Genomic DNA, 49,093 nt, shown 5'->3' with positions numbered 1-49,093 from the left:
GACAGAACCCCTCGACAAGGTTCATCGTCCCAGCTCAGAAGGCACTTTCGCGTTGCCGCACAGAAATCGGCCCCGCACCAAGTGAAACGGCGAGGTAAGGGTTCGCCCGGGAGGGGTTCGCCCGTAGGGATGCCGTCAGGGGTCGTACGGATGGCGTCAACAGGCCGGGAAGCGGCGGATCCGCCGACCTAGCATCCAGCTCTCTTGAGAAAAGGATGCCCCTGACATGAAACCCCTGTCCCGCCTCAAACGTGCTCTGGCCTGCGGGATCGCGGCCGTAGCCGTGGTCGGCGGTCTGGCCGCGCCCGCCCAGGCCGCACCGGCGCCCGGATTCCCCGTGGACAAGACCTGCGGCACCCCGGCCGTGCCCGGCGGCGGCAACTGCATGACCTCGTTGATCACCTCCGCCTTCGACGTCATCAAGCTCATGCGCGGCGCCGCCAACAACAACAAGCTGGACAACGCCGAGTTCACCCAGAACACGGCGGCGAAGCTCAGCGAGAAGTTCCCCGGGTTCAACGTCCTGGTGTTCAAGACCGTCGGTACCGACCTGTACGAGACCGAGTGGTTCAGGAACGAGCACAAGGCCGACATGAAGGGGGTGCTGCTCGACACCACGTACAAGCTCAACCACTTCATGGACAAGGACAAGAAGGAGCCCTCCGGCTACGACACCTTCCGGATCTGGGTCTTCCAGGGCGACTCGACGTTCCGCAACCGGGGCGACGGCGGGTACATGAACTGGGCGTTCGTCGGCCACGACAGCGACACCGTCAAGAAGGAGCCGTGGACCTGCCGGTCGGGCACCGCCCGGCCCTACAAGTGCGACGGCGACGTCCGCACCCTGCACTTCCCCGCGCGGTCCGGCTACGCGGGCAGGACCGGCAGCCTGACCCCCGACTCCAGCAGGCCCGGCTACCACGCCTGTCTGGACGTCAGCGGCAACGGCACCGCGAACGGCACCCCCGTACAGATGTGGGAGTGCAACGGCGGCGACGCGCAGAAGTGGACCTACAACGGCTACAAGCTCCGCGCGGCCAACGGCAAGTGCCTCGACCTGGCGGGCAACAAGACCGCCAACGGGACCAAGCTCCAGGTCTGGGACTGTCTGGAGATCCCCGGCCAGCGCTGGCACATGTCGCCCAGCGGCGGCTTCCGGCACTTCACCGAGCTCGACGACCGCTCCAAGGACGTCTGCGTCGACAACGTGAACGCCCAGACCGGCAACGGCGGCACGGTCGCCGGCTGGTCCTGCGGCTCCGAGACCACCCGGGACGCCCCCAACCAGAACTGGGCCTGGGGCGGCACCCCGCCGACCACGGACCCGACCACACCCGGCAACGGTGACGGCACCTGGGCGTTCCTGAAGCTGTCCAACGGACTGGGCGCCCTCCCGGTCAACGGCTCCGCCGGAGCGTCGGTCGTCCCCGGCATCCGGGGCGGCAACGAGTCCAAGTGGAAGATCGCCTCCGTGGGCGGTGGCCGCTACCGCATCACCAGCTCCTACGGCCTCGACCTCACCGAGAACACCAGCAGCTACATGGCCGAGCTCCAGCCGTGGAGCGGCTCCTCCAAGCAGAAGTGGGAGCTCTACCCGGTCGGCGGCGGCAAGTACCAGATCCGGATCTCCGCCGACGACTGCCTCGCCCACAGCTCCGACTTCAAGCAGCTCGGCGTGTGGACCTGCGAGCGCGGCTGGAAGCAGGAGTGGGAGCTGGAGTCCTCCTCCGGCGGCGTGATCACGCCGACCGACCCGACGACCCCGACGAACCCGGGCGGCGGCGGCTCCGGCCCCTCCGTCCCGACCGACCGGCCGCTGTTCCTGAAGCTCGCCAACGGTCTGGGCGCGACCTCGCCCAACGAGACCGCGAGCTGGGGCGCGCCGATCCTGGGCGGCATCCTCGGGTACAAGGGGTCCACCTGGACGATCAAGTCCCTGGGCGGAGGCCGCCACCGGATCGTCAACGACCTCGGCTACAACCTCACCATGAACCCCGACACCTACGTCGCCGAGCAGCAGGCGTGGGGTGACACCTCCAACCAGAAGTGGCAGTTCGTCAGCCTCGGCGGCGGCAAGTACCAGATCCGGATCTCCGCCGACGACTGCCTCACCCACGACTCCGACCACAAGCAGCTCGGCGTGTGGACCTGCGAGGGCGGCTGGAAGCAGGAGTGGTCCTTCCAGCAGCGCTGACGACCGGCCTCGGACGGACCGCGCCCACGACGGAGCGGGGGGACGCCTGTCCCTCCGGCCCCCGGGTCGTACGGGTTCCCCGGGGGCGGCCCCGGGGAACCCGTACGGTCGCCCCCGTAAGGTCGCCCCCGTACGGTCCGGGGCCTCGCCTGGTCGGGGGAGCACCGGCCCGGGGGCGTACGCCCCCGGTCTCCCTCGTACGCGTCCGGCGGCGCCGTGCCCCTGTCGTACCCCCGTGCCATCCTGGGGGCGTGACGCTGGAGGATCTCGTACGGCTGCGGCGGGCCCGGGACACGATGGACCGGGACTACGCGCTGCCGCTCGACGTGCCCGCGCTCGCCGCCGTCGCCCTGATGTCGACCGGGCACTTCGCCCGCAGCTTCCGCGCCGCCTACGGCGAGACGCCGTACGCCTATCTGATGACCCGGCGGGTCGAGCGGGCGAAGGCGCTGCTCCGGCGGGGCGATCTGAGCGTCACGGAGGTCTGTTTCGCCGTCGGGTGCACCTCGCTCGGCTCGTTCAGCTCCCGTTTCACCGAGCTGGTGGGCGAATCGCCGTCCGCCTACCGGGCGCGCCCGCACGACGACGGGGCGACCGTTCCCGCGTGCGTCGCCAAGGTCCACACCCGGCCCGTACGGAACCGGTGACGGGCCCCGCGCATCCGGTCAGGATCGGAGAAGCGAAATCCTCCGGCCCCCCGTAGCTTCGAAGGCATGGACATCAAGCTCTCGCAGTGTTTCATCGCCGTCGACGACCACGACAAGGCCCTCGCCTTCTACCGCGACGCCCTCGGTCTGGAGGTGCGCAACGACGTCGGTTTCGAGGGGATGCGCTGGGTGACCGTCGGATCGCCCGAGCAGCCGGACGTGGAGATCGTTCTCGAACCGCCGCTCGCCGACCCCAACGCCGCTCCCGCCGACCGGCAGGCCATGGCCGAGCTGCTCGCCAAGGGGATGCTGCGGGGCGTGATCTTCTCCACCGAGGACGTCGACGCCACCTTCGAACGGGTCCGCGCGGCAGGCGGCGAAGTCCTCCAGGAACCGGTCGACCAGCCGTACGGCGTCCGCGACTGCGCGTTCCGCGACCCGGCGGGCAACATGCTCCGCTTCACCCAGCCCAGCAGCTCCTGACGGACCCCGCCCGGCGGCCCGGCCAGTCCGCGAGCGCCGCGAAGTCCGCGCGGGTGAGCCCCTGTCCGGGGTCCACCCGGCGGAGCAGGGCGGGCCCCGGGTGGTGGCCGTCGACCCACGCCCGGTCCGCCGGGCCGATCTCGTCGTCGACCCAGGCGAACGGCCGCCCCGCCGCCCACGCGACCAGCACCGGCGTCTTCCAGTGCACACCCCCGCCGGGACCGGGGCCGTCGTCCGGCCATCGGACGACGGGCAGCGGGGGCAGTCCGAGCCGGGGCGCCACCCAGGCGTTCGCGTCGTCCTCCCAGGTCGTCGCCCACACCAGCTCGTACGGGAGCGCCGCCAGCCTCGGCCCCCGCGCGGGATCGAGCCGGGCGAGGAGGGGGCTCACCGAGGCGGGCGGTGCGGGCGGATACGTCGGATGAGGCGTACCGCCCCTCTCTCCGAAGGGGATCAGCGGTCCGTCCACGTCCAGGAAGAGCAGGGGCGTCGGGGGCATCCCCCCATCCTGACCCAGCGGTCCCCGGCTCCGCCCCGTGAGGGAGGCTCCTGTCCCGTGAGGGCGGCGACCGCCCGTAGGGGGTGGCCCTGCCCGTAAGGGAGGCGACCGTCCCGTAGGAGTGCCCCTTGCCCGTAGGGGAAGCGACCGTCCCGTAAGGGTGCCCCCTGCCCGTAGGGGAAGCGACCGTCCCGTAAGGGTGCCCCTGCCCGTACGGGACGCCCCGCCCCGTGGAGAGACCTCCTCCCGCGGGACCCGCCCCGCGAGGGATCCGCCCGGCCCCCGCGGGCAGGGCGCGCCCCTCCGCTTTCCGATGATCCGTGACGGATCGATCGGGGCCGGTGCTGTCAGACTGGAACGCATGACTGCCATGGCGCCCGCACGCACCGAGCCCGATCTTTCGTATCTTCTCGACCACACCAGTCATGTCCTGCGGACGCGGATGGCGGCGGCGCTCGGGACGATCGGGCTGACCGCGCGGATGCACTGCGTCCTCGTGCACGCCCTGGCGGAGGAGCGGACGCAGGCGCAGCTCGCGGAGCTCGGGGACATGGACAAGACCACCATGGTCGTCACCGTGGACGCCCTGGAGAAGGCCGGGCTGGCCGAGCGGCGGCCGTCGAGCACGGACCGGCGGGCCCGGATCATCGCCGTGACGGAGGCGGGCGCGAAGGTCGCCCACAAGAGCCAGAAGATCGTCGACGGCGTCCACGAGGAGGCCCTCGGCGCCCTCCCGGACGAGGAGCGCGCGGTTCTGCTGCGGGCCATGAACCGGCTGGTCACCGGGCATCTGGCGAGTCCCGTCGAGAGCCCGACCCCGGCCCGCCGGGCGCGTCAGCGCGGCTAGACGGCCGCCCTTCCGGGCCTTCGCCGACAGCCCGCAGGGCCCGGAAGGGCCCGCCCGGCACCCCGAATCAGCCCGTGCGGCACCCCGAATCCCCACCCGTACGACCCCGCCTCCCCCTCACCTCCGAACACCTCGAGATTGATCCCGTAAAAAATAGTCTGCAACAAAACCTTCTGCTAGCGTCACTCCTGTTGGCTCCCCCGAACAGGAGTGACCCCCATGCCCACGCCCGCCCCCGCGCCCTCCCCCTCCCACAGGACCGCCCTCGGCGTCCTCGCCACCGGGATGCTCATGACCGTCCTGGACGGCAGCATCGTCACCGTGGCCATGCCCGCCATCCAGAGCGACCTCGGCTTCACCCCCACCGGCCTCAGCTGGATCGTCAACGCCTACCTCATCGCCTTCGGCTCGCTCCTCCTCCTCTCCGGCCGCCTCGGCGATCTCGTCGGGCGCAAGCGCCTGTTCCTCATCGGCACCGCGCTCTTCACCGGCGCCTCCCTCCTCGCCGGGGCCGCCACCTCCCCCGGCGTGCTCGTCGCCGCCCGCTTCCTCCAGGGCGTCGGCAGCGCGCTGTCCTCCGCCGTCGGCCTCGGCATCCTCGTCACGCTCTTCACCGCGCCCCGCGAACGCGCCCGCGCCATCGCCGTGTTCAGCTTCACCGGCGCCGCGGGCGCCTCCCTCGGCCAGGTCCTCGGCGGGGTCCTCACCGACGCCCTCACCTGGAACTGGATCTTCCTGATCAACCTGCCCATCGGCGTCGCCACCCTCCTCGTCGCCCTGCGCGCCCTCCCCGCCGACCGGGGTCTCGGACTCCGCGCCGGAGCCGACGTCCTCGGCGCGCTGCTCGTCACCGCCGGGCTCGTGACCGGGATCTACGCGGTCGTCACGATCGAGGAGTACGGGGCTGGTTCGGCGCACACCCTCGGCCTCGGCGCCCTCGCGCTCGCCCTCCTCGCCGGTTTCCTGGTCCGTCAGGCACGGACCCCGCACCCGCTCATGCCGCTGCGCGTCCTGCGCTCCCGCAGTGTCGCCGGGGCCAACGCCGTCCAGATGCTGATGGTCGCCGCACTCTTCTCCTTCCAGGTCCTCGTCGCCCTCTACCTGCAGAAGGTCCTCGGTTACGGAGCCACCGGCACCGGTCTGGCGATGCTGCCGGCCGCCGTCGTCATCGGCGCCGTCTCGCTCGGCGTCTCCGCCCGGCTCATCACCCGCTTCGGCGAACGGAACGTCCTGCTCACCGGCCTCCTGATGCTCGTCGGGGTCCTCGGTCTGCTGGTCCGCGTCCCCGTCCACGCCTCGTACGTGACGGATCTCCTGCCCGTGATGCTGCTCGCCGCCGGGTTCGGTCTCGCGCTCCCCGCCCTCACCGGGCTCGCCATGTCCGGCACCGAGGACGCCGACGCGGGCCTGGCCTCCGGGCTCTTCAACACCACCCAGCAGATCGGCATGGCCCTCGGTGTCGCCGTCCTCTCCACCCTGGCCGCGGGCCGCACCGCGTCCCTCACCGAGGCGGGCCGCTCCCCCGCCGAGGCCCTGACCGGCGGCTACCACCTCGCCTTCGGCACCGGCGCCGTACTCCTCCTCCTCGCCCTCCTCCTCGCCCTCACCGTCCTTCGCCGCCCGACCACCGCGCGGGGGGACGACCGGGGGGACAGCCGGGAGGACGGGCGGGAGGGAACCCATCGGGAGGCCCTCGCGGCAAAGGCCCCGTGAGGGCGGGCCGAGGCGGCTGCGGCGGGGGATACAGATAGCGCTGGTACCTACGCCTCCCGGATCAGATAGTGCCGGTACCTACGACCTCTCGCTCAGATATCGCCAGTACCCATCCCCCACCCCATCAGACAGATACCGCCCCTACCCATCCCACCCACCCACCCACCGATCAGATCCCGCCGCTATCTACCCCAGCCACCCCGGCAGTTCCTCCTGGTGCACCAGCGTCAGACGGGACACCGCGCGGGTGAGGACCACGTAGAGTCGGTTGGCGCCCCGGGGTTCGGCGGCGAGGATCGCGGCCGGTTCGACCACGACGACGTGGTCGAACTCCAGCCCCTTGGCGTCCCGGGCGGCCAGTACGGTCACACGGCCGGACCGCCCGGGGCCGCCCGACGGCACCGCCTCCCCCACCGGGCCGAGGAGCGCGTCGGAGGTGATCACTCCCACCGAGCCCTCCGCCGCGAGCGCCTCGCGCACGGCCTGTCGGGCCGCGGTCGGCAGATCCGTCGCCCGGCGGACCGTCACCTCGCCGTCCCGGCGGACGGACCGGCCCGCCGGGACGTCCGCGCCCAGGTGCGGCAGGAGCCGGTTGGCGAGGTCCACGATCACCGAGGGCACCCGGTGGCCGAGGGTCAGCGGCACCACGGGCGCCCCGGCCTTGCCCAGGTGGGCGAGCTGTTCGTGCCAGTCGCGGGCGGCCCACGGGGTGGTGCCCTGGGCCAGGTCCCCGAGGACGGTGAGCGAACCGAACGCGGTGCGGCGGGCGACGGCCCGGCACTCCATGGGCGAGAGGTCCTGTGCCTCGTCGACGACGACGTGGCCGTAGCTCTCGGGCCGCTCGATCAGCCCCGCGAGTTCGTCGAGGAGAACCAGGTCGGCGGCGGTCCACCGCGCCGAACGGTACGAGCGGGGCGGCCGTTCCCAGCGGAGCGCGGCCCGCTCGGTCTCCGTCAGGTCCGGGTCGCGGGGGTCCGCGAGGAAGCCCGCGAGGACCTCTTCCGGGACCGCCTTCGGCCAGCACGCGTCGAGGAGGGCGGTGACCGCGCGGGCCCGTTCGATCCGGCGGGCCCAGGCCGCGCCCATGGGGCCGGAGCGGCGCTCGGCGCGCAGTTGGAGGGCCCGTACGACCCGGGCGCGGACCCGTTCGCGGCCCGTCGCGTAGGGCGGGGCCTCCGCCCGCACCCCGCTGACGATCCCGGCGAGCAGTTCGGCGGGCAGCCGCCAGCGGTACGAGCCGTCCGGCACGGCGAGGTCCTCCGCGGGGGCCGGATCGACCCTGCCGTACAGCGCGCGGCGCAGCACCCCCGCCATCCGGACGTCGTGCTTGGTCCGGGCGGCGGCCTCGCCGTCCTCGGCGCGGACCGGGTGGCGGGCGATCTCGTCGGCGAGGGTGGCCTGCCGGACCCCGGTCTCGCCGAGCGCGGGCAGCACCTCGGAGATGTACGCGAGGAACGCGCGGTGCGGCCCGAGGACGAGGAGCCCGGAGCGGCGGACGCGCTGCGGATGCGTGTAGAGCAGGTACGCGGCCCGGTGCAGGCCCACGGCGGTCTTGCCGGTGCCGGGCGCGCCCTGCACGCACAGGGAGGCGGCCGGGTCGGAGCGCACGAGGTCGTCCTGCTCGGGCTGGATGGTGGCGGCGATGTCCCGCATGGGCCCCACCCGGGGCCGTTCGATCTCCCCGGCGAGCAGGGCGCTGACGGTGACCGCCCCGCCCGCCGCGAGCTGTTCGTCCTCCAGCGCGGTGAGGTCCTCGGAGGCGCCCGCGCTGTACGGGGCCCAGCCGAAGCGGCGGCGGCGCAGGACGCCCTGCGGGTCGTGGGCGCCCGCCTGGTAGTAGGCGCGGGAGACGGGGGCGCGCCAGTCGACGACGAGCGGCGGGGCGGCGGGGTCCTCCGCGATCCGGCGGCGGCCGATGTGGTGGACCTGGCCGTCCTCGCGGTCGAGACGGCCGAAGAACAGCGGGCCGGGCGGCTGCTCGCGCATCTCCTCGGCACGGCTCCGCAGATGCCGGCCGAGGGCTTCGGCGTCGGCCCCGGAGGCGGCGGTGTCCTCACCCGTGACGACCTGTTCCGCCACGTCCTCGGTCATACGGGCCAGGGCGGCACGGCAGGCGTCGTGGTGGGCGCGTTCACGGGCGAGATCGAGGTCGAGTGACGTCATTCCACCCAGCCTAACGGAAAGCGTTACTGGGTTACGTTTTTTACTTGTTCACGGAATCGGGCGCCGCTCTGCGTACGACAGCCCCTCCCGCGACCTCAGTACGGCAGTCCCTCCCGCAGCGCGCGGAAGGCTCGACCGGCGGCGGCGACCGCGTCCGCCTCGATCGCGTCGGCGGTCTCCCCGGCCGCGATCCGGGCGGTGTTCTCCTCGGCGAGGAGCTGGAGCACGGCCACGATCTGCCCGGCTGCGAGCCGCGCGCCGAGCCGGTCGGCACGGGCGGGACCCTCCGGCCGCCCGGCGTCCACCGCCACCGCAGCCGCAGCCGCCGCCGAAGGCGCGCCACTGAGGAGCGCCTCCGCGAGGGCCGTCTCCCACCCCGTCCGGTACGCGTGGAGGCGGGCGACCAGGGCGGGGGTGCCGTACAGCAGCCGGAGGTACGCCAGGACCGCCGGGTGGTCGCAGAGTCCGGTGACGGGGTCGCGCCGGGCCAGCCCGTCGAGCAGGTGCGCGTACAGCGCGTCGAGCGGCGCCGTACCGGACCGGAGCCCGGCGGCCACCACCCGGGCCGACTCGCCCTCGTGGTCGGCGAACCGGTGGAGGACCAGGTCCTCCTTGGCGGGGAAGTACCGGAAGAGGGTCGGCTTCGAGACCTCGGCGGCGGCGGCCACCTCGGCGACCGACACGGCGTCGAAGCCCCGCTCCAGGAAGAGCGCGACGGCCGCCTCCGACAGGGCCCGCCGGGTGCGCTCCTTCTTCCGCTCGCGCAGCCCGGGGGGCGCGGGGGCCTCAGGACCGGACGGGGGCGACGAAGACGGCGAGGGCGGCAGGACCTCGGGGGCCTTTCCTCCGGAAGGCGGCGGTGACACCTCGGGGTTCTTTCCTCCGGAAGGTCGCGGTGACACCTCGGGGGACCTCCTTCCGGACGGCGACGGCGACGGCGGGCCCCCGGCGCGCTTCCCTCCGGACGGCGACGGCGTCCGCGAGGGCGTCACGAGGCCCCGCCCTCGACCAGCACCGCGACCCCGTCGAGGATCCGGGCGAGACCGAAGCGGAAATCGAACTCCGGCTCGTCGGAGTCGTCCATCACCCCCGAGTCCAGCATCCGGGCCACCTGCGGGTACCGCTCGGGGTCGGTGAGCCGCCGCAGGGTGCGGCTGTACCGGGTGAGGACGTCCTCGGGGTCCCCCGCGCTCGCGGCGACCGCGTCAGCGAGGTCGGCCATGACCACGGCGTCGTTCCGGACGAAGCCGCCGACCAGCAGGGTCACCGAGATCTTGGCGCCCTCGTCGAGGCCGGTGCTCTCCAGGGCGGCGAGCGCCGCCTCCCACCAGGCGACCACGTTCGGGGTCGCGGGCGGCCCCGAGACGGGGAGCCGCAGCATCCAGAGGTTCCGGTGGTAGACCTCGCGCATCGCCCAGGCCCAGGCCTCGACGCCCGCGCGCCAGTCCGCGCCGGGCACGCCGAGGTCGGGCGGGGCGCCGGTGGCCGCCTCCTGCATGAGCACGTACAGCTCGTTCTTGGCGGAGACGTACCGGTAGAGCGACATCGTCGAGACGCCGAGCTCCTTGGCGATCCGGCCCATGGAGACGGCGCCGATGCCCTCCGTCGAGGCGAGGGAGACGGCCGCGCCGACGATCCGGTCCAGGGTCAGACCGGGCTTGGGGCCTTTGGAGGGACGCTCCCGGAGCCCCCAGGCCGCCTCGACGGCCGGCGGCAGGAAGGTCCCACCACCACTGCCCCCACCAGCACCGGCACCGGCACCAGCACCAGCACCAGCACCAAGACGGCCACCTCCGCCCCCAGCCCTACCACCGGCACCACCGGCACCACCGGCACCAAGGCGGCCGACGCCCCCGCCCTCACCGCCGCCACCGCTCGTCCCTCGCTCGCCGTCCTTCACAACCCGCCGCCTCCCGGCCACCTCGCTCGCTTGACGTCCATCCTAGTAATGCGTAACCCTTACACAGTAACGCGTACGACATACGCAGTACGCCGTTCCGTCCTGCCCACGAGCCCAAGGAACAGCCATGCCTCCGGCCGTAGAAGCCACCGGACTCACCAAGAACTACGGGGCCGTCCGCGTCCTCGACGCCCTCGACCTGCGGGTCGAGCACGGCACCGTCTTCGCCCTCCTCGGCCCCAACGGCGCCGGGAAGACCACCACCGTCCGCATCCTCTCCACGCTCACCGCGCCCGACGCCGGGCACGCCCGCGTGGCCGGGCACGACGTCGTCACCGAGCGCCCCCTGGTCCGCCGGGCGATCAGCCTCACCGGGCAGTACGCCGCCGTCGACGAGACCCAGACCGGCGCCGAGAACCTGCGGACCGTGGCCCGGCTCTCCGGACTCTCCCGCCGCGCCGCCGCGCGCCGCACCACCGAACTCCTCGAACGGTTCCGGCTCACGGACGCGGCCGACCGGCTCGCGAAGACCTACTCGGGCGGGATGCGCCGCCGCCTCGACCTGGCCGCCGGACTCGTCCGCGACCCCGGTACGACCCGGGTGATGTTCCTCGACGAGCCGACCACCGGGCTCGACCCGCGCAGCCGCCAGGAGCTCTGGGAGGCGGTCCGCGAACTGTCCGGCACCGGCACGACGGTCTTCCTCACCACCCAGTACCTGGAGGAGGCCGACCGGCTCGCCGACCGCGTCGCGGTCCTCGGCGGGGGCCGCACCCTCGCCGAGGGCACCCCGACGGAACTGAAGGACCGTTACGCCGCCCATCGCCTCGACCTCGTGGCACATGGAGAAGAGAGCTATCTACGGCTCACCGCCCACCAGCACCCGGCGCCCGTCCTGCGCGACCCCGCGAACCGGACCCTCGGCATCCGCACCGACGGCAGCGCCGCCCACGTCCGGGCACTGCTCGACGCGTACGACCCCGGGCGGCGGGACATCACCCGCTTCGCCCTGCACACGGCGACGCTCGACGACGTCTTCCTGAACCTGACGGCGGAGACGCCGGGGTCGGGCCCCACCGGAAACACCACCCGGACCACCGCCACCACCACCGCCACCACTGGCGACAAGGAGCACACCCGTGTCTGACAGCCTCTCGGGCTCCCTCTCCGGCGGGTTCACCGCCGCGCACACCCTCGCCGGGCGCGGCATCCGGCTCAGCCGCCGCAATCTGGACGCGGTCATCACCTCGTTGATGATGCCGATCATGCTGATGCTGGTCTTCGTCTACTTCTTCGGCGGAGCCATCGACACCGGCACCCGGTACGTCACCTACGTGGTCCCCGGCGTCCTCGTCCTCTGTGCCGGATTCGGCTCGGCGGGCACCGCCGTCTCCGTCAGCGAGGACATGCGGCGCGGGGTCGTGGACCGCTTCCGCACCCTCGACGTCGGCGGGACGCCGTTCCTCGCCGGGCACGTCGCCGCCGCCGTCACCCGGAACGCGCTGTCCACCGCGCTCGTCCTCGGCGTCGCCTTCCTCATCGGCTTCCGCCCCGCCGCCACGCCCGGCGGCTGGCTCGCCGCGATCGGTCTGCTGCTCGCCTACATCACGGCCGTCTCCTGGCTGTCGGCGGCCGTGGGCCTGGTGACGAGGACGGCGGAGGCCGCCGGGGCGGTCACCTTCTTCATGATGTTCCTGCCCTACCCGAGCAGCGCGTTCGTCCCCATCGAGACGATGCCCGGCTGGCTGCGCGGCTTCGCCGAACACCAGCCGGTCACCCCGCTGGTCGAGTCCATGCGGGGACTGCTGCTCGACCAGCCGGTGGGCGACTCCCCCTGGATCGCGCTGGCGTGGTGCGGCGGACTGCTCGGCCTGGCGGTCGCCGCGTCGGGGCTCCTCTTCCGCCGCAGGACCCGCTGAATCCGGCCCAGAGCACCCGCCGGACCCCCTACGGGACCGGGCCGCTCAGAAGATGTCGGGCGAGAAGGCCCGCAGCGGGGTGTGGAACAGCAGATCGGCGCGGGCCGCCGCGCCGGGCGTCAGCTCGTCGACGAGCCCCAGGCGGGCGAGGCGTACGGCGGACTCGTCGCCGAACGCGAGGGCACCCAGGTGCGCCACGTCGAAGGCGAGATCGGCGGACCGGGTCGTCCGGACGCAGGAGGCCCCGCCGGGGGAGGCGTCCAGCAGGTACCGCCCGCCGGTGAAGCCGCCCGCCTCCCCGGTCGCGTACCCGTCCCGCACATCGAGCACCAGACCGTCCGTGACGGGGTACGTACGGCCCTCCAGGACCCGTACGGCGTCCAGGACACGGACCCAGAGCATGTCCGCGTGCGTCAGGACGCGGGCGGCGCGCCGGTCCGGCAGCAGCGAGGGCAGCGGGTCGTCGGGCGCCCGGTAGCCGGAGCGGACCGTGGAGATCCAGTCGACGGAGCAGACGTACTGCCACAGGGCCCGCTCGGCGGCGGGGGTGGCGGCGATCAGGTCCCGCACCTTCGCGGTGTTCACGGGCTGCTTGGCGTCGTCCCACCGCTCGTCGACGGTGTAGGCGACATACCCCTCGACCGCCCCGGACTCCGTCCGGTACACCGCGTAGTACGGCTCCTGCCAGGGCTCGCTCTGCACGGCGGCACCGGTGCCGTTGTCCCAGTCGCGCGGGGTGCGCGCGGTGACGCCCGCCCGGACGCCCATGAACGCGCGGTGCACGTCGGGGCCGATCCCGCGGATCTCGTCGGCGTCGGTCAGATCGATCCTGCCGCCGTCCTCCGGGCGGCCCGAGCGGCGCGGGTCGAGCCCGGCTACGCGCAGGTCCACGCTCCACTCGGCGATCGAGCTCGCCACGCCGAACCCGAAACGGCCGTAGATCGGGTACTCGGCGGCTATCAGGGTCGCCAGGGCGTCGCCCCGCTCCTTCGCGGCGATCAGATCGGTGGACATCATCCGGCTGAGCAGTCCGCGCCTGCGGTGCGTCGGGGAGACCGTGACCTGGGTGATCGCGTCGGCGGTGAGGGTCCCGCCGCCGACCGTGCTGACCTCCTGCCGGAACGAGCGGAAGGTGGCGACGGTCCGCCCCCGGTCGTAGGCGCCGAGGGTCCGGGTGAGGTCGACGTGCGGGAGCCGGTCGGCGACCTCCTCGTCGGAGACGACCGGCGGGCGGAGGAAACCGACCCGCAGGGCCCGCTGCCAGTCGGAGAACTCGGATTCCGCCACCGTGCGCACATCGACAGTCATGGCGCGACCCTACGCACGGCCCCCGTCCGGACGCACCCGGGTTTTCCCGCCGGGCCCGCCCCGTACGGGAAGACACGTACGGGAAGACACGTACGGGACAGCCGCTACGGGGCAACCCGTACGGGAAAGCGCCTGGGGGAAGGCACCCGCGGGCCGTACGGGAACTCCCGTCACGCCAGCAGGTCGTCGACCTGCGCCTCGCCCTCGCGGTAGCGGCGGGCGATCTCCGCGCTGCAGTCGTCGGCGGTCCGCTGGAGGCGCTGGCGGCACCGCGAGATCTGCTGCTCGTACCCGGCCAACCGGCCCATCCCCGCGTGCAGTTCGTCGTCCGTGCGGGCCGTCAGGTCCGACAGCTCGACCTCCGAGAGCATGTCGGCAGCGAGCCGCCGGTACTCCTCGTTGCGGGGCGTCGACATGGTCACGTGCCGGGCCGAGGTGCGGTGCCGCGAGGGCACGTCGGCGAGGATCTCGGACAGCCGGTCGAGGACCGGCGTCTCCGGGTCGGTCCGCCGCGCCAGTTCGGCCCGCAGGATGTCGATCCGGCCCTGGAGCATCCGGCGGACATAGCTCAGGTCCGCCTCGTCGCTCTGCGCGTCCCGGCGCAGCGCCCGCAGTTCGGGCAGCCGCAGCGCGCCGAGCTCCGGCTCGGGCCGCTCGGGCGGGGCGGGCTCGGTGCTCCGCTGGGCGGGCGGGCGGGCGGCCTGTCCCGGTCCACCGCCCCGGGTTCCGGCGCGGAACAGCGGTACGGGGCCGGACGGCGTCGGCCCGGTGCCAGGTGCACTCATGAGATTCGTTCCCCTCGACCGGTGCGGAGCGCACCGCCTGACACGCATGGTGCCACTCCTCCTCGTGCGCGTGCAGTCGCTCTGCACCCGTTCGGCCCCTCCTCCGCCGGACTCGGGACCGCTGGGTAGGTTGGGGCGTATGCGTGCAGTGGTGCAGAGGGTGGACGGCGCGAGCGTCGTCGTCGCAGGGGAGACCGTCGGTGGGATCACCGGCGAGGGCTTGTGCGTGCTCGTCGGGGTGACCCATGACGACACCCCGGAGAAGGCCGCCCAATTGGCCAGAAAGCTCTGGTCCGTCCGGGTACTGGCCGACGAGAAGTCATGCTCCGACGTGAACGCGCCGCTGCTCGTGATCTCCCAGTTCACCCTCTACGGAGACGCCCGCAAGGGCCGCCGCCCCACCTGGAACGCGGCTGCCCCCGGTCCCGTCGCCGAACCCCTCGTGGACGAGGTCGTGGCCCGGCTGCGGGAACTGGGGGCGCACGTGGAGACGGGCCGCTTCGGAGCGGACATGCGCGTCTCGCTCACGAACGACGGCCCGTTCACGGTCCTGATCGAGGTCTGACGCCCCGGGTCCGGGCGCCCCACGAAGGCGAGGCGCCCGGCCCGTACGACCGACCGGCCCGAACCGCACGACCGACCGGCCCGTCCCGACCGTACGGCCGCCCGGGACGCCCACGGCCCACGGCCTACGGCTCGACGACCGTCTCCTGCGCGGCGGCGGTCGTGCCCACGATCAGCGGGGCGTCGACCGGCACGTTCCGCTTGACCAGGGCCAGGGCGATCGGGCCCAGCTCGTGGTGGCGGACGGCGGTCGTCACGAAGCCGAGCTGACGCCCCTCCTCGCCGTCGGCGGCCAGCCGCACCGGGGCACCGTGCCCCGGCAGCAGCACCTCGCTGCCGTCCAGGTGCAGGAAGACGAGACGGCGCGGCGGCTTCCCCAGGTTCTGCACCCGGGCGACGGTCTCCTGCCCCCGGTAGCAGCCCTTCTGGAGGTGGACGGCGCTGCCGATGAGGCCGATCTCGTGCGGGATGGTCCGGTGGTCCGTCTCGAAACCGAGCCGGGGCCGGTGCGCCTCGACCCGCAGCGCCTCGTACGCGAGGATCCCGGCGGCCGGACCGTGCGCGGCGGCGAAGGACTCCAGCCCGGCGCGGGGCAGGAACAGATCACGGCCGTACGGGGTCTCCCGTACGGCGACGCCCTCGGGGGTCGCGGCGACGGAACCGGCCGGGAGGTGGACGACCGCGATGTCGTCCGTGCGGTCGGCGATCTCCACCCGGTAGAAGAACTTCATCGACTCCAGGTACCGGACGAGTTCGTCCCGGGTCCCCGGCTCCACGTGCGCCCACAGCGTCTCGCCGTCGTCGACGAGGTACAGGGCGTGCTCGATGTGTCCGTTGGCGGAGAGGATCAGCGCCTCGGTGGCCCGGCCGGGCACCAGGTCCGTCATGTACTGGGTGACGAGCAGGTGCAGCCAGCTCAGCCGGTCGTCACCGGTGACGGCGACGACGCCCCGGTGCGAGAGGTCGACGAACCCGCGCCCGTCGGCGAGGGCGCGCTGCTCACGGAACAGGTCGCCGTAGTGCGCGGCGACCCCTGCGTCATGGCCCTCGGCCGCTACGGCGCCGGGCAGGGACAGCAGAGGACTGATCGGGGAATGTCGCTCCATGGGAAGAGCCTACGACCCGGCGGCGGAGTCCTTCGCGGCGCAGTCCCCGCACCGCCCGAAGATCGCGAAGTGCTTCATGTCGGTCTCGAACCCGAAGGTCTCCCGGAGCTTCCCGGTGAACTCGGCGGCCACCTCGACGTCCGCCTCGATCACCCCGGAGCAGTCCCGGCACACCAGGTGCAGATGGTGGTGCCGGTCGGCGAGGTGGTAGGTGGGAGCCCCGTGCCCCAGATGGGCGTGGCTCACCAGGCCCAGCTCCTCCAGGAGCTCCAGGGTCCGGTACACGGTGGAGATGTTCACCCCGGAGGCGGTCCTGCGGACCTCGACCAGGATCTCGTCGGGCGTCGCGTGCTCCAGCGCGTCGACCGCCTCCAGGACAAGCTGACGCTGCGGCGTCAGCCGATAACCGCGCTGCCGCAGGTCGCTCTTCCAGTCGGTGCTCACCACGCCCCCAGTGTAGGAGGGCGCGGGGCCCGAGCCCAGGGCTCGGGCCCCGGGCCCGGCGTGCGTCCGGTTCTAGCGGAAGAACGCGATGCCGTCGTCCGGCAGGTCGCCGAGGTTGCGGGCCATCTCCGCGACCTCTTCCGGCGTGACGACCTTCTTCAGGTGCGCCGACATGTACGGGCGGAGCGGGACCTCGGGGGTCGCCTTCTCGCCGACCCACATGAGGTCGCTCTTGACGTAGCCGTAGAGGCGCTTCCCACCGGCGTACGGGCCCGAGGCCGCCGTCCGGGCGACGGCGTCCGTCGCCAGGTCGATCTGCGGCTTCTGGTCGGCGAGCTCGCCGTACCAGATCTCGACGATGCCCTGGTCACGGACCATGACGATCTCGACCTTGCGGTCCTTGTCGATCCGCCAGTAGCCGCTCTCGCTCTCCAGCGGGCTGACCTTGTTGCCCTCGTTGTCCAGCACCCAGGAGTGGGAGTGGTATTCGAGGAAGTCCCGGCCGTCGTGGCTGAACGTCACGGACTGGCCGAAGTTGCACTTCTCGGCGCCGGGGAAGTCCGCGACGCCCGCGCCCTCCCACGTACCGAGCAGGAACGCGAGGGGGACGAGGCCCGGGTTGAGGTCGGACGGGATCTCGATCATGAGCAGCTCTGGCGTTCTCTCGGAGGGGTTAGCGCTGGCCCTGGTACAGCTTCTTCACGGCCAGACCGGTGAAGGCGAGGACGCCGACACAGACCAGGACCAGCAGAGCTTCGAAGAAAATGATCACGGGGTGCTCCTCGGACGAGCGGTGAAGGCTGAACGGGCCGGACCCCAGCTTAGTGGGCGGGGGCCCGGCCCACTCGGTGAGGTGGGTCTCGCGGGCCCCGGCTAGCCGAGCAGCTGGTTCTGCAGGGTGGCGGTCTGCTGGAACGGCACCGCGAGCGACTCGCCCTTCCGGGTCTGGGTGATCAGCGCGAGGGTGTCCCCGGCCTGCACGTACGCCCAGCGGGTCTGCTCGGCGCCGTAGGGCTTCTTCTCGCGGTAGACGTACGCCCGCGTCTCGGGCACCTCCACGTCGTCCGCGAGCGTCTCGGGGACGGGGGTCTCCACCCCGAGGGGCAGCGCCTTCGGGCCGCTCGTGCCGTCCACCTCCAGAGCCGTGTCCCCGTACGACTCGGCGTACGCGACGGAGCTGAACCGGAGCAGGTGGATGCTGGTGCGGGTGCCGTCCGGCATGGTCCACCCCCGGGCGACGACGTGCCGCAGGGTGGAGTCCGACAGGCTCTTGCGGAGATCGCCCCGGAACTCCTCGCCGTAGAGGGAGAGGTACGCCTCCGTGGACACGAACCCGCCGTCCAGCTTCGGATCGGGCGTCGCACCGGCGGGCGCGGGCAGCAGCAGGGCGCGCGGGTCCGCGTGGTGGATCTCGCCGTCGTTGGCCGCGGTGAAGGGGCGGGGCTTGTCCGCGGGCAGCGCCGGGAGGACGAGCCGGGGGTACTCCCAGCGCCCGTCGCTCTCGGTCGCGAGTCCGGGGACCTCGTCCCGGTCGAGACCGGTGATCCCCAGGGCGGTCCCGGTGCCGACGCCGCCGCACACGACGACGGCGGCCGTCCAGCGGGCCACGGCCCACAGCACCCGCCGGGTCCGCCGGGGAGCCACGGGCCCGGCCGGCGTCTCGGCCGACCGCTCGGCCGACTGCTCGGTCGGCGTCTCGGTCGGCGTCTCGGCCGCAGGCCCGGCGTTCGCCTCGGCCACAGGCCCGGCCGGACGTTCAGGCGTGGGCTCGGGCGTGGGCATGAGCGTGGGCTCGGGCTCGGGCACGGGCGTGGGCGTCGGCTCCCCGGCCGGTCGCTCCGGTGCCCGCTCGGTCGTCTGCTCGGTCGTCTGCTCGGTCATACGTACTCCCCCGGGGACTCGATGTGGCGGATCTGCTTCCCGAGGAGGCCCGCCACGGCCTTGGTGTCGAGGGGCGGGATGCCGTACGCCGTGACGGTGACCATGACCTCGCCCTCGTACGCCACGCAGAGCACCTTCCGGAGCTCGGGGGTCCGGAACTCGTCGTCCGGCCCCTTCTCGGGCTTGGTGGGCTCGGGGCCCAGATGGCAGACGGCGTTCTTCGTGTGGCCCTCGATCTTCGGGCCCTTGTCCAGATCCAGGAGCTCGCCGAGGTCCTTCCGGATCTCGTAGAACTTCCGGACGGCCTTCCTGTCCTTCATCCGCAGGACGAGCACCTCCGCCTGGAGGCTGTTGTCCACCCGCGCGTACGAGCGCACGGCCATGCCCTGGACGCCGAGGGCGTCGACCGCCTTCTCGTAGGCGCGGCGCTCCTTGCCGTAGACGGTCCTGCTCGTCCGCTTGAAGAGGGCGGCCGCCGCCTTCCCGTCGAGCTCGCCGTCGTTGCCGTACTCGTCGATGTCGGAGCCGAGCACATAGCCGTCCGGCACCGGCAGCAGGAGCTTGCTCATCGGAGTGGAGGCACGGCCCCTGCCGATGTCCGCGGCGGGGTCCCCGGGGGTGGCGGTCGCGGTCGGGCGCTCCCATGCCACGGTGGGCGCCGTGCGGTCGGCCGCGTCGACGGTGACGGCGGTGTAGGCGACTCCGCCGCCCACGGCGCCGAGCACGAGGACGGCGATCAGGGTGTTCTTCAGGAGGCGGCGTGCGCGGCCCCCGGTCTTCTCGGTCACAGACGCCCCAGCTGCCGCTCGGCCAGCGAGCGGATCTCGTTCTTGGTGATCTTCCGTGTGTCGAACACGAGGATGGTGATGGCGATGTCACCGTGCTGGATGAAGGCACGGGCCTGGTGGAAGTCGAGGTATCCGGCCTTCCGCTCCACCGGGTAGACGAAGTAGCGCCCGTTCTCCGAGCCCTTCACGGGCTCCCCGAGCGAACCGGACCTCGCCTCGTCGATGGCGATGGCCTGCTGCCCCCGCACGTGCTCGTACGCGCCCATCCCGGACGAAGGGCGGTACTGGGCGAGCTCGATCTTGACCCGTCGGTTCTCGCCCGCGGACCACGTGCGCACGGCGATCCGCCGGATCTTCTGTTCGAGGTCGGACTCCAGTGCCCCGTCGGGCTGCGTGAAGCTGTCGGCGTAGTCGGCGAGCGACATCCAGCCGCCCTCGCCGCCGCGCGCCCCCTCGGGCTTCGGGAGCAGCAGTTTCCGCAGGTCGCCCTCGGCCTTCAGCTGGAGGTCCTCCTTCGCCGACAGCGGCTCCGGCTCCTGGCCCTTCGGCAGCGGCTTCGCCGGGTACGCGAGGCCCGGCTGGTTGAGGGCGGGCAGCGGGACCGGCGGACGCTCCGCCTGGACCCCGTATCCGACGGCCGTGCCGCCGACCACGCCGAGGACCGCCGCGACGGCGATCAGTCCGAGCGTCCGGAGCGGGCGGCGGCGTGGCCGCGCGGGCCGCTCCGGCGGTGTCGGCGCGTCCGCGTGCGGTGCCGGGGCGTCCGTACCCGGTGTCGGCGCGTCCGCGCGCGCTGTCGGCACATCCCCGTCCGGGATGTTCTCTTCGGTGTTCAAAAGTCCCCCCACGAGACCTGAAGCACGGATTCCGTTATCCGCGCACAGAGCAGACACACCAGGGGCGCGAGAGGTTGTGGCGGCTCGCATTACAGTTCGGTACATGGCGAAGAAGCTCGTGATCAAGGTGACCGCCGGGGCCGACGCCCCCGAACGCTGCTCGCAGGCCTTCACGGTCGCCGCCGTCGCGGTGGCCAGCGGCGTCGAGGTGTCGCTCTGGCTGACCGGCGAGTCCTCGTGGTTCGCCCTGCCGGGCCGGGCCGCCGAGTTCGAGCTGCCGCACGCCGCACCGCTGCCGGACCTGATCGACTCGGTCCTCGCGGCCGGGCGGGTCACGCTCTGCACCCAGTGCGCGACCCGGCGCGAGATCACCGAGGAGGACGTCCTGGACGGCGTCCGCATCGCCGGGGCGCAGGTCTTCGTGCAGGAGGCCATGGCCGACGGGACGCAGGCGCTCGTCTACTGACGCGGCGGGGCGAGGCCGCAGGGCCGTGGTGACGAAGCCAGGGGGCCCGTGGTGAGGAAGCGGCCCCGGGGAGGGCCGGGCGGCTCCCGGGAGGGACGAAGCGGCTCCGGCAGCCGGGCCGGGTCCGGCCCCCGCTACTCCTTCGGCCGTTTCTTCCCGTCGTTCCCGCCCCGGCCCTTCCCGTCGAGTTCGTCCCACCACTCGTCCGACTTCGGGTCCCCCGAGGGGTCGTCCCACCAGCGGTCCTCGGGACCCCTGCGGTTCGCCACGATCGCGGCGACCGGCGGGATGACCATGGCGACCACGCACATGCCGACGGCGGCGGGCACCGAGAAGAGGCGCACGACGGCCCAGGCGCCCACGAACAGGGCCAGACAGGCGCCCATCATCCAGAAGTAGACGTGCCGACGGCGTGCGTACACCTCTCCAGGGTACGACCGAAGGGCCGTGCCTCAAGTCCTGGAAATGGCGTCCAACCCCCCAGGAGGCACGGCCCTTCGGCCGGTTCGGTGTCGCGGGTCAGACCGCGATGGCGACCTCCGCGAGGCCACCCTTCTGCGCCACGACCTGACGGTCGGCGGTGCCGCCGGGAACCAGGGCGCGGACGGTCCACGTGCCCTCGGCCGCGTAGAAACGGAACTGGCCGGTGGCGGAGGTCGGGACCTCGGCCGTGAACTCACCGGTCGAGTCGAGGAGGCGGACGTAACCGGTGACGGGCTCGCCGTCCTTGGTCACGAAGCCCTGGATGGTGGTCTCACCGGGCTTGATCGTCGAGGCGTCGGGGCCGCCGGGCTGCGCTCCACACATGTCGTTCTGTCCTTACGGTCGAGGGGTCCGGGGTTACTTGCTGGCGCCGAGCTCGATCGGCACGCCGACGAGCGAGCCGTACTCGGTCCAGGAACCGTCGTAGTTCTTGACGTTCGTGACCTCGAGCAGCTCGTGCAGGACGAACCAGGTCAGCGCCGAGCGCTCACCGATGCGGCAGTAGGCGATGGTGTCCTTCGCCAGATCGACCTGCTCGTCCTCGTAGAGGGCCTTGAGCTCGTCGTCCGACTTGAAGGTGCCGTCGTCGTTGGCGTTCTTCGACCACGGGATGCTGCGGGCGCTCGGCACGTGGCCGGGGCGCTGCGACTGCTCCTGCGGGAGGTGCGCCGGGGCGAGCAGCTTGCCGGAGAACTCGTCGGGCGAGCGGACGTCGACCAGGTTCTGGACGCCGATCGCGGCCACGACGTCGTCGCGGAAGGCGCGGATCGAGGCGTCCTGGGGCTTGGCCTTGTACTCGGTGGCCGGGCGGGACGGGACGACGGAGCCGTCGACCAGGTCGCGGGAGTCGAGCTCCCACTTCTTGCGGCCGCCGTCGAGGAGCTTGACGTCCTGGTGGCCGTAGAGCTTGAAGTACCAGTAGGCGTAGGAGGCGAACCAGTTGTTGTTGCCGCCGTAGAGGACGACCGTCGTGTCGTTGCCGATGCCCTTGGCCGAGAGGAGCTTCTCGAAGCCCTCCTGGTCGATGAAGTCACGGCGGACCGGGTCCTGGAGGTCCTTGGTCCAGTCGATCCGGACGGCGTTGCGGATGTGGTTCTTCTCGTAGGCCGAGGTGTCCTCGTCGACCTCGACGAGGGCGACCTGCGGGTTGTCGAGGTTGGCCTCGACCCAGTCCGCGTCGACCAGGACGTCGCTGCGAGCCATGTTCGTTCTCCTCCGGGGCAGTGTGCGGCGGTGTGGTGCGGGTGTGACGGCGGTACGCGTCGTCGCGTCGGGACGTGCGTTACGGGCTGCGTACGGCTGCACGGGCGGCCCCGACCTCGGTCGGAGGGCCTGAGGAATACGGGAGTGGTGGGTCCCGCTCAGAAGGAGCGACAGAGCATGGCGGCGACGCGGCACAGATCGACTGCCCGCCGCTTCGTGAGATCCGCCTGTCGCTTCATGCCCTCGATCGTAGGGACGGACAGGCGGCCGTGTCACCGCCGTGTCGTATTTTGAGACGCGATCGTCCGAAGAGTGAGATGTGATCGCCACGAAAGTCGACTCCGGGCGCCTCCGCACCCAGGGTTCCGGTGGCGTTTCTACGGATCGGACAGCATCGTCTCAGCATGTGACCAATCGGTAGGTGCAGGGGGCAGCCGACCGCCCCGGGCCCGGTCGGACCCGGGGCGGTCGCGTCCCGGCACCCGCGCGGATCAGCCCGCCAGGACGACGTTCCGGCCGGTCACCGTGACCGCCAGGCCCTCCGGGCGCGGCTCGACCTTCGTCACCTTCATCCCGGCTATCGCGCCGATCGGGCGCTCGAAGTCGGTGCGCTGACGGACCAGGTCCTCGACGCCGGGGATGCCCTCGCCGGGCACCTCGTCGGCCCGGACCCTGATCGTGTCCCCGTTCACCACGCTCACCGTGGACACCACGGTGCGGGTCAGGGTGCGGCCCATCACCTCCACACCTCCGGTGACCTTCACCTTGCCGACGCCGCCGTAGCCCACGGTGGCCTGGCGTTCGGAGGCGGCCGTGAGGTCCGCGTACGAGATCAGGGCCGTCCCGCTCGCGGAGCCCGCCTTCGCGCCGGACCAGTCGCCGGTCACGGTCACGTCCCGCAGGGACACGGTCAGCTCGCCGATCCGGAGGTGCCGGTCGCCCGCCGTCGTCCGCACTCCGGACACCTTGACGTCGATCGCGTCGAACCGCTTGTCCGCGACCTGGGTGAGGAAGGGGAAGCCCTTGATGTCGACGTCCAGGGACTCGCTGGTCACGGCGGCGAGCTTCACCCGGCCCGCCGCCTCCGACTCCGCGTACGCCACGGCCAGCCGGTCGATCCCCACCAGGACCCCGCCCAGCACGACGGCCACGATCAACAGAATCCGCAGTGCTCGCATGGGTAGTGCGTCCCCCCGCATGGAAGTGGAAAACGGATGAAGTCCGGCCCCCCGACACGAAGACCGACGTGCCGGGGGGCCGGTTGGTTCCCGCCGGGGGCCCGGTTCAGGGCCTGGTCAGGGTTGCCTCGGGGCCGTCTCGGGGCCGTCTCAGGGGCGCCCGGGGCCTGTCCGGGGGCCCGCCCGGGGAGCGCCCGGGAATCGCCCCCCGGCGCCTTCTCCGCGATCAGGCCAGGACCCGGCCGAGCAGGTAGACGGCGGGTGCGGCGGCGGTCAGCGGCAGCGCGACCCCGGCCGTCATGTGCACGAAGCGGGACGGGTAGTCGTAGCTGGCCACCCGCAGGCCGATCAGGGCGCACACCCCGGCGCCGAGGCCGAGCAGCGCGCCGGAGCCGCCCAGGCCGGTGAGCCCGCCGGCCGCGATCCCGGCGCCCGCGGAGGCGAGCAGCGCGCAGACCGCGGAGACCGCGCCGGGCAGCGGGAGCGCCCGTGCGAGGACGGCGGCGGCCACCGAGGTCCCGCCGACGACCACGGCGTCGGGGTCGGCCCCGAGGTGTCCGGTGGCGACGACGGCGAGCGCCGCCGAGACCACGGTCGCCATCAGGCCGTACATCCGCTCGTCGGGGTCGGCGTGGCTGCGCAGCTGGAGGACCAGGCAGAGCAGCACCCAGGCGCCGAGGGTGCCGAGGATCGCGGCGGCGGCGTGCTCCCGGCCGGTGGCGAGCAGGGCCGCGTCGGCGGCGAGGCCACCGGCGAAGGCGAGCGCGATGCCCTGCCGGGCGGGCCACATCCCGTTGAGCCGGAACCAGCCCGCGGCGGTGAGTCCCTGGAGCAGGACGAGCGGGACGAGCAGCCCGTACGTGCCGAGGGCGGCGCCGCCCGCGAGGAGCAGTCCGAGGACGGCGGTCAGCGCGGCGGGCCGCATCCCGGGCTCGATGATCGGGGACCGGCCCTCGGCACGCGCGCGCTGGGCGTCGGTGATCCGGGTGTTCCCCGAGGTGGTGGGCGAGGACCAGGAGGCCCCGCCGTCGGTCCCGGGCGCCGGATCGGCCTCCCGTACGGGTTCGGGCGAGGGAACCCCGACGGCCTGCGGCGGGTACGCGTCGACCGGAGCCGGGGCCGGGGCCCCGTACGGCTGCGGCGTCCCGTACGACTGCTGGGCCCCGTACGACTGCTGCGGGGCCCCGTAGGGCTCCTGGGCCCCGTACGGCTGCGGGGCCCCGTACGGCGCCTGCTGGGCCCCGTGCGGAGGCTGCGTCCCGTAGGGGCCCTGGCCGCCGCCGTACGACGGCGGGGCGGTGTACGGGTCCTGCCCGGCGTACGGGTCCTGCCCCGCGTAGGGGTTCTGCCCGGTGTACGGCTGCTGCCCCCCGTACGGCGGCACCTGGGCCCCGTACCCCTGCGGCGCGGGGGCCTCCTGCGGGGCCTGGGCACGGGCCGCCCGGACCTGCTCGGGCGAGAGGGAGGGCTGGTACGTGGTGTCCCAGGTCTGGCCCTCCCACGTCTGCGCGGCGTCGTCACCCTGCGGCGCCTGGGCCGGGAACCCGCCGTGCCCCTGGACCTGCCCGTTCGCGTACGGGTCGTACGGCTGACCGCCGTGGTACTGGTCGTTGCTCATGCTGTGGGGTTCACCCTCCTGCGAACGGGGGGAGCACCTCGACCGTGCCGCCCTCCGCAAGCCGTACCGTCTCATGGCTCCGGGTCCCGACGGGGTCGCCGTCGACCAGGAACGAGCACCGCAGGAGGACCCGGGCCAGCTCGCCCCGATGCTTCGCGCGGACCGCGTCGAGGGCCTCCGCCAGATGTTCGGCGGCGTACGGCTCCTCCGCGACGCCCGCGGCTGCCTTGGCCGCGGCCCAGTAGCGGATGGTTCCCGCTGCCATAGCGGCGCTCCCTTCGTTCGTGTGCGCGCCGCCCCCCATGATGGGCTATGCGCGCGTGAGCCAGTCCCCGAGCCGGGCGAGCAGCCCCGCGTCGGCCGCGTTCTCCGCGTGCCCCATGCCGTGTTCCAGCCACAGCTCCGCGTCACCCGCCCCGGCGAGCGCCCTCGGATGGTCGAGCGGGAAGTACGGGTCCCGGTCGCCGTGCACGACGAGCAGCGGCATCGGCGCGATCAGCGGCACCGCCGCCACCGGGGAGAGCGGCTCGGGGTCCCAGGGGCGGCTGTCGATCCGGGTGCGCAGCCCGTACCGTCCGACGACCCGGCCCGCCGGGCGGGTCACCACCCAGTGGAGGCGGCGCATCGGGGCCGTTCCCCGGTAGTACCAGCGGGCGGGCGCGGAGACGGCGGCCACCCGGTCGGCGCGGCCCTCCGGCGTCCGGTCCAGGGCCGCGTGGCGCAGCACCACGGAGCCCCCCATGGAGAACCCGACCGTCGCCACGCGCGCGTGGCCGAGCCCACGGGCCCAGCCGACGACGGCGGACAGGTCGAGGACCTCCCGGTCGCCGACGGTGGAGCGGCCCCCCGAGCCTCCGTGACCCCGGAAGGAGAAGGTCACGACGGCGGCGGCGCCGCGCTCCGCGAAGGCGCGGGCGGCGCGCCGGACGGCGGGCCGGTGGGCCGAGCCGGTGAACCCGTGCGCGACGACCACCGCCGTATCGGTGACACTGGCCGGGAAGGGTTCACAGAACGCCTCGATCCGGACATCGTCCTTCGTACGCAACATGGCCCGCCGGGAGCCGGAAGTGATCAGGGAGACATCAGCCCCATGAAATCCGCCCTCTCCCTCTGAACTCATGTGGGCTATTCTGCTGGGCAGAGGATCCGGGCGACGCAGCCCCCGGGTCCTTTTGCGTTTTCCGACCGTTGTTACGGACGGATGAACAAAAGCTCTCAGGGCGCGGGAGCAGGCAGTGACGTGTACGGAACGACGTACGAAGCAGTGCCACGTCCTCGCAGGCAGGGACCGAGGAGGAACCGAGTGATGCGCGAGCGAACGAAGCACGACCGACCGGTGCCGGGAGGAGTCCGATGAGCTCTCTGCTCCTCCTGACCAACGCCCTCCAGCCGTCCACCGAGGTGCTCCCCGCCCTCGGCCTGCTGCTGCACAGCGTCCGGGTGGCCCCGGCGGAGGGCCCCGCCCTCGTGGACACCCCCGGCGCGGACGTGATCCTCGTCGACGGGCGGCGCGATCTGCCGCAGGTCCGTTCCCTGTGCCAGCTGCTGCGCTCCACCGGGCTCGGCTGTCCGCTGATCCTGGTCGTCACCGAGGGCGGCCTCGCGGCCGTCACCGCCGACTGGGGCATCGACGACGTCCTCCTCGACACGGCGGGTCCCGCCGAGGTCGAGGCGCGGCTGCGGCTGGCGACGGGCCGTCGGCAGATCGTCGCGGACGACTGCCCGATGGAGATCCGCAACGGCGACCTGTCGGTCGACGAGGCGACGTACAGCGCGAAGCTCAAGGGCCGGGTCCTGGACCTGACGTTCAAGGAGTTCGAGCTGCTGAAGTACCTGGCGCAGCACCCCGGCCGGGTGTTCACGCGCGCGCAGCTCCTCCAGGAGGTCTGGGGGTACGACTACTTCGGCGGCACCCGGACGGTCGACGTCCACGTACGGCGGCTGCGGGCCAAGCTGGGGCCGGAGCACGAGTCGCTCATCGGCACGGTCCGCAACGTCGGCTACCGCTTCGTCACCCCGGAGAAGGTCGAGCGGGCCGCCGAGGAGGCGCGCGCCCAGGAGAGCGCCCGGGTGAAGGAAGCGGCCCGTGCGGGCATCGGCGTCAAGGGCGCCACGGAGGACCTCACCCGGGCGGAGGACAGGAACGTGTCGGACGCCACAGTGCGACCTGCCGGTAGGTAGGTCCCCCCGCGTAGACTGCCGCGCGTGGCCAAGGTGACGCGGGATGACGTAGCTCGACTGGCGGGTACTTCGACCGCGGTCGTGAGCTACGTGATCAACAACGGACCCCGGCCGGTCGCCCCGGCCACGCGCGAGCGTGTCCTCGCCGCGATCAAGGAGTTGGGCTACCGGCCCGACCGGGTCGCGCAGGCGATGGCGTCCCGGCGCACCGACCTCATAGGCATGATCGTCCCGGACGCGCGGCAGCCGTTCTTCGCGGAGATGGCGCACGCGGTCGAACAGGCCGCGGCCGAGCGCGGGAAGATGGTCCTGGTCGGGAACTCCGACTACCGGACCGAGCGCGAGGTCCACTATCTGCGGGCCTTCCTCGGGATGCGGGTCTCCGGCCTGATCCTGGTCAGCCAGGGCATGAGCGAGCAGGCGGCGAGCGAGATCGAGGCCTGGGACGCGCGCGTGGTGCTGCTCCACGAGCGGCCCGAGGCGATCGACGACGTGGCCGTGGTGACCGACGACATCGGCGGCGCGCAGCTCGCCACCCGGCACCTCCTGGAGCACGGCCACCCGTACGTGGCGTGCCTCGGCGGCGTGCCGAACACCCCGGCCGTCGGCGACCCGGTCGCCGACCACGTCGAGGGCTGGCGGCGCGCGATGGTGGAGGCGGGCCGTCCGGTCGAGGGGCGCCTCTTCGAAGCCCCGTACAACCGTTACGACGCCTACCAGGTGGCGCTGAAGCTGCTCGCCGGTCCCGACAGGCCGCCGGCCATCTTCTGCTCCACCGACGACCAGGCCTTCGGTGTGCTGCGGGCCGCCCGCGAACTGCGGATCGAGGTGCCGACGGAGCTGGCGGTCGCGGGCTTCGACGACGTGAAGGAGGCGGCGCTCACCGACCCGCCGCTGACCACCGTGCACTCGGACCGGCCCGCGATGGCACGGGCCGCCGTGGACCTGGTCCTGGACGACTCGATCCGGGTGTCGGGCTCGCGCCGCGAGCGCGTGAAGCTGTTCCCCTCGGCCCTGATCGTCCGCCGCTCCTGCGGCTGCGACGGCGGCTGACCCTTCCGGACGGCCGGTACGGGGTCCCCTTCCCGGACGGCCCTCACAGGGGTCGTCCGGCCGACCCCCACGACTTCCGGGCCGACCCGTAGGGGAAGGCCGCCGCCCCTTCCGGACCGGGACCCCCACGGGCCCCGGAGAGGGCCCTTTATATCGGGCATACAGGCTTCTGTCGGGCTTCTCAGTCGCTCCTCAGACACCTCTCATGTACGCCTCCGAGAGTCGTAGCCATGACGGACTTCCCGGAACAGCAGCCGCAGCAACCCGCCTACCCGCCGCGCCCGCCGTACGGCCCGGCGGGGCCGCTCACTCCCGAGCCCGGCACCACGGTCTGGCCGTCCGGCGGGCACGTGCCGCCACCGGCACCGCCCGCCCCGGGGACCGCCGCCGCGTCCGTGCCGCGCCACCGGGCCAGGCGCGGGGTCGGCCTGATGGCCGCCGTGGCCATCGCCGCCGCCGCGATCGGCGGCGGCACCGCGACCCTCGTGGAGCGGCTCACCGACGACGGCGCCGTCGCCTCCGCCCCCGCCGCCGTGAACGGCACCACCGTCTCCTCCGGCACCACGGGCACGGTCACCGGCGTCGCCCAGGCGGTCTCCCCCTCGATCGTCGAGATCTCCGCCTCCTCCGGCTCCGGGCAGTCCACCGGCTCCGGCGTGATCATCACCTCCGACGGCGAGATCGTCACCAACAACCACGTGATCTCCGGCGCCTCCCAGATCACCGTGCGGCTCAGCGACGGCAAGACCTACCGGGCGTCCGTCGTCGGCACCGACCCCGCCAAGGACCTGGCGCTGATCAAGCTCCAGGGCGCCTCCGGCCTCAAGGCCGCCACGCTCGGCGACTCCGACGGCCTCCGGGTCGGCGACCAGGTCGTCGCCATCGGCTCCCCCGAGGGCCTCACCGGGACCGTCACCAGCGGCATCGTCTCCGCCCTCGACCGGGACGTGACCGTCGCCAAGGACGACGGCGGACAGCAGCGACAGCAGCAGTCCGACCCGCGCCAGGGCTGGCCGTTCGAGTTCGGCGGACAGCAGTTCAACGGCGACACCGGCTCGTCGAAGACCACGTACAAGGCGATCCAGACCGACGCCTCGCTCAATCCGGGGAATTCCGGCGGCGCCCTGATCAATATGAAGGGCCAGATCATCGGAATCAATTCGGCCATGTATTCGCCCAGTTCTTCGGGCGGCTCCACCGCCGGAAGCGTCGGCCTCGGATTCGCGATCCCGGTGAACACCCTGAAGGCCGACCTGGACACCCTGCGCGCGGGCGGCGGAAGCTGACCGGCGAAGGGGCCGCGTGCGACGCTGAGTCCATGACTGGCCAACGACACGAAGCCGAACGCATCCTCGTCGTCGACGACGAACCCGCCGTCCGGGAGGCCCTGCGCCGCAGCCTCGCCTTCGAGGGGTACGGGACGCGGGACGCCGTCGACGGACTGGACGCGCTCGCCCAGATGGAGTCGTACGCCCCCGACCTCGTCGTCCTCGACGTGCAGATGCCCCGGATGGACGGGCTGACCGCCGCCCGCCGCATCCGGGCCTCCGGCTCCACCGTGCCCATCCTGATGCTCACCGCCCGCGACACCGTCGGCGACCGGGTCACCGGGCTCGACGCGGGCGCGGACGACTACCTCGTGAAGCCCTTCGAACTGGACGAGCTGTTCGCCCGGATCAGGGCGCTGCTGCGGCGCAGCTCGTACGCCGCCTCCGCGGGCGAACCCGCCGACGCCGACGTGCTGTCCTTCGAGGACCTGCGGATGGACCTGGCCACCCGCGAGGTGACCCGGGGCGGCCGGACCGTGGAACTGACCAGGACCGAGTTCACGCTCCTGGAGATGTTCCTGGCCCATCCCCGGCAGGTCCTCACCCGCGAGCAGATCCTCAAGTCCGTGTGGGGCTTCGACTTCGAACCCAGCTCGAACTCGCTGGACGTGTACGTGATGTACCTGCGGCGCAAGACGGAGGCGGGCGGCGAGCCGCGCCTCGTGCACACGGTGCGGGGCGTCGGGTACGCGCTGCGCGGAGGGGGCGGGGAGTGAACGGACCGGGAGACGCGGAGCCGGGACCGGCCGGACCCGTGGCGGCGGACCGGGCCGCCCCGGCGGGCCCGGGGCGCAAGGGCCCGCTGGGCTGGTTCCGCTCGCGGCCGCTGCGCTCCCGGCTCGCCCTGCTCACCGCCGTCGCCGTCGCCGTCGCCGTCGCCGCGGTCTCCCTCGCCTGCTGGTTCGTGACCCGCGAGCAGCTGGAGAACGAGATGGACGCCTCGCTGCGCGGCACCCGGCTGGACGCCAGCGGGGTGGAGAGCCTCCTCGCGCTGTGCCACCGGGGCACCACACCACCGCCGCTGGCGGGCTCGTACACCGTGCAGGTGATCCTCGCCGGCGGGGGTGTCTGCACCTCGGGGAAAGCCCCGATCCCCGCCGGTCCCGGCGACCTCGCCGTGGCGCGCGGACAGCTCCGGGACGTCCTGCACACCGTGAAGGACGACGCCGGACGCGAGATGCGCGTCTACACCTACCCGCAGGAGGGCCCGCCCGGGATCGCGGTCTCCCTCGCCCGCCCGCTCTCCGAGATCGACAACTCGATGTCCACCCTGCGCTGGGTGCTGCTCCTGGTCTCCGGCATCGGTGTCGTCGGCGCGGGCGCCGCCGGGCTCTGGGTCGCCCGCACCGGTCTGGAGCCGGTGAACCGGCTGACCGGCGCGGTCGAGCACGTCGCCGCCACCGAGGACCTGACCGTCCGCATCCCGGTGGAGGGCGAGGACGAGATCGCCCGCCTCTCGCGCTCCTTCAACGCGATGACGGCGGCCCTGGCGACCTCCCAGGACCGGCAGGCCCAGCTCATCGCGGACGCCGGACACGAACTGCGCACCCCGCTGACCTCGCTGCGCACCAACGTCGAACTGCTCGTCCGCAGCGAGGAGACCGGCCGGGCGATCCCGCCGGAGGACCGGCGCGCCCTGCTCGCCTCGGTGAAGGCGCAGATGACGGAGCTGGCCTCGCTGATCGGCGACCTCCAGGAGCTGGCCCGCCCGGACACCGAGCGGCCGGGCCCGCTCGCGGTGGTGCCGTTCCACACGGTCCTGCGGACGGCCCTGGACCGGGCGCGGCTGCGCGGTCCGGAACTGACCTTCGTCACGGACCTGGCGCCGTGGTACGTACGGGCGGACGCGGCGGCCCTGGAGCGGGCCCTGGTGAACGTCCTGGACAACGCGGTGAAGTTCTCGCCGCCCCGGGGCACGGTCGAGGTGCGGCTGATGCGCGGCGAGCTGACGGTCCGCGACGAGGGCCCCGGCATCCCGGCGGAGGAACTGCCGCACGTCTTCGACCGGTTCTGGCGCTCCCCTTCGGCCCGCAGCCTGCCGGGTTCGGGCCTCGGCCTGTCGATCGTGGCCCGTACGGTGGAACACGCGGGCGGCACGGTCGCCGTCGCCCCGGCACAGGGCGGCGGGACGGTGGCCACCGTACGGCTGCCGGGGGCGCCGACGCCCCCGCCGGACACGCTCTAGTTGTGCCGGAGGAGGGCCTCGACCAGGCCCGGCCGGGTGTTCGGGAAGTCCAGCGGGACGACGCCGAGGCCCTTGGTGCCGGAGGCGGCGGCGCTGTCGAGCCAGCCGTGGACGCGCGGGTTGAGGCGGTCGGAGTTCCAGCGGGGCGGCAGGTACGCGGAGGTGCTGACGAAGTTCACGTAGAGCGGGCCCGGCCGTTCCACGGCGGCGCGGAAGTGGGCCTCGATCTTCGCGTACTTGGGGTCGGGCAGCGCGTTCCAGTCGTCCTGGAGGGCGATGGCCGAGCGGTCGCCCCACTTCAGGCCCGGCAGTCCGCCGTTGTCGGCGATCAGGACGATCCGGCCGCGCGCCTCGCCGAGCAGCGGCACGGTGTCCCCGACGCGGAAGAGGGAGCGCCAGCCGCGTACGTCGAGGTAGTCGTCGAAGACGGCGCGGAAGGTCGCGTCGGACTCCTCGGAGTACTCCTGCTTGACCCGCATCAGGACGGTCTCGGAGGGGTGGGCGGCGAGGAAGTCGCGGCAGGCGACGAGGACGTCCCCGAACATCGTGTTCTGGTAGGCCGAGCCGTGGTGGATGGCGAAGGAACCGCCGGTCACCCGGCACCGGACGTCGAGGAACCGCACGCCGCTGTCGAGCTGCTGGGCGATCGTGGTGTTCTGGCACTCCGACCAGGCACCGCCGAAGCGCGCGCCCGAGTCGTGCGTCCCGGGGATGGTGAGCCCTCGCAGCGGGGTCCCGTCCCCGTGCGCCGCCATCCACGCGCGGACGTCCACGGCCGCGGTGGCGCCGGAAGCGCTGGTGAGGGCGGAGGCGCTGGGGGCGCCGAGCAGCACCGCGGCACCGGCCCCCAGGGACCCCGTGAGAAACCGTCGTCGCTCCATGCGCGCACTATGGCAGGCCCGCGACAGCGCCCGCCAGAGGACTTACCGGCCGGTATCGGGGGCGTACTCCGGCCAGCGGCGGGGGCGGCGCTCCGGCCGGTCGGGAGCGGGAAAAAGGGGCGGCGGGCCGTCGAAACGGTCCGCCGCCCCCTTCTGTTCAGGTGTTCCGGAGGCCCCTACGGGCTACTTCACGACCGTGATCCGGTCCGCCGCCGGGACCGGCAGCGGGTTGGCCGCGGAGGACTTCGTCGCCAGGTAGGCGTTGAAGACGTCCAGGTCGGAGGCGCCGACCAGCTTGTCGGTGCCGGTGGCCAGGGCCGCGAAGCCGTCGCCGCCGCCCGCGAGGAACTCGTTCATCGCGACGCGGTAGGTCTTCGACGGGTCGATCGCCTCGCCGTTCAGCCTGACCGTGCCGTCGACGACGCGGTCCGCGCCCGTCTTGGTCATGTCGAGCGTGTAGGTGAGGCCCTTCGAGACCTGAAGGATCTTGACCGAGTTCAGGTTCGAGCCGCTGACCTGCTGCTTCAGCGCGGTGAGCAGGTTCGCGCCGGTCAGGTTCACCACGTTCATCATGTTGGTGAAGGGCTGCACGGTGAAGGACTCGCCGTAGGTCACGACGCCGTCGCCCTCGGCGCCGGACGCCTTGTGGACCAGGTCCGCGCGGATGCCGCCCGGGTTCATCAGGGCTATCTGCGCCCCGCCCTTGTCCGCCGGGGCCAGGCCCTCCAGCTGCGCGTCGGCGATCAGGTCGCCGAGCGGCTTCTCGTACGCCGTGGAGCCGCGGCCGTTGATGTCGGCGGCGATGTAGCCCTGCGGGCGGTTGGCGACCGGGGCGGCCAGCGCCTGCCAGTCGGTGATCAGCTTGGTCAGGTCCGTGGCCTTCGGCACGTCGCGCGAGACGACGTGGTTGGCCGAGGCGACGGCCGTGCGCACGATGTCCTTGGTGGCGCGGTCGTACGTCAGCGTGGTGTCGGTGTAGAGCTTGCCGAACGAGGAAGCCGAGGTGACCAGACGCGGCTTGCCCGCCGGGTCGGGGACGGTGCACACGTACGCCTGGTGCGTGTGGCCCGTGACGAGCGCGTCGACCTGCGGCGAGACGTTCTTGGCGATCTCGGTGATCGGGCCGGAGATGCCGTCGCCCGGACCGGGGCTGTCGCAGTTGTAGTTGTACGAGGCGGAGGCCGGGGCCCCGCCCTCGTGGACCAGGGCGACGATGGACTTGACGCCCTTGCGCTCCAGGATCTTGGTGTACTTGTTGATCGTCTCGACCTCGTCACCGAACTTGAGGCCCTTGACGCCCTCGGCGGTGACGATGTTCGGGGTGCCCTCCAGGGTCACGCCGATGAAGCCGATCCGGACGCCGTTCTTCTCCCAGATGAAGTACGGGTCGAGCAGCGGCTTGCCCGTCTTCTCCTTCGTCACGTTCGCGGCGAGGTAGGGGAAGTCGGCGCCCTTGAACTTCTTGCCCTTGACGAAACAGCCGGCGGTCGGGTGACAGCCGCCGTTCTGCATCCGGGCCAGCTCGACCGCGCCCTCGTCGAACTCGTGGTTGCCGACCGAGGTGACGTCCAGGTCCAGCTTGTTCAGGGCCCCGATGGTCGGCTCGTCGTGGAAGAGACCGGAGAGCAGGGGCGAACCGCCGATGAGGTCACCGGCCGCCGCCGTCACGGAGTAACGATTCCCCTGGCGCGCCTCGCGCAGGTGCGTGGCCAGGTACTCGACGCCGCCCGCGTCGATCTTCTCGGTGGTCCCGTCCTCCTTGGTCCGGGTGACCTGGCCGGACGAACCGGCCGGCGGCTCCAGGTTGCCGTGGAGGTCGTTGAAGGAGAGCAGCTGGACATCGACCATCCGGCCCCAGCCCTGGCCGCCGCCGTGCTTCGCGGCGTACGGGTCGGAGCCCGCCCCGGCGGACGGCATCGCGGCGACGAGCGCGCCGACCGTCACGAGTCCCGCCCCGGCGGCGAGAACCCGCCGTCCGGTCTTCTTCTTCCGCTGGTCCCTCGATGTTCCTGCCATCGCTCCCACTCGTCCCCTTGGCCCTTTTTCGCGGTATTGACGTATCCCCCCGTCTGCGGCTGAAGCCTAGGGTCAACGCGCGTAGCGCAACAGGGGGTGGCGGGTTACAAGACAGTTGCCGTCGGCTTTCCCCGGGGCGGCGGCGCGTCGCCGTAGGCTCGGGCCCATGACCTCCGACGCGGCGCCGGCCCTCGAACCGGGACGACAGATCCAGACGTACGACAAGCTCACGCCCGAGCAGATCCATGACGTGCGGGGCCTGCTGGAGGCAGCCGACGCCGCCGACGGCGTGCACGCCGTCTCCGAACAGGGGCGGCTCTACCTCCGGGGCGGCCACCGCGAGGGCGTCCGCCACTTCCTCCTCACCGTCGGCGGGAAGCTCTACGGCTACGCCCAGCTGGAGGAGACCGACCCGATCGAGGCGCCCGCCGCCGAACTGGTCGTCCACCCGGAGCGCCGGGGCCGGGGCCACGGCCGGGCTCTCGGCTCCGCCCTCCTGGACGCCTCCGGCAAGCGGCTGCGGGTGTGGGCGCACGGCGGCAAGCCGGCCGCCCGGCACCTCGCGCAGGTCCTCGGCCTCACGCTCTTCCGCGAACTGCGCCAGCTCCGGCGTCCCCTGGTCCCGCTGGACGTCCCCGAGCCGAAGCTGCCCGAGGGCGTCACCGTCCGCACCTTCGTACCGGGACGGGACGACACCGCCTGGCTGGCCGTCAACGCCGTCGCCTTCGCCCATCACCCGGAGCAGGGCTCGCTCACCCAGCGGGACCTGGACGACCGGATCGCCGAGCCGTGGTTCGACCCGGAGGGCTTCTTCCTCGCCGAGAAGGACGGCCGCCTCGTCGGCTTCCACTGGACGAAGACGCACGCCGAGGAGCAGCTCGGCGAGGTGTACGTGGTCGGTGTGCTGCCCGAGGCGCAGGGCGGCGGCCTCGGCAAGGCGCTCACCGCGACGGGCCTGCGGCACCTGGCGGCCCGGGGCCTGCCGACGGCGATGCTGTACGTGGACGCCGACAACACGGCGGCGGTGACGGTGTACGAGCGGCTCGGCTTCACCACCCATGAGGTGGACCTGATGTACCGCACGGAGTCGTAGGAGCCAAGTCCCTTCCGGAAGGGGGCGGTTGACACCGCCCCCTTCTTCGGATCATGCTTTCACTACTTGACTAGTGAAAGGGTGGTGAAAGGGCATGGTCGAGTACCGCATCGACCGGCGCAGCGGCGTCGCCACCTACCTCCAGATCGTCCAGCAGACGAAACAGGCCCTCCGGATGGGCCTCCTGGAACCCGGCGACCGGCTGCCCACCGCACGCGAGGTCGTCGAAGCGACGGCCATCAACCCCAACACGGTCCTCAAGGCCTACCGCGAACTCGAACGCGAAGGCCTCGTCGAGGCCCGCCGGGGCCTCGGCACCTTCGTCCGCCGGGGCCTCGGCACCGGCCCCGCCGACTCGCCCCTCCGCGGCGAACTCACCACCTGGGCCCTCCGCGCCAGGGAAGCGGGCCTGGACCGCGAGGACGTGGCGGCGCTCTTCACATCCGTACTGAGGGAACACTTCGAGGGGGACACATGACCGACCCGGTCATCACGGCGGAAGGCCTCGGCCTGCGCTACCGGCGGTCCGGCAGGAGCTGGGCGCTGAAAGACTGCACCTTCACGCTGTCCGCAGGGACGGTCGTCGGGATCGTCGGCCCCAACGGGGCCGGGAAGTCGACCCTGCTGGCCCTGGCCGCCCGCCTGCTGCGCCCCACCGAGGGCCGGATCGAGACACCCGCAGGAGACCGCGTCGGCTACGTGGCCCAGGACAAGCCCCTGTACGAAGCGCTCACCGTCGCAGAGACCCTGCGCCTGGGCCGCGAACTCAACCCGGACCGCTGGGACCCGGCCGTAGCCGGGAAGATCGTCGCGGGCGGACCGCTGGACCCGAAGGCCCGGGTCCGCTCCCTCTCCGGAGGCCAGCGCAGTCGCCTCGCCCTCGCGCTCGCCCTCGGCAAACGGCCCGAACTGCTGCTCCTGGACGAGCCGATGGCCGATCTCGACCCGCTCGCCCGGCACGAGCTCATGGGCGCGCTCATGGCCGACGCAGCCGAACACGGCACGACCGTCGTCGTCTCCTCCCACGTCCTCACCGAACTGGAAGGCACCTGCGACCACCTGCTGCTCGTACAGCACGGCCGCATCCGCCTCCACGGCCCCATAGACGAACTGATCGCCGGACACGCCCTGCTCACCGGACCGGTCGGCGACCTCTCCCCGCACACCGTCGTCGACTCCCGCACAACGGGCCGTCAGTTCACCGCCCTGATCCGCCGCGAAGGCCCCGTCGAAGGCCCCTGGCGGGCATCGGAACCCTCCCTCGAAGAACTCCTCCTGGCCCACCTGCGCGCCGGACGCCTTCCCGAGGAAGCCGCCGCATGAGCGCGCTCGCCCTGAGGGGGCCCTACTGGGTGACGGTCCGCCAGCACCGGTGGTCGCTGTGGTCCGCCCTGGCACTCACCGTCGCGGGAGTGGCCCTGCTGGTCACCTCGCGGCTGTGGTCCGACGCCGCCGTGGACGCGCTCCGCGCGGCGGGCTGCACCGTCGACAGCCTGGACCGCTCCTGCTTCCAGCACGCCCGCGACTACACCGACGACCAGTGGTTCGCCCGGAAGATGGTCGAACGGGCCGGTCTGGGCATGCTCCTCCTCCCGGTGCTCGTCGGCGCCTTCCTCGCGGGCCCGATGATCGCCCGCGAGCTGGAGTCGGGGACGTACAAGCTGGCGTGGACCCAGTCCGTCAGCCCCACCCGCTGGCTCGTCTCCAAACTGGCCGTGCCCCTCGCCCTCGTCGTCACCTGCGTCCCGCTGCTCGGCCTGGTGTTCCACTGGTCGTGGTCGACGGGCCCCAGCAACGACTTCCCGACGTACTGGTACGACCCGACCGTCTACCCCTCCTTCGGTGCCGTCCCGGTGGCGAACACCCTGATGGGCGTCGCCCTGGGCACCCTCGTCGGCCTCCTGGTGCGGCGCACCGTGGCGGCGATGGGGCTCGCCGTCGTGGCCATCGCCACGGTCCTCGGGACCCTGTATTTGCTGCGCCCCGGACTGTGGCCCCACCAGACCCTCACCGGCCGTGAGCTGTCGCCACGGGTATCCGACTCCTGGGTGCTGGCCGACGGCATGATCACCGAGTCCGGGGAGCGGGTCGGCTGGGAGTACTGCAACACCGGGCCGGTAAGCGCCCGGGACTGCATGATCGGGCGGGGCGGCGTCACCGATTTCGTCGACCACCACCCGGCCTCCCACTTCTGGCCCCTCCAGCTCATCGAGACCGGCATCCTCCTGGCCCTCGCCGCGCTCGCCCTCCTCGCCGCCTTCCGGGTCCTGCGCGCCCGGCACCCGTAGGGGACCCGGACCCCGTAAGGGAGGCCCGGACCCTGTAAGGGACCCGGAACCCGTAGGGGGCACGCCCACCCGTAAGGGACCCGGAACCCCCTCACGGCGCCATGGAAAGCACGGGGGCGGGACCCGCGCACGGTCCCGCCCCCGATTCCCGTACGACATGTCGTCGTTACCGGCCATTCAGACGCGCTTGCGACGCTCACGCAATGAAGCGTTCCGTGTCCCCGCCCGGCAGGGCGGCCCTCCCCAAGGGGCGGCTCCCCGCCCCCACGGCCCGCTCCGACGCGCCCGACCACCCCTTCGCGCGGAAGAATGGGGCCATGAGCCAGCAGCCCGCCGAGGTCCCGGCCCCCTCCTCCGCCACGTCGTCCGCCCCCTCGCCCGCCGCGCCGTCCCCGGGGTCCGCCACCGCGCACCGCCCCCGGGCGGTGAACGGCTCCGCCGTCACCGGAACCGACCCCGACCTGGACGCCGACCCCGACACGTACGAGGACGACGGCGCACTCGGCGACGAACTGCCGCAGGGACGCTTCCTCGACCGGGAACGCAGTTGGCTCGCATTCAACGAACGCGTCCTCGAACTCGCCGAGGACCCCACGACCCCCCTCCTCGAACGGGCGAACTTCCTCGCGATCTTCGCGTCGAACCTCGACGAGTTCTTCATGGTCCGCGTCGCCGGGCTCAAGCGCCGCATCGCCACCGGCGTCGCCACCCGCTCCGCCTCCGGGCTCCAGCCCCGCGAGGTCCTCGACCAGATCTGGACCCGCTCGCGCGAGCTCATGGCCCGGCACGCCGCCTGCTTCCAGCAGGACATCGCCCCCGCCCTGGCCGACGAGGGCATCCACCTCATCCGCTGGCCCGAGCTCACGGAGAAGGAGCAGGCCCGCCTCTTCACCCTGTTCCGCCAGCGGATCTTCCCCGTCCTCACCCCGCTCGCGGTGGACCCGGCGCACCCCTTCCCGTACATCTCCGGCCTCTCCCTCAACCTGGCCGTCGTCGTCCGCAACCCGGTGAGCGGCCACCGCCACTTCGCCCGGGTGAAGGTGCCGCCGCTGCTCTCCCGCTTCCTGGAGGCCTCCCCCCAGCGGTACGTCCCCCTGGAGGACGTCATAGCGGCGCACCTGGAGGAGCTGTTCCCCGGCATGGAGGTGCTGGCGCACCACATGTTCCGGGTCACCAGGAACGAGGACCTGGAGGTCGAGGAGGACGACGCCGAGAACCTGCTCCAGGCCCTGGAGAAGGAGCTGATGCGGCGCCGCTTCGGCCCGCCGGTGCGCCTGGAGGTCGAGGAGTCCATCGACCCCTACGTGCTGGACCTGCTCGTCCGCGAACTGAAGATCTCCGCCGCCGAGGTCTACCCGCTGCCCGGCCCGCTGGACCTCACCGGGCTCTTCGGCATCGCCGGACAGGACCGGCCGGAGCTGAGGTACCCCACGTTCGTCGCGGGCACCCACCGCGACCTCGCCGAGGTCGAATCCGCGTCCGCGCCGGACATCTTCGCCGCGCTGCGCGAGCGGGACGTCCTCCTGCACCACCCGTACGACTCGTTCTCCACCTCCGTGCAGGCCTTCCTGGAGCAGGCCGCCGGTGACCCGGACGTCCTCGCGATCAAGCAGACGCTCTACCGCACCTCCGGCGACTCCCCGATAGTCGACGCCCTCATCGACGCCGCCGAGTCCGGCAAGCAGGTCCTCGTCCTCGTCGAGATCAAGGCCCGCTTCGACGAGCAGGCCAACATCAAGTGGGCGCGCAAGCTGGAGGAGGCGGGCTGCCACGTCGTGTACGGCCTCGTCGGCCTGAAGACCCACTGCAAGCTGTCGCTCGTCGTCCGGCAGGAGGGCGAACTGCTCCGCCGCTACTCGCACGTCGGCACCGGCAACTACCACCCGAAGACCGCCCGCCTCTACGAGGACCTGGGCCTGCTGACCGCCGACCCGCAGGTCGGCGCGGACCTGTCCGACCTGTTCAACCGGCTCTCCGGCTACTCCCGCCGCGAGACCTACCGGCGGCTCCTCACCGCCCCGAAGTCACTGCGCGACGGGCTGGTCTCCCGGATCACCAAGGAGATCGCCCACCACCGGGCGGGCCGCCCCGCGTACGTACGGATCAAGGTCAACTCGATGGTCGACGAAGCGATCATCGACGCCTGCTACCAGGCCTCCCGGGCCGGGGTCCCCGTGGACATCTGGGTACGCGGCATCTGTGCCGTGCGCCCCGGGGTCACCGGCCTCTCGGAGAACATCCGGGTCCGTTCGGTCCTCGGCCGCTTCCTGGAGCACTCCCGGGTCTTCGCCTTCGGCAACGGCGGCGAACCCGAGGTGTGGTTCGGCAGCGCCGACATGATGCACCGCAACCTGGACCGCCGCATCGAGGCCCTCGTACGGGTCTCCGACCCGGCGCACCGGGCGGCACTCACCCGGCTCCTGGAGACCGGGATGTCCGACACCACCTCCTCCTGGCACCTCGGCCCCGACGGCAACTGGACGCGGCACGCGACCGACCCCGAAGGGCGCCCCCTACGGCACGTCCAGGAGATGCTCATCGACGCGCGGAGGCGCCGGCGTGCACAACCCTGACCCTGCGCGGAACATCACGGCGGGCGAGGTCCTGGCCCCCTACCTGCACGCACGGGCCGCGGACTTCCTCCGCGGCCTCCGCCTCCACGGCGAGAGCGGCTCGGCCACGGCCGGAGCGGAGGAGGCGGCCCGCACCCTGCGCGGCGCCGCCCGCCGGATCGGCGGCACCCTCCACACCTTCCGGCCGCTCCTCGACCCCGAATGGGCGGACCGGCTGCGGACCGAGCTGGTCTGGCTCTCCGGCACCCTCGCCGTGGAGCAGGCCTGCACCTCCCGCCTCGTCCGGCTGGTGGACGCGCTGTCCCGCCTCTCGAACGGTACGGGCGGCGGCCCCGCGGCTCCCGTCACGACCGCGCCCGCGACCCACGGCGTCCTCGGGGGCGGCGGCCCCGCCGCCCCCGTCCCGGCCGCCCGGGGCGGCGACTCCACCGGGCTCACCGTGGGCGCGGCCCGCGCCGGAGCCCTCCTGGAACGGCAGCTCACCCTGGCCAGGACCCGCGCCCACTCGGCGGCCCTCCAGGCGCTGGGCTCGGCCCGCTTCCACGCCGTCGCCGACGCGGTCGCGCTGCTCGCCTCCGAAGTGCCGCTGGGCCCCGCGGGTTCGGCCCCGGCCGTCGACGTCCTGGACGGGCCCGCCGAACTGGCCGAGCGGCGCCTGGCCGAGGCGGTGGCCGCGCTGCCGCTGACCCGCGCGGCCCACCCGTACAACGCGGACGCCCTCGCGCTCGCCGCCGGGGAGGGCCAGGACGCGCCCTGGCACCACACCCGGCTGCTGCTGCGGCTGCACCGGTACGCCACCGAGGCCCTGCACACCGGCGGCGGACCCGGCTCCGTCCTGTACGAGGCCGCCCGCGCCCTGGACCGGCACCGCGACGCCGCCGAAGCCGCCGCGGCCGCCGCCGCCGCGGCCCGCACCCCCCGGATCGCCCCGGCCACCGCGTACGCCCTGGGCGTCCTCCACGCCGACCAGCGCCACGAGGTCGAGGCGGCCCGCTTCGCCTTCCAGCACGCCTGGCGGCGGACGACGGCCGCCGTCCCATGACGACGGAACCGCGCCGGGACACCGTCCGGGCCGCCGGGTGCGTGCTCTGGCGCCCGGCGCTTTCCGGCCACGGCATCGAGGTGGCCCTGGTGCACCGGCCGAAGTACGACGACTGGTCGCACCCGAAGGGCAAGCGGAAGCGCGCCGAGTCCGCCGAGTCCTGCGCGCTGCGGGAGGTCCTGGAGGAGACGGGCCAGCACTGCGCGCTCGGCACCCGGCTGCCCACGGTCCGGTACGCGGTGGACGGGCGCCCCAAGGAGGTCGACTACTGGGCGGCCCGCGCGCTCGGCGGGGCGTTCGCCCCGAGCGACGAGGTCGACGCCCTGCGCTGGCTGGCGCCCGCCCGCGCCCGCGCCCTGCTCACCCGGGACCGGGACCGCGAACTCCTGGACGCCCTGCCGATTCCCGCCGCCTGAGACGGCGGAACGACCGGCCGGACGGCCCCGCGCACGGCCCGCCCCGGCATCCGTCCGGGCCCCCGACGCGGCCCGCCCCGGCATCCGGGCCGCCACGCCCACCCCGACTCCGGCCCCCGACGCGGCCCGCCCCCACCTTCCCCGTACGAGCCCCCGGTGACCCGTACGCCTGCCTCCCCACGCCGTACGCCTGCCTCCGCACGCCGCACTCCGTACGCCGACCGCGACACCGGCCCCCCGCGTCACCACCGCCGCGCACACCCCCGCGACACCGCCCCGACCTCCCCCCTTCACCCGAACGGAGGCCGATCCGGCGCACCCGCACCCGGGCTTCCGGCACGGTTCACTTTCCGTTCACTCTCTTCCGTCGACCGCTTCACCTGATCTGCCTAATTTCGGCCTTACACGGTGCACGGAGCACAGCGATGCACCACCAACCGACACACGCCGCCGTAGAACGGTCAGGACACACGGTCCGCGACAAGGCGGCTTCTGGAAGGAACACCCGAAAGTGAAGCTTTCGCGCAAGAACGGGCTTCGCGCCTCCGCGATCGGTGCCCTCGTCGTCTCCGGTGCGCTCGTCCTCTCGGCGTGTGGCTCGGACAACAACACGGAGACTCCGGCCAAGGAGAGCGGCGCCAAGACGTCCGCCGCCGCGTCGAACGTCGTCTGTGAGGGCGCCAAGGGCCAGCTCCTGGCCGCCGGTTCCAGCGCGCAGAAGAACGCGATGGACCTGTGGGTCAAGAACTTCCAGGCCGCCTGCGAAGGCGTCGAGATCAACTACCAGGGCATCGGCTCCGGCGGCGGCATCACCAAGTTCAACCAGGGCCAGGTCGCCTTCGCGGGCTCCGACTCCGCCCTGAAGGACGAGGAGGTGGCCGAGTCCCAGAAGATCTGCAAGGGCGGCAAGGGCATCAACCTGCCCATGGTCGGCGGCCCCATCGCCATCGGCTACAAGCTGGACGGCGTGGACAACCTGGTCCTGGACGCCTCCACCATCGCCAAGATCTTCGACAACAAGATCACCAAGTGGAACGACCAGGCGATCGTCAAGCTGAACCCGGGCGCCAAGCTCCCCGACAGCGCGATCCAGGCCTTCCACCGCTCGGACGAGTCGGGCACCACCCAGAACCTGGGCAAGTACCTCTCGACCACCGCCCCGGCCGACTGGAAGCACGACCCGAAGTCGAAGGCGTGGCCCGCCCAGGGCGGCCAGGCGGCCAACGGCAACTCCGGTGTCGCCACCGCCGTCAAGGAGGCCGAGGGCTCCATCGGCTACTTCGAGCTCTCGTACGCCACCGCGAACAAGATCTCCACGGTCAGCATCGACACCGGTGCCGCCGCCCCCGTCGCCGCCACCTCGGAGAACGCCTCCAAGGCCCTCGCCGCCGCCAAGATCAAGGGCAGCGGCAACGGCATCGTCCTCTCCGTCGACTACACGACGAAGGCCGAGGGCGCCTACCCGATCGTCCTCGTCACCTACGAGATCGCCTGCGACAAGGGCAACAAGGCGGACACCCTGCCGACCCTGAAGGCCTTCCTCAACTACACCGCGAGCGACGAGGGCCAGAAGGTCCTCACCGACGCCGGCTACGCCCCGCTCCCGGCCGAGATCGCCGCCAAGGTCCGCGCGATCGTCCCCACCCTGTCCTGACCCCCGGCCGGGTCCGGCCCCCCACCGGGGGCCGGACCCGGCATCCGGTGCACCGCCGCCAGGAGCCCTCGCGTCCGCAGGGGCACCGCAGACCGGAGAAGCAGATGGCTACCACCACACCAGAGATACAGAGGAGCCGGAGCGCCAAGAGCGCCACCCGCCCCGGTGACCGCGTCTTCCGCGGTCTCTCCCGGGGGTCCGGCATCACCCTCCTCGTCATCATGGCCGCGATCGCGGTCTTCCTCAGCTACCGCGCCGTCCTCGCCGTCTCGAAGGACAGCACCAACTTCTTCACCACCTTCGAGTGGAACCCGGCGGGCAGCCCGCCGGTCTTCGGCATCGCCGTCCTCGCCTTCGGCACCGTCGTCTCCTCGGTCATCGCGATGGCCATCGCGGTGCCGGTCGCGATCGGGATCGCCCTCTTCATCTCCCACTACGCCCCGCGCAAGCTGGCCAAGCCGCTCGCGTACGTGGTGGACCTGCTCGCCGCCGTCCCCAGCATCATCTACGGCCTCTGGGGCGCGATCTTCCTCGTCCCGTACCTGGACGGCCTCAACAAGTGGCTCGACCAGTACTTCGGCTGGACGTACGTCTTCGACAAGGCCCAGGACGGCCTCGCCCGGAACCTCTTCACCGTGGGCATCCTGTTGGCGATCATGATCCTGCCGATCATCACCAACGTCACCCGCGAGGTCTTCCTCCAGGCCCCGAAGATGCACGAGGAAGCCGCCCTGGCCCTCGGCGCCACGCGCTGGGAGGTCATCCGCATGGCGGTGCTGCCCTTCGGCCGCTCCGGCATCATCTCCGCCTCCATGCTGGGCCTCGGCCGCGCGCTCGGCGAGACCATGGCCGTCGCCGTGGTCCTCTCCCCCAGCTTCGTCATCTCGGGCCATCTGCTCGACCCGGGCGGCGGCACCTTCGCGCAGAACATCGCCGCCAAGTTCAACGAGGCCAACGAGTTCGGCCGGGACGCGCTGATCGCCTCCGGTCTCGTCCTCTTCGCCATCACCCTGCTGGTCAACGGCGCCGCCCGCTGGATCATCGGCCGCCGCAAGGAGTACTCGGGGGCAGCGGCATGAGCAACGCCATACAGGAACGCCCGGTCACCGCGGCCCCGGCCGCCGGATCCCTCTCCCAGGCCCGGCTCCCCCGCTGGACCCCGGCCGCCGTCGCGGGCGGCTCGATCGCCGCGGCGATCGGCCTCGGCCTCGCCGCCGGCTGGCACAGCCGGATCCAGTGGGGCATGATCGCCGCCCTGTTCTTCGTCGTCGTCACCTTCACGCTCACCACCAAGGTGGAGGGCAGCCGCCAGGCCAAGGACCGCGTCGCCACCAGCCTCGTCTGGGTCTGCTTCGTCCTCGCCGTCGTCCCGCTGCTCTCCCTCGCCTGGGTCACGATCAGCAAGGGCGCCGTCGTCCTCGACGGCTACTTCCTGACCCACTCGATGAACGGCGTCCTCGACGCGGAGGCGGGCGGCGGCGTCTACCACGCGCTGCTCGGCACCATCGAGCAGGTCCTCATCGCGACCGTGATCGCCGCGCCGATCGGCCTCCTCACCGCCGTCTACCTCGTCGAGTACGGCGGCGGGAAGCTCGCCCAGGCCGTCACCTTCTTCGTCGACGTCATGACGGGCATCCCGTCGATCGTCGCCGGTCTCTTCGTCCTCGCCACCTGGAACCTGATGCTGGGCTTCGGCCCCTCCGGTTTCGCGGGCGCGATGGCCCTCGCCATCCTGATGATGCCGGTCGTGGTCCGCTCCACCGAGGAGATGCTCAAACTCGTCCCGAACGAGCTCCGCGAGGCCTCCCTCGCCCTCGGCATCCCCAAGTGGCGCACCATCCTGAAGGTGGTCCTGCCCACCGCGATCGGCGGCATCACCACGGGCGTCATGCTCGCGGTCGCCCGCATCACCGGCGAGACGGCCCCCGTCCTGCTCCTGGTGTTCGGTACGAAGCTGATCAACCCGAACCCCTTCGAAGGCGCCCAGTCCTCCCTGCCGCTCTACGTGTACGAGCAGTACGCCGTCGGCACCGACGCCGCCGTGTCCCGCGCCTGGGCCGCCGCGCTCGTCCTGATCGCCTTCGTCATGATCCTCAACATGGTGGCCCGCGGCATCGCCCGCTGGAAGGCCCCCAAGACCGGCCGCTGACCAGCGTCCACCTCTGGAAGTGAATTGATATGGCCAAGCGAATCGACGTCAGCGGCCTCTCCGCCTACTACGGCGCCCACAAGGCGATCGACGACATCTCGATGACCGTCGAGCCCCGCTCCGTGACGGCCTTCATCGGCCCCTCCGGCTGCGGGAAGTCCACCTTCCTGCGCACCCTGAACCGGATGCACGAGGTCACCCCCGGTGGCCGCGTCGAGGGCAAGGTGCTGCTGGACGACGAGAACCTGTACGGCGCGAACGTCGACCCGGTCGCCGTGCGCCGCACGGTCGGCATGGTCTTCCAGCGCCCCAACCCGTTCCCCACCATGTCGATCTTCGACAACGTGGCGGCGGGCCTGCGGCTGAACGGCAAGTACAAGAAGTCCGAGCTCAGCGACATCGTCGAGAAGTCCCTCAAGGGCGCCAACCTCTGGAACGAGGTCAAGGACCGCCTCAACAAGCCCGGCTCCGGCCTCTCCGGCGGCCAGCAGCAGCGTCTCTGCATCGCCCGCGCCATCGCGGTCGAGCCCGACGTCCTGCTGATGGACGAGCCCTGCTCGGCCCTGGACCCGATCTCGACCCTGGCGATCGAGGACCTCATCGGCGAGCTGAAGGAGCGCTTCACGATCGTCATCGTGACGCACAACATGCAGCAGGCCGCCCGCGTCTCGGACCGTACGGCCTTCTTCAACCTGGCGGCCGTCGGCCAGCCCGGCAAGTTGATCGAGCTGGACGACACCGAGCGCATCTTCTCCAACCCGAGCGTCCAGGCGACCGAGGACTACATCTCCGGCCGCTTCGGATAAAGACCGTCTGCGGTGCTGCATGGCGGTGCCACCGCATGACGAAGGGCCCGGCTCCCCCTCAGGGGGAGCCGGGCCCTACTACGTCCGTGAGACCCGTGGGCCGGACAACGACCGCACCACGGCGGCATCGATTCTCAGCCGAAGAACAACTGCACCACGTAGAAACTCCCCGCCGCCACCAAAGCCGCCGCGGGCATCGTGATGAACCAGCCGAGGATGATGTTCTTGGCGACGCCCCACCGCACGGCGTTCACGCGCTTGGTGGCGCCCACGCCCATGATCGCGGAGGTGATGACGTGGGTCGTCGAGATCGGCGCGTGGAACAGGAACGCCGAGCCGAACATGATCGAGGCGCCCGTGGTCTCCGCCGCGAAGCCCTGCGGCGGGTCCAGCTCGATGATCTTCCGGCCGAGCGTCCGCATGATGCGCCAGCCGCCCGCGTACGTCCCCAGCGACAGCATCACGGCACAGGCGATCTTCACCCAGACCGGGATGTCGTCACCGGACGACTGCACATCGGCGATGACCAGGGCCATCACCACGATGCCCATCGTCTTCTGGGCGTCCTGCAGGCCGTGGCCGAGCGCCATGCCCGCCGCCGACACCGTCTGCGCGATCCGGAAACCGCGCTTCGCCTTGTGCGGGTTGGCGTTGCGGAACATCCACATGATCGCGCACATCACCAGATAACCGGCCACGAGACCGACGACCGGCGAGATGAACATCGGGATGACGACCTTGTCGAGCACCCCGCCCCAGATGACCTCCGTGCCACCGGCGAGCGCCGCGCCCACCATGCCGCCGAAGAGCGCGTGCGAGGAGGAGGACGGCAGACCGAAGTACCAGGTGACCAGGTTCCAGATGATCGCGCCGACCAGCGCGGCGAAGAGGATGCCCATCCCCTTGTCACCGTGCGGGGTCTCGATCAGGCCCTCACTGACCGTCTTGGCGACCCCGCTGCCCATGAAGGCACCGGCGAGGTTCATCACGGCCGCCATCGCGAGGGCCGCCCGCGGGGTCAGCGCCCGCGTCGACACCGAGGTCGCGATGGCGTTCGCGGAGTCGTGGAAGCCGTTCGTATACGTGAAACCGAGCGCGACACCGATGGTCACGATCAGAGCGAAGGTGTCCACGAAGCTCAGGACTCCTTGACCGCGATGGTCTCCACCGTGTTGGCCACGTGCTCGAAGGCGTCGGCCGCCTCTTCCAGGACGTCCACGACCTGCTTCAGCTTCAGCACCTCGATGGCGTCGTACTTGCCGTTGAAGAGCTGGGCGAGCAGCTTGCGGTGGATCTGGTCCGCCTGGTTCTCCAGCCGGTTGACCTCGATCCAGTACTCGGTGAGGTTGGCCATCGTCCGCAGGTTCGGCATCGCCTCCGCGGTCAGCTCGGCCGCCCGCGCCAGCACCTCGATCTGCTGCTCGACGCCCTTGGGGAGCTCTTCGATGTTGTAGAGGACGACCAGGTCGACGGCCTCTTCCATGAAGTCCATGATGTCGTCGAGGCAGGACGCGAGGGAGTAGATGTCCTCACGGTCGAACGGCGTGATGAACGAGGAGTTCAGCTGGTGGAAGATGGCATGGGTCGCGTCGTCGCCGGCGTGCTCCGCTGCCCGCATCCGCTCCGCGATCTCGGCTCGGGCGGAAGGCTCCGCACCGAGCAGTTCCATCAGGAGCTTCGAGCCAGTGACGATGTTGTCCGCGGACGCGGCGAACATGTCGTAGAAACTCGTCTCCCTGGGGGTCAGACGAAATCGCACGTGAGGTCCTCAGGTGTGCTGGGTTTCGGTCAGGCTGATGCTAGGCGCATCATCCGGCCACGGCTAACCGGCGTCTCTCAGTGTCGCCCATCAGGCACAGTGAACAGCACGGGCCCCCGCCCGGATCGGCGGGGATCGGTACCATATACCCACGAGGGGTATACACCCCCTTATTGGACAACGGGAGGACGCGATGACGACCACCGAGGCGGACCAGGTGACCCCCGAGGCCGTCGGGGCCGTCGAGCCCGCCGACCACGCGCACGGCGTGCACGGCTACCACAATCAGAAGGACGAGCACCTCAAGCGGCTCCGCCGCATCGAGGGCCAGATCCGCGGCCTCCAGCGGATGGTCGACGAGGACGTCTACTGCATCGACATACTCACCCAGGTCTCCGCCTCCACGAAGGCCCTCCAGTCCTTCGCCCTCCAGCTCCTCCAGGAGCACCTGAGGCACTGCGTCGCCGACGCGGCCACCAGGGGCGGCGAAGGCATCGACGCCAAGGTCGAGGAGGCCACCAAGGCGATCGCGCGGATGCTGCGCACCTGAGCCGCGCGCACCCCGGCGGCGGGGGGGGGGCCCCCCCCACACCCCCCCCCCCCCCCCCCCCCCCCCCCCCCCCCCCCCCCCCCCCCCGCGCGCG

Annotated in this window: 50 protein-coding genes; 26 read left to right on the top strand and 24 right to left on the bottom strand. The window is 72.2% G+C overall.

Going from position 1 to position 49,093, the window contains the following annotated elements; translation table 11 throughout:
* Nucleotides 1–226 precede the first annotated feature (226 nt).
* The 3 genes from ACIO92_RS32940 (at nucleotide 227) to ACIO92_RS32930 (ending at nucleotide 3,324) form a co-directional block, all read left to right on the top strand.
* Nucleotides 227–2,194, top strand: a complete 1,968-nt coding sequence (locus ACIO92_RS32940; RefSeq protein ID WP_366445214.1) for an RICIN domain-containing protein — start codon at nucleotides 227–229, stop codon at nucleotides 2,192–2,194.
* A gap of 251 nt (nucleotides 2,195–2,445) precedes the next feature.
* Nucleotides 2,446–2,841 carry a helix-turn-helix transcriptional regulator gene (locus ACIO92_RS32935; RefSeq protein WP_366445215.1) on the top strand — a complete coding sequence of 132 codons (396 nt, stop codon included), beginning with the start codon at nucleotides 2,446–2,448 and terminating at the stop codon, nucleotides 2,839–2,841.
* A 66-nt stretch (nucleotides 2,842–2,907) separates the two neighbouring features.
* The gene (locus tag ACIO92_RS32930) at nucleotides 2,908–3,324 is read left to right on the top strand and encodes a VOC family protein (protein WP_366445216.1); all 417 of its coding nucleotides are present in this window, start codon (nucleotides 2,908–2,910) and stop codon (nucleotides 3,322–3,324) included.
* Here the strand turns inward: ACIO92_RS32930 and ACIO92_RS32925 are convergent.
* Nucleotides 3,302–3,823, bottom strand: coding sequence for a hypothetical protein (locus tag ACIO92_RS32925; RefSeq protein WP_366445217.1), 522 nt, complete (start codon nucleotides 3,821–3,823; stop codon nucleotides 3,302–3,304). The genes ACIO92_RS32930 and ACIO92_RS32925 overlap by 23 nt on opposite strands.
* A gap of 361 nt (nucleotides 3,824–4,184) precedes the next feature.
* Between ACIO92_RS32925 and ACIO92_RS32920 the strand changes: the two genes are divergently transcribed.
* Both ACIO92_RS32920 and ACIO92_RS32915 read left to right on the top strand, forming a co-directional pair.
* Complete coding sequence (locus ACIO92_RS32920; RefSeq protein WP_366445218.1) at nucleotides 4,185–4,670, top strand: MarR family winged helix-turn-helix transcriptional regulator; 486 nt, start codon at nucleotides 4,185–4,187, stop codon at nucleotides 4,668–4,670.
* A gap of 219 nt (nucleotides 4,671–4,889) precedes the next feature.
* Nucleotides 4,890–6,383 carry an MFS transporter gene (locus ACIO92_RS32915; protein ID WP_402284180.1) on the top strand — a complete coding sequence of 498 codons (1,494 nt, stop codon included), beginning with the start codon at nucleotides 4,890–4,892 and terminating at the stop codon, nucleotides 6,381–6,383.
* 186 nt (nucleotides 6,384–6,569) lie between these two features.
* Here the strand turns inward: ACIO92_RS32915 and ACIO92_RS32910 are convergent, their stop codons facing one another.
* The 3 genes from ACIO92_RS32910 to ACIO92_RS32900 all read right to left on the bottom strand — a co-directional run bounded on the left by ACIO92_RS32910 (nucleotide 6,570) and on the right by ACIO92_RS32900 (nucleotide 10,263).
* Nucleotides 6,570–8,546, bottom strand: a complete 1,977-nt coding sequence (locus tag ACIO92_RS32910) for a HelD family protein (RefSeq protein ID WP_402284182.1) — start codon at nucleotides 8,544–8,546, stop codon at nucleotides 6,570–6,572.
* A gap of 95 nt (nucleotides 8,547–8,641) precedes the next feature.
* Entirely contained in the window at nucleotides 8,642–9,373 is a 732-nt protein-coding gene (locus ACIO92_RS32905) for a TetR family transcriptional regulator (RefSeq protein WP_402284207.1), read from the bottom strand.
* A 161-nt stretch (nucleotides 9,374–9,534) separates the two neighbouring features.
* Entirely contained in the window at nucleotides 9,535–10,263 is a 729-nt protein-coding gene (locus tag ACIO92_RS32900; protein ID WP_366445271.1) for a TetR/AcrR family transcriptional regulator, read from the bottom strand.
* A 310-nt stretch (nucleotides 10,264–10,573) separates the two neighbouring features.
* Here ACIO92_RS32900 and ACIO92_RS32895 point away from each other — a divergent pair, with 310 nt between their 5' ends.
* Both ACIO92_RS32895 and ACIO92_RS32890 read left to right on the top strand, forming a co-directional pair.
* The gene (locus ACIO92_RS32895) at nucleotides 10,574–11,593 is read left to right on the top strand and encodes an ATP-binding cassette domain-containing protein (protein ID WP_366445221.1); all 1,020 of its coding nucleotides are present in this window, start codon (nucleotides 10,574–10,576) and stop codon (nucleotides 11,591–11,593) included.
* Nucleotides 11,586–12,365, top strand: a complete 780-nt coding sequence (locus tag ACIO92_RS32890; protein ID WP_366445222.1) for an ABC transporter permease — start codon at nucleotides 11,586–11,588, stop codon at nucleotides 12,363–12,365. Before ACIO92_RS32895 ends, ACIO92_RS32890 begins: the two co-directional genes overlap by 8 nt.
* 45 nt (nucleotides 12,366–12,410) lie before the next feature.
* Here ACIO92_RS32890 and ACIO92_RS32885 read toward each other — a convergent pair whose 3' ends face one another.
* A complete protein-coding gene (locus ACIO92_RS32885; RefSeq protein ID WP_366445223.1) occupies nucleotides 12,411–13,673 on the bottom strand; it encodes a GNAT family N-acetyltransferase in 1,263 nt (420 codons plus the stop codon).
* A 170-nt stretch (nucleotides 13,674–13,843) separates the two neighbouring features.
* Nucleotides 13,844–14,458, bottom strand: coding sequence for an ABC transporter substrate-binding protein (locus tag ACIO92_RS32880; RefSeq protein ID WP_366445224.1), 615 nt, complete (start codon nucleotides 14,456–14,458; stop codon nucleotides 13,844–13,846).
* A 139-nt stretch (nucleotides 14,459–14,597) separates the two neighbouring features.
* Between ACIO92_RS32880 and dtd the strand changes: the two genes are divergently transcribed.
* The gene (gene dtd, locus ACIO92_RS32875) at nucleotides 14,598–15,023 is read left to right on the top strand and encodes a D-aminoacyl-tRNA deacylase (RefSeq protein WP_366445225.1); all 426 of its coding nucleotides are present in this window, start codon (nucleotides 14,598–14,600) and stop codon (nucleotides 15,021–15,023) included.
* 124 nt (nucleotides 15,024–15,147) lie between these two features.
* Here dtd and ACIO92_RS32870 read toward each other — a convergent pair whose 3' ends face one another.
* The 6 genes from ACIO92_RS32870 to ACIO92_RS32845 all read right to left on the bottom strand — a co-directional run bounded on the left by ACIO92_RS32870 (nucleotide 15,148) and on the right by ACIO92_RS32845 (nucleotide 20,077).
* Nucleotides 15,148–16,128, bottom strand: a complete 981-nt coding sequence (locus ACIO92_RS32870) for a folate-binding protein (protein WP_366445226.1) — start codon at nucleotides 16,126–16,128, stop codon at nucleotides 15,148–15,150.
* A 9-nt stretch (nucleotides 16,129–16,137) separates the two neighbouring features.
* The gene (locus ACIO92_RS32865) at nucleotides 16,138–16,575 is read right to left on the bottom strand and encodes a Fur family transcriptional regulator (RefSeq protein WP_366445227.1); all 438 of its coding nucleotides are present in this window, start codon (nucleotides 16,573–16,575) and stop codon (nucleotides 16,138–16,140) included.
* Between the two features lie 69 nt (nucleotides 16,576–16,644).
* Nucleotides 16,645–17,217, bottom strand: coding sequence for an FABP family protein (locus ACIO92_RS32860; protein WP_351793995.1), 573 nt, complete (start codon nucleotides 17,215–17,217; stop codon nucleotides 16,645–16,647).
* A 228-nt stretch (nucleotides 17,218–17,445) separates the two neighbouring features.
* Nucleotides 17,446–18,453, bottom strand: a complete 1,008-nt coding sequence (locus tag ACIO92_RS32855; protein WP_402284187.1) for a hypothetical protein — start codon at nucleotides 18,451–18,453, stop codon at nucleotides 17,446–17,448.
* Nucleotides 18,450–19,241 carry a hypothetical protein gene (locus tag ACIO92_RS32850; protein WP_366445229.1) on the bottom strand — a complete coding sequence of 264 codons (792 nt, stop codon included), beginning with the start codon at nucleotides 19,239–19,241 and terminating at the stop codon, nucleotides 18,450–18,452. Before ACIO92_RS32850 ends, ACIO92_RS32855 begins: the two co-directional genes overlap by 4 nt.
* Nucleotides 19,238–20,077 carry a hypothetical protein gene (locus ACIO92_RS32845; RefSeq protein WP_402284189.1) on the bottom strand — a complete coding sequence of 280 codons (840 nt, stop codon included), beginning with the start codon at nucleotides 20,075–20,077 and terminating at the stop codon, nucleotides 19,238–19,240. The genes ACIO92_RS32850 and ACIO92_RS32845 overlap by 4 nt, the downstream gene beginning before the upstream one ends.
* Nucleotides 20,078–20,180: 103 nt before the next feature.
* Between ACIO92_RS32845 and ACIO92_RS32840 the strand changes: the two genes are divergently transcribed.
* A complete protein-coding gene (locus ACIO92_RS32840; RefSeq protein ID WP_351793984.1) occupies nucleotides 20,181–20,543 on the top strand; it encodes a DsrE family protein in 363 nt (120 codons plus the stop codon).
* 134 nt (nucleotides 20,544–20,677) lie between these two features.
* Here the strand turns inward: ACIO92_RS32840 and ACIO92_RS32835 are convergent, their stop codons facing one another.
* The 8 genes from ACIO92_RS32835 to ACIO92_RS32800 all read right to left on the bottom strand — a co-directional run bounded on the left by ACIO92_RS32835 (nucleotide 20,678) and on the right by ACIO92_RS32800 (nucleotide 26,145).
* Nucleotides 20,678–20,965 (bottom strand): DUF3099 domain-containing protein, encoded by a 288-nt coding sequence (locus ACIO92_RS32835; RefSeq protein WP_366445231.1) that lies wholly within the window; start codon nucleotides 20,963–20,965, stop codon nucleotides 20,678–20,680.
* A 97-nt stretch (nucleotides 20,966–21,062) separates the two neighbouring features.
* Nucleotides 21,063–21,350 (bottom strand): DUF1416 domain-containing protein, encoded by a 288-nt coding sequence (locus tag ACIO92_RS32830; protein ID WP_017242395.1) that lies wholly within the window; start codon nucleotides 21,348–21,350, stop codon nucleotides 21,063–21,065.
* A 33-nt stretch (nucleotides 21,351–21,383) separates the two neighbouring features.
* Entirely contained in the window at nucleotides 21,384–22,229 is an 846-nt protein-coding gene (locus ACIO92_RS32825) for a sulfurtransferase (protein ID WP_366445232.1), read from the bottom strand.
* 158 nt (nucleotides 22,230–22,387) lie between these two features.
* Nucleotides 22,388–22,468, bottom strand: a complete 81-nt coding sequence (locus tag ACIO92_RS32820) for a putative leader peptide (RefSeq protein ID WP_351515640.1) — start codon at nucleotides 22,466–22,468, stop codon at nucleotides 22,388–22,390.
* A gap of 252 nt (nucleotides 22,469–22,720) precedes the next feature.
* On the bottom strand, nucleotides 22,721–23,407 hold the full coding sequence (locus ACIO92_RS32815; protein WP_366445233.1) for a DUF2993 domain-containing protein: 687 nt from the start codon (nucleotides 23,405–23,407) through the stop codon (nucleotides 22,721–22,723).
* 226 nt (nucleotides 23,408–23,633) lie between these two features.
* Nucleotides 23,634–25,025, bottom strand: coding sequence for a hypothetical protein (locus tag ACIO92_RS32810; protein WP_402284193.1), 1,392 nt, complete (start codon nucleotides 25,023–25,025; stop codon nucleotides 23,634–23,636).
* Between the two features lie 10 nt (nucleotides 25,026–25,035).
* Complete coding sequence (locus ACIO92_RS32805; protein WP_351793970.1) at nucleotides 25,036–25,290, bottom strand: MoaD/ThiS family protein; 255 nt, start codon at nucleotides 25,288–25,290, stop codon at nucleotides 25,036–25,038.
* 45 nt (nucleotides 25,291–25,335) lie between these two features.
* Nucleotides 25,336–26,145 carry an alpha/beta fold hydrolase gene (locus tag ACIO92_RS32800; protein ID WP_402284195.1) on the bottom strand — a complete coding sequence of 270 codons (810 nt, stop codon included), beginning with the start codon at nucleotides 26,143–26,145 and terminating at the stop codon, nucleotides 25,336–25,338.
* A 233-nt stretch (nucleotides 26,146–26,378) separates the two neighbouring features.
* Here ACIO92_RS32800 and ACIO92_RS32795 point away from each other — a divergent pair, with 233 nt between their 5' ends.
* From ACIO92_RS32795 to ACIO92_RS32775, 5 genes are all read left to right on the top strand, one after another.
* Nucleotides 26,379–27,206, top strand: coding sequence for a response regulator transcription factor (locus ACIO92_RS32795; protein WP_366445236.1), 828 nt, complete (start codon nucleotides 26,379–26,381; stop codon nucleotides 27,204–27,206).
* Between the two features lie 24 nt (nucleotides 27,207–27,230).
* On the top strand, nucleotides 27,231–28,259 hold the full coding sequence (locus tag ACIO92_RS32790) for a LacI family DNA-binding transcriptional regulator (RefSeq protein ID WP_366445237.1): 1,029 nt from the start codon (nucleotides 27,231–27,233) through the stop codon (nucleotides 28,257–28,259).
* A 230-nt stretch (nucleotides 28,260–28,489) separates the two neighbouring features.
* Entirely contained in the window at nucleotides 28,490–29,545 is a 1,056-nt protein-coding gene (locus tag ACIO92_RS32785; RefSeq protein ID WP_402284198.1) for a S1C family serine protease, read from the top strand.
* A gap of 32 nt (nucleotides 29,546–29,577) precedes the next feature.
* The gene (locus ACIO92_RS32780) at nucleotides 29,578–30,303 is read left to right on the top strand and encodes a response regulator transcription factor (protein ID WP_366445239.1); all 726 of its coding nucleotides are present in this window, start codon (nucleotides 29,578–29,580) and stop codon (nucleotides 30,301–30,303) included.
* A 38-nt stretch (nucleotides 30,304–30,341) separates the two neighbouring features.
* Nucleotides 30,342–31,772 (top strand): HAMP domain-containing sensor histidine kinase, encoded by a 1,431-nt coding sequence (locus tag ACIO92_RS32775; RefSeq protein ID WP_366445272.1) that lies wholly within the window; start codon nucleotides 30,342–30,344, stop codon nucleotides 31,770–31,772.
* On the opposite strand, the gene ACIO92_RS32770 is transcribed toward ACIO92_RS32775, so the two are convergent.
* Both ACIO92_RS32770 and ACIO92_RS32765 read right to left on the bottom strand, forming a co-directional pair.
* On the bottom strand, nucleotides 31,769–32,653 hold the full coding sequence (locus tag ACIO92_RS32770) for a phosphatidylinositol-specific phospholipase C (RefSeq protein WP_402284201.1): 885 nt from the start codon (nucleotides 32,651–32,653) through the stop codon (nucleotides 31,769–31,771). The two genes, ACIO92_RS32775 and ACIO92_RS32770, sit on opposite strands and share 4 nt — an antisense overlap.
* A 183-nt stretch (nucleotides 32,654–32,836) precedes the next feature.
* On the bottom strand, nucleotides 32,837–34,669 hold the full coding sequence (locus tag ACIO92_RS32765; protein ID WP_401240177.1) for a bifunctional metallophosphatase/5'-nucleotidase: 1,833 nt from the start codon (nucleotides 34,667–34,669) through the stop codon (nucleotides 32,837–32,839).
* 166 nt (nucleotides 34,670–34,835) lie between these two features.
* On the opposite strand from ACIO92_RS32765, the gene mshD reads away from it, so the two are divergent.
* From mshD to pstB, 11 genes are all read left to right on the top strand, one after another.
* Nucleotides 34,836–35,762: a mycothiol synthase gene (gene mshD / locus ACIO92_RS32760; RefSeq protein ID WP_366445242.1), complete on the top strand. Its 927-nt coding sequence runs from the start codon at nucleotides 34,836–34,838 to the stop codon at nucleotides 35,760–35,762.
* 94 nt (nucleotides 35,763–35,856) lie between these two features.
* Nucleotides 35,857–36,240, top strand: a complete 384-nt coding sequence (locus tag ACIO92_RS32755; protein ID WP_366445243.1) for a GntR family transcriptional regulator — start codon at nucleotides 35,857–35,859, stop codon at nucleotides 36,238–36,240.
* Nucleotides 36,237–37,085, top strand: coding sequence for an ABC transporter ATP-binding protein (locus ACIO92_RS32750; RefSeq protein WP_366445244.1), 849 nt, complete (start codon nucleotides 36,237–36,239; stop codon nucleotides 37,083–37,085). The genes ACIO92_RS32755 and ACIO92_RS32750 overlap by 4 nt, the downstream gene beginning before the upstream one ends.
* Nucleotides 37,082–38,050 (top strand): ABC transporter permease subunit, encoded by a 969-nt coding sequence (locus ACIO92_RS32745; RefSeq protein ID WP_366445245.1) that lies wholly within the window; start codon nucleotides 37,082–37,084, stop codon nucleotides 38,048–38,050. The genes ACIO92_RS32750 and ACIO92_RS32745 overlap by 4 nt, the downstream gene beginning before the upstream one ends.
* Nucleotides 38,051–38,367: 317 nt before the next feature.
* Nucleotides 38,368–40,623, top strand: a complete 2,256-nt coding sequence (locus ACIO92_RS32740) for an RNA degradosome polyphosphate kinase (protein WP_366445273.1) — start codon at nucleotides 38,368–38,370, stop codon at nucleotides 40,621–40,623.
* Nucleotides 40,610–41,665: a CHAD domain-containing protein gene (locus ACIO92_RS32735; protein ID WP_366445246.1), complete on the top strand. Its 1,056-nt coding sequence runs from the start codon at nucleotides 40,610–40,612 to the stop codon at nucleotides 41,663–41,665. Before ACIO92_RS32740 ends, ACIO92_RS32735 begins: the two co-directional genes overlap by 14 nt.
* Nucleotides 41,662–42,081, top strand: coding sequence for an NUDIX hydrolase (locus ACIO92_RS32730; RefSeq protein WP_366445247.1), 420 nt, complete (start codon nucleotides 41,662–41,664; stop codon nucleotides 42,079–42,081). Before ACIO92_RS32735 ends, ACIO92_RS32730 begins: the two co-directional genes overlap by 4 nt.
* Before the next feature lie 511 nt (nucleotides 42,082–42,592).
* On the top strand, nucleotides 42,593–43,735 hold the full coding sequence (pstS, locus tag ACIO92_RS32725; protein WP_402060503.1) for a phosphate ABC transporter substrate-binding protein PstS: 1,143 nt from the start codon (nucleotides 42,593–42,595) through the stop codon (nucleotides 43,733–43,735).
* 104 nt (nucleotides 43,736–43,839) lie between these two features.
* Nucleotides 43,840–44,814 (top strand): phosphate ABC transporter permease subunit PstC, encoded by a 975-nt coding sequence (gene pstC, locus ACIO92_RS32720; RefSeq protein ID WP_366445249.1) that lies wholly within the window; start codon nucleotides 43,840–43,842, stop codon nucleotides 44,812–44,814.
* A complete protein-coding gene (gene pstA / locus ACIO92_RS32715) occupies nucleotides 44,811–45,884 on the top strand; it encodes a phosphate ABC transporter permease PstA (RefSeq protein WP_366445250.1) in 1,074 nt (357 codons plus the stop codon). Before pstC ends, pstA begins: the two co-directional genes overlap by 4 nt.
* A gap of 29 nt (nucleotides 45,885–45,913) precedes the next feature.
* Nucleotides 45,914–46,690: a phosphate ABC transporter ATP-binding protein PstB gene (gene pstB / locus ACIO92_RS32710; RefSeq protein WP_366445251.1), complete on the top strand. Its 777-nt coding sequence runs from the start codon at nucleotides 45,914–45,916 to the stop codon at nucleotides 46,688–46,690.
* 134 nt (nucleotides 46,691–46,824) lie between these two features.
* Here the strand turns inward: pstB and ACIO92_RS32705 are convergent, their stop codons facing one another.
* The gene (locus ACIO92_RS32705; protein ID WP_351793920.1) at nucleotides 46,825–47,823 is read right to left on the bottom strand and encodes an inorganic phosphate transporter; all 999 of its coding nucleotides are present in this window, start codon (nucleotides 47,821–47,823) and stop codon (nucleotides 46,825–46,827) included.
* 5 nt (nucleotides 47,824–47,828) lie between these two features.
* Entirely contained in the window at nucleotides 47,829–48,449 is a 621-nt protein-coding gene (locus ACIO92_RS32700; RefSeq protein ID WP_366445252.1) for a DUF47 family protein, read from the bottom strand.
* Between the two features lie 193 nt (nucleotides 48,450–48,642).
* Between ACIO92_RS32700 and ACIO92_RS32695 the strand changes: the two genes are divergently transcribed.
* Entirely contained in the window at nucleotides 48,643–48,999 is a 357-nt protein-coding gene (locus tag ACIO92_RS32695) for a metal-sensitive transcriptional regulator (RefSeq protein ID WP_366445253.1), read from the top strand.
* Nucleotides 49,000–49,093 lie beyond the last annotated feature (94 nt).

Source organism: Streptomyces sp. NPDC087215, from assembly GCF_044744885.1.
Lineage (GTDB): Bacteria > Actinomycetota > Actinomycetes > Streptomycetales > Streptomycetaceae > Streptomyces.
This window is presented reverse-complemented; position numbering and strand designations above follow the sequence as displayed.

Bases quoted from the DNA above. Each gene is read 5' to 3' on its own strand.
- ACIO92_RS32940 (WP_366445214.1), top strand. From the start codon at position 227: ATGAAACCCCTGTCCCGCCTCAAACGTGCTCTGGCCTGCGGGATCGCG.
- ACIO92_RS32930 (WP_366445216.1), top strand. From the start codon at position 2,908: ATGGACATCAAGCTCTCGCAGTGTTTCATCGCCGTCGACGACCACGAC.
- ACIO92_RS32925 (WP_366445217.1), bottom strand. From the start codon at position 3,823: ATGCCCCCGACGCCCCTGCTCTTCCTGGACGTGGACGGACCGCTGATC.
- ACIO92_RS32920 (WP_366445218.1), top strand. From the start codon at position 4,185: ATGACTGCCATGGCGCCCGCACGCACCGAGCCCGATCTTTCGTATCTT.
- ACIO92_RS32915 (WP_402284180.1), top strand. From the start codon at position 4,890: ATGCCCACGCCCGCCCCCGCGCCCTCCCCCTCCCACAGGACCGCCCTC.
- ACIO92_RS32910 (WP_402284182.1), bottom strand. From the start codon at position 8,546: ATGACGTCACTCGACCTCGATCTCGCCCGTGAACGCGCCCACCACGAC.
- ACIO92_RS32895 (WP_366445221.1), top strand. From the start codon at position 10,574: ATGCCTCCGGCCGTAGAAGCCACCGGACTCACCAAGAACTACGGGGCC.
- ACIO92_RS32885 (WP_366445223.1), bottom strand. From the start codon at position 13,673: ATGACTGTCGATGTGCGCACGGTGGCGGAATCCGAGTTCTCCGACTGG.
- ACIO92_RS32880 (WP_366445224.1), bottom strand. From the start codon at position 14,458: ATGAGTGCACCTGGCACCGGGCCGACGCCGTCCGGCCCCGTACCGCTG.
- dtd (WP_366445225.1), top strand. From the start codon at position 14,598: ATGCGTGCAGTGGTGCAGAGGGTGGACGGCGCGAGCGTCGTCGTCGCA.
- ACIO92_RS32870 (WP_366445226.1), bottom strand. From the start codon at position 16,128: ATGGAGCGACATTCCCCGATCAGTCCTCTGCTGTCCCTGCCCGGCGCC.
- ACIO92_RS32860 (WP_351793995.1), bottom strand. From the start codon at position 17,217: ATGATCGAGATCCCGTCCGACCTCAACCCGGGCCTCGTCCCCCTCGCG.
- ACIO92_RS32855 (WP_402284187.1), bottom strand. From the start codon at position 18,453: ATGACCGAGCAGACGACCGAGCAGACGACCGAGCGGGCACCGGAGCGA.
- ACIO92_RS32840 (WP_351793984.1), top strand. From the start codon at position 20,181: ATGGCGAAGAAGCTCGTGATCAAGGTGACCGCCGGGGCCGACGCCCCC.
- ACIO92_RS32830 (WP_017242395.1), bottom strand. From the start codon at position 21,350: ATGTGTGGAGCGCAGCCCGGCGGCCCCGACGCCTCGACGATCAAGCCC.
- ACIO92_RS32825 (WP_366445232.1), bottom strand. From the start codon at position 22,229: ATGGCTCGCAGCGACGTCCTGGTCGACGCGGACTGGGTCGAGGCCAAC.
- ACIO92_RS32820 (WP_351515640.1), bottom strand. From the start codon at position 22,468: ATGAAGCGACAGGCGGATCTCACGAAGCGGCGGGCAGTCGATCTGTGC.
- ACIO92_RS32815 (WP_366445233.1), bottom strand. From the start codon at position 23,407: ATGCGAGCACTGCGGATTCTGTTGATCGTGGCCGTCGTGCTGGGCGGG.
- ACIO92_RS32810 (WP_402284193.1), bottom strand. From the start codon at position 25,025: ATGAGCAACGACCAGTACCACGGCGGTCAGCCGTACGACCCGTACGCG.
- ACIO92_RS32805 (WP_351793970.1), bottom strand. From the start codon at position 25,290: ATGGCAGCGGGAACCATCCGCTACTGGGCCGCGGCCAAGGCAGCCGCG.
- ACIO92_RS32800 (WP_402284195.1), bottom strand. From the start codon at position 26,145: ATGAGTTCAGAGGGAGAGGGCGGATTTCATGGGGCTGATGTCTCCCTG.
- ACIO92_RS32795 (WP_366445236.1), top strand. From the start codon at position 26,379: ATGAGCTCTCTGCTCCTCCTGACCAACGCCCTCCAGCCGTCCACCGAG.
- ACIO92_RS32785 (WP_402284198.1), top strand. From the start codon at position 28,490: ATGACGGACTTCCCGGAACAGCAGCCGCAGCAACCCGCCTACCCGCCG.
- ACIO92_RS32780 (WP_366445239.1), top strand. From the start codon at position 29,578: ATGACTGGCCAACGACACGAAGCCGAACGCATCCTCGTCGTCGACGAC.
- ACIO92_RS32770 (WP_402284201.1), bottom strand. From the start codon at position 32,653: ATGGAGCGACGACGGTTTCTCACGGGGTCCCTGGGGGCCGGTGCCGCG.
- ACIO92_RS32765 (WP_401240177.1), bottom strand. From the start codon at position 34,669: ATGGCAGGAACATCGAGGGACCAGCGGAAGAAGAAGACCGGACGGCGG.
- mshD (WP_366445242.1), top strand. From the start codon at position 34,836: ATGACCTCCGACGCGGCGCCGGCCCTCGAACCGGGACGACAGATCCAG.
- ACIO92_RS32755 (WP_366445243.1), top strand. From the start codon at position 35,857: ATGGTCGAGTACCGCATCGACCGGCGCAGCGGCGTCGCCACCTACCTC.
- ACIO92_RS32750 (WP_366445244.1), top strand. From the start codon at position 36,237: ATGACCGACCCGGTCATCACGGCGGAAGGCCTCGGCCTGCGCTACCGG.
- ACIO92_RS32745 (WP_366445245.1), top strand. From the start codon at position 37,082: ATGAGCGCGCTCGCCCTGAGGGGGCCCTACTGGGTGACGGTCCGCCAG.
- ACIO92_RS32740 (WP_366445273.1), top strand. From the start codon at position 38,368: ATGAGCCAGCAGCCCGCCGAGGTCCCGGCCCCCTCCTCCGCCACGTCG.
- ACIO92_RS32730 (WP_366445247.1), top strand. From the start codon at position 41,662: ATGACGACGGAACCGCGCCGGGACACCGTCCGGGCCGCCGGGTGCGTG.
- pstC (WP_366445249.1), top strand. From the start codon at position 43,840: ATGGCTACCACCACACCAGAGATACAGAGGAGCCGGAGCGCCAAGAGC.
- pstA (WP_366445250.1), top strand. From the start codon at position 44,811: ATGAGCAACGCCATACAGGAACGCCCGGTCACCGCGGCCCCGGCCGCC.
- pstB (WP_366445251.1), top strand. From the start codon at position 45,914: ATGGCCAAGCGAATCGACGTCAGCGGCCTCTCCGCCTACTACGGCGCC.
- ACIO92_RS32695 (WP_366445253.1), top strand. From the start codon at position 48,643: ATGACGACCACCGAGGCGGACCAGGTGACCCCCGAGGCCGTCGGGGCC.